Below are 54,892 nucleotides of genomic sequence, written 5' to 3'. Positions count from 1 at the left end.
AGGGTCTGGAGGATCGTCCGCTCCTCCACCGTGGCGCCGGGCTTGCGCACCACGACTGCCGTCACCCCCTCGCCGAAATCGGCATGCGGCACGCCGATGACGGCGCTTTCGAACACGCCGGGAATGCCGTCGATCTCCGTCTCCACTTCCTTGGGATAGACGTTGTAGCCACCTGTAATCACCAGGTCCTTGCCGCGCCCGACGATATGGACATAACCATCGGCGTCGATCTTGCCGAGATCGCCGGTGATGAAGAAACCATCCGGCCGAAACTCGGACCTGGTCTTTTCCGGCATGCGCCAATAGCCCTTGAACACGTTGGGGCCCTTCACCTCGATCATGCCGATCTCGCCCTGCGGCAGAGGCTCGCCCGTCTCGGGCTTCACGATGCGCAGGGAGATACCCGGCAGGGGCATGCCGACGGCGCCGGCCACGCGCGCGCCGTCATAGGGGTTGGAGGTGATCATATTGGTTTCGGTCATGCCGTAACGCTCGAGAATGGCATGGCCCGTACGCGCTCTCCATTGCTCATGAGTCTCCGACAGCAAGGGAGCCGATCCCGACACGAACAGCCGCATATGGGCGGTCGCCTCGGGCGTGAGGCCCTCCTGCTGCAGGAGGCGCACATAGAAGGTCGGCACGCCCATCATGGAGGTGGCCTTGGGCAGGTGGTGCAGCACTTCCGCCGCATCGAAGCGCGGCAGGAAGATCAGCGAGGAGCCCGCCATCAAGATGGTGTTGATGGCCACGAACAGGCCATGCGTATGAAAGATCGGCAAAGCGTGCAGCAGCACGTCGGCCTGGCTGAAACGCCAATAGTCGGCCAGGGTGACGGCGTTGGACGCCAAGTTTCCATGCGTCAACATCGCGCCCTTGGAGCGCCCCGTGGTGCCGGACGTGTAGAGCAGCGCCGCCAGGTCGTCCTCGCCGCGCGCGACGTCGTCGAAACTTTCCGGTGCGCCTTTCGCCGCCTCGGCGAGCGACCCGTCGTCATGGCTTCCCAACGTCGCGACGGCGGCACCGAGCCGGGTGCCGATCTCGCCGAGTTCGCCCGCCTTTTCCGGTGCGCAGACCAGCAGGCGCGGTTCGGCATCGCCGACGAAATAGTCGAGCTCGGCCTTGGTATAGGCGGTGTTGAGAGGCACGAACACCGCACCGGCCCGCACACAGGCAAGATAGAGAAACACCGCTTGCGGGCTCTTCTCGACCTGGACGACCACGCGATCGCCAGTCTCGACCCCGTAGCCGCGCAAGGCATTGGCATAGCGACCCGACCAGGCGAGCACGGCGCCATAGTCGAAGCCGCTGCCGTCGGCGAGGGTCAGGAAGGGTTTCCCCGGTTCCGGCATCCGGGAACGGATCAGGGTGAAGAGATGGTTCGACACGCAAATTTCCTCAGGGATTGGATGACGGCCGGCCGGCCGTTTTGGAGTTGGCAGCGGGCGGCGGCAAGGCCGGTACGGCCGGCTTGCGACGCGCGGGCTTCGCTTCCACGGTTTTCAGGAGCTTGCGCACGGCCGGGCTCGCGGCGATGACGCCCTGATTGGCGAAAGCCTCGTGATTGGCCTCGATGGCATCGAGATCGTAGAGGTAGTTGACCATGAGGCCGCCGGCCTGGCGCAGCCCGTTCGGCGAAACGTCGCCGCGCCAGTTGATGCGTTCGAGACGGGCGCCATTGCCGAGATGGAAGCGCGCCACCGGATCGACCGGCGCGCCCGACGATGTTCTTGCAGCGAGGAAATAATGGGCGGCAGCCGCGAGCTGCGCCTCGCGCATGGTCTCCGTCGGCCCGGTGCCACCCTGTTCGGCCGGCCTGAACAGCCCCTCCAGCACCGTCAGATCGGCCACGCCAGGAATATGCGGCTCCTCCTTGGCGAGTTCGCGCTTAAGCCAGCCCATGAAGCCGGGAACCGGCGACAGGGTGACGAAATTCTTCAGCTTCGGCAGGTCGCGCCTCAGTTCCTCGACCACCTGCTTGATCAGGAGATTGCCGAAGGACACGCGGCGCAGGCCGACCTGGCAGTTGGAGATCGAGTAGAACACCGCGGTAGTCGCATCCTCGGCCCGGATCGGCTTGCGTTCGAGATCGAGCAGAGGCGCGATCGTCCCCGGTATGTCCTGCGTCAGGGCGACCTCGACGAACACCAGCGGCTCATCCGCCATCTGCGGATGGAAAAAGGCGAAGCAACGCCGGTCCGAAGGCTCCAGCCGACTGCGCAGATCGTCCCAGCTATGGATGGTATGCACCGCCTCATACTGGATGATCTTGGCCAGGATGTTCGCCGGCGTCGTCCAGTCGATCCGCTTCAGCATCAGGAAGCCCCGGTTGAACCAGGACGAGAACAGATGGGCGAGATCCGCATCGAGGGCCTCCAGCTTCTCATTACCCGGCAGGCCGGCGAGTACGTCCTCGCGCAGCCGTACCAGGGCAGCCGTGCCCCCGGCGGGGCGGTTGAGCCGGCGGAAGAGCTCCTGGCGCCTCGGCTCGGCGGCAACGCTGAGCTCGGCCATGGCCCGGGGCGACTTGTCCTGCAGATAGGCCTCGATCGCCGCATCGAGGCGCGGCTGGTCGGGGCCGAAACCGTCGGCCAGCGCCGCCAGATGGTGCCGCCTTTGTTCCTCATCGGCCGCGGCATAGGCGTCGAGCCATTGCTGCGCCAGGGCAACACCGGAAACTTCGCCCCGGCCGGTCAGCAACGCATTGCTGAGGGCCAGCAGATCGGCCGATCGCACCGGGGATGCGGGGCGTTCGAGGCCGATGAGGCCCCTTCCCCGTTCGGCGACCGCTTCCAGGAATTCCTGCAGGAAGTTTCTGCTCATCGCTGTTCACCATGCCAATTCATTGGATTACCCCATGATCAGACCGGGCAGCCAAGTGGCGAGGCCGGGGATCAGGCAGGCCAGCACCACCGCCAACGCCATCAATCCGACGAAAGGCAGCGTCCCGCGCATGATATCCCCGAGCGGGATGTCCGGCGCGATATTCTTGATCACGAAGATGTTGAGCCCGACCGGCGGATGAATCAGGCCCATCTCCATGACGATGGTCATCACCACACCAAACCAGATCAGGTCGAAGCCGGCCGCTTTCAAGGGCGGCAGGATGATCGGCGCCGTCATCAGGATGATCGAGACCGGCGGCAGGAAGAAGCCGAGGACGACCACGAAGAGCAGGATGGCGGTGAGCAGCAGCCATTTCGACAGGTTCAGGCTGATGATCCAGGCGGCCGCCGACTGGCTGATCTGCAGATAGCTCATCACATAGGAATAGAGCAGCGACATGCCGATGATCATCAACAGCATGGTCGATTCCCTGAGCGTGCCGGAGAGGATCGGCATCACCTTGGAGGGCCGCCAGATGCCGTACATGGCCGAGATCACCACCAAGGCGAGCACGGCGCCGACGCCGGCCGTCTCCGAGGGCGTCGCCCAGCCGGCATAGAGCACCACCATCACGCCGGCGAGGATGGAGACGAAAGGCACCACCCAGCCGATCATGCGAAGCTTCTGGGCGAAGGTATAGCTCTCCTCGTGCAGGATGGCCGAACGCACGCCGGTGCGCTCGGCCTGGACCAGGGCCTGCCGCTTCTCCTTGCGGTAATGCAGCATGGCGTAGATGGCGAACATCGTCATCAGGAGCAGGCCGGGACCGATTCCGGCCAGGAACAGCTTGCCGAGCGATACCTCCGCCGCCACCGCATAGAGCAGCATGGTGACCGAGGGCGGCAGGAGGATGCCGAGCGTACCGCCGGCCGCGATGATCCCCGCGGCAAAGCCGCCCGAATAGCCGCGGGCCCGCATCTCGGGGATGCCGGCGGCGCCGATGGCCGAGCAGGTTGCGGGCGAGGAGCCCGCCATGGCCGCGAACAGGCCACAGGCCACCGTGTTGGCGACGCCCAGCCCGCCCGGAATGCGATAGAGCCAGGCATGCAAGGCCGAGTAGAGGTCCTTGCCGGCATTGGAACGGCCGATCGCCGCCCCCTTCAGGATAAAGAGCGGGATAGCAAGAATGATGACATTGGCCAGTTCCTCGTAGAAATTCTGTGCCAGCGTGTCGATCGAGGCCGCTGGCATGAACAGGATCATGAAGGTCAATGCCACCACGCCAAGCGCGAAGGCGATCGGCATGCCCGAGAACAGCACGATCAGTGTTGCCGCGCAGTAGGCGACGCCGATGCCCCATTGGGGCAGGCCGGTCAGCAGCGGCAGCGGCGGCCGAGACCATAGGCCGAAGGCAACCACCGCGAGCAGCACGATGATGCACACCGGAAGCGATCGTTCAGCCACCTGCAGGGCGACCTGCGCAGCCAGCAGCACCATGCCTGCCGTCAGCAGGGAATAGGGAATCCACAGAGGCGGGCCCCAGGCCGAATGCGAGGTCTGCTCGTCCACCCAGGCTTCGTGCAGCAGCGAGCCCGATTTCCAGGCGAACAGCACGCAGAAGAACAGCACCAGCGCATCGACAACCAGCCGCCTGGTGCCGGCGGCAGCCGGCAACCAATGGTCGAGGATGTCGATGCCGACATGGCCGCGCACCGCCTGCACCGAGGCCGCCGACAGGAAGATGGCGCCGGCGATCAGGTAGATGGTGACCTCATCCTGCCAGAGCACCGACTGGCGCGTCACATGCCCGGTGATGACACCGAAGGTGAGGACGATGGCCGCTGCCAGCAGAGCCACGGCCGACAGCCGGAAGGCGACGGCGTTGACCATCCCGAACACCCGCCGCGCCCCACCTGCCTGCTCCGCCGGGCCGGCTTCGTCGGCGGCAAGGATGGCGTCATGCTGGATCGAGCCGCCCATCTCACGCCACCTTCTGTGCGAGCTTCAGCAACTCCGCAGCTTCGCTCGAGCGCGCCGCATAATCCTTCCAGGAACTGGCTTCGGCGATCTTGCGCCACTCGGCGAGGTCGGCCGCACTGAAATCGGCTACTTCGACACCCTTGGCGGCATAGACCTTGGCGACCTCCTCGTCGTCATGCTGCGCCTGCTTGGTGGCCCAGCCTTCCATTTCGGCGCCGACGTCGAGCAGCACCTTCTGCTGATCGGCCGGCAGGGCGTCGAAGATGGTCTTCGACATCAGCAGCGGTTCGAGCATGAACCAGAAGGAGCCTTTTCGCGCCGAGGTCAGCGATTTGGCGAGTTCCTCCAGGCGGAACGAGATCAGGCTGGTCGACGAAGTCACGGCCGCGTCGAGCGCACTGGTCTGCATGCCGATATAGATTTCGTTCGAGGGCATGGTGGAGACCTGTGCCCCGGCAGCGGTGAACATCAGGTCCATTTCGCGGCTGCCGCCACGGATCTTCAACCCCTTGGAGCTGTCGGGCGTCAGCACCGGCTTGCCGCGGGAGGCGACGCCGCCGCCCTGCCAGACCCAGGCGATGATCTTGATGCCCTTGGCCTCCAGGATGCCGGAGAGCGCCTTGCCGATCTCGGCATTCTTCCAGGCGGCGCCCTGCTCATAGCTCGTCACCAGGCAGGGCATCAGGCCCAGATTGGTGGCGTGCAGTTCACCCCCTGCATAGGCGACCGGAAACAGCGACATGTCCAAGGCGCCGCGGCGCATGGCCGAGAACTGCGCATTGGTCTTCATCAGCGAGGCATTGGCGTAGACGTCGAATTTCAGGGCACCGCTGGTGCGCTTCTCCACCTCGGTGGCGAAGATGCGGCAGAGTCGGTCGCGAAAATCGCCCTGCTCGGCCGTGCCGCCGGGAAATTGATGCGACATCTTCAGCGTGGTGGCGGCGCGGGCAGCGCCGGCGGACCGGATGACCAATGGCGTTGCAAGTGCGGCAGTCAGGATCTGCCTCCGGGTAAGCGACATCTGCCTCAAGGCACGTGACATGGCGTTTTCCTCTTCAATCCATCCGAGGCTGGCTGGTTCCGCCTGCGGTTGCATTCATCATTATTGCAGTTTTGAAACAGTTACAATAAAATTGTATACAAGTTTTGCGTGATTGACTCCGTTGTCCCGGGAGTCGTACGAAATTGCGGAGGATATCGGCCATGAACGAAAAACCCGCGACGCGCCTGCGCAATCAGATCGAGGAAGAAATCGCCACCGGGGTATTCAAGCCCGGCGATCGGCTCGACGAGGTCTCGCTGGCAGCCCGGTTCGGGGTCTCGCGCACGCCGATCCGCGAGGCTCTCCAGCAATTGGCGGCTGCCGGCCTTGTCGAGATTCGCCCCCATCGTGGTGCCATCGTCAGTGCTCCCGATCCCAAGCGCCTGATCGACATGTTCAGCCTGATGGCCGAATTCGAGGCGATCTGCGGGCGCCTCGCAGCCCGCCGCCTGCTGCCGGGCGACGAGGCCGCGCTGAAAGAGACACTGGAAGCCTGCCGCAAGGCGGCCGACAGCGGCGACATGGATGTCTATTACTACGAGAACGAGCGCTTCCACCGCGCCATCTATGTCGCCAGTGGCAACGACTTCATCGCCGAACAAGCCACCGCCCTGCACAAGCGCCTCGCCCCGTTCCGCCGGCTGCAACTGCGCGTACGCAACCGCATGCGCACCTCACTGGCCGAGCATGAGGCCATCGTCGACGCTTTGCTCGCCGGTGACAGTACCCTCGCCTCCACGCGCCTCTACGACCATGTCGCGGTGCAGGGCGAGCGTTTCACCGACCTGATCGCCTCGCTCAATCGGGCGGCGGCCGAGTAAATCCGGCGTTTCAGCACCATCCCCGCCCCCCTTCAGCACCCGTCGCCCTCGGCAGACAGGGCGGGTATCCGCCCGTCCTCTCGATCCACAGGCGGGCCATCTCTATTCTTCATATTATTCATACTAATGTCACGAGCCGGCCCTATGAAGCCCACAACGCGCTCGCCGTCGAGACTCATGCCGAATTGATCGGGCAAAAGTGTCCAAGCGGCCAACCCGTGACCAGGCATAAGTTACAATTGACAGGATCCAAGGCTTAACGCGCTATTTCGTTGAGATCATAGTGTCCGCTCTGCGGATGACGGTACGAACCGGCAACCGAATGCTTTGTTTGTACCAGGCACACGTCGGCATGGAATTTTCCATACTGGCATGACTTCCATATCTGCTTCCCATTATCCAGGGCGAGGCCATTGTCCGGCGCCCATCGGGAGGCCATGGCCCGGCGGCAGCCGCCACCGGCCGAGCTAGCTCGTCACCCACCCAATCCGAACATCATCGCCGGCTTGCAGGCCGGCGAACGCTGCCGCGCAACCACAAGAACCTGCCCACGAGAGAACGAGACCATGTCCTCCATCGCCCTTGATAGGCCCAAGAAACAGCCTGATCTGTTCCGCAAGCTTGCATGGCCCTGCCTTGTCTGTGCTCCGCTTCTCGCCGCCGCCAGCCTGCCGGCCCTCGCGGTCGAGCCCTGGATCATGGTCGAGAAATCACTGTTCTCCGGCGTAGACGCCTCCCGCGGGCAAGGCGTCACCACCGATGGCACCAATTGGTATTTTTCCGGCACCAATGCCCTGGAAATGACCAACGGCGCCTTCGATCCAAAATTGCTGGTTACCCCCGCCATTCCGGATGCCCTGAAGAACCCTTCGCAATATTCCGATATCGGGCTCAACCATATCGGCGACATCGACTATGCTGATGGCAAGCTCTACATCTCGCTCGATACGAGCAACCGCTCGCCGACCACCAACGGGAAATATGAAAGGCCGGTCTTCGCGATCTACGACGCCAAGACACTGACCTATCTCGGCCAGGCCTTCGCCCTCAGTCCTCCCCATGGCACGCATGACGTCGCCAGCTGGGTGGCCGTCGACGCCAAGAACGGCGTCGGCTACGGCATGGCCTACGAGAACGCCACGGAACTCGCCGTCTACAACCTTTCGGACTGGTCGTTCCAGAAATACATTCCCTTGTCGCAGACCATCGATCAGGCACAGGGGGGTAAGATCTTCAATGGCTGGATGTATTTTTCGACCGATAACGACCAGAAGCTGATCTACCGCGCCAATCTGCTGACGGGCCAGGTTGAACTCATCGGCAATCTCAAGATCGATGGCGAGCAGGAGGTCGAGGGCCTGGTCTTCAAGAACACGCCCGACGGTTGGTCGATGCATATCCTGAACCGGGAGGAAGACCCGAACCATCCGGGCGAGACTGCGATCGGCTTCTACCGCTATGTACGTCCCTACGGGAATGCGCTTTCGGGCGAAATCCATGCCGATATCAAGGGCGCCTTCATCGAAGACAGCCGCTACCCGCGCGATGCCGCCAACCGGCGCCTGCGCTCGGCCTTCGGCGGTATCGCCGGAACGTCGGGCGGGGCCGCCACGGGCAGCACCGACGGTATCGTCGTCTGGGGCACGCCTTTCGCCGCCACCGGCAGAGCCAAGGGTTCGGGCGACGCGGCCTCCTTCGATCGCACCAGCGGCGGTTTCATCGGCGGTATCGACGCGCCGGTCGGGGACTGGCGCGTCGGCGTCCTCGCCGGCTACAGCCATACGAGTTTCGACGTCTCCGCCCGGACCTCCGACGGCTCCAGCAACAACTACCAGCTCGGCCTCTATGGCGGCACGCAATGGGGACAGCTCGGCTTTCGTACCGGCGCCATCTATGGCTGGCATAATGTCGATACCAAGCGCGATGTCGTATTCCCGGCCTTCCGCGAGAGGCTTTCAGGGCAGTACGATGCCGCGACGGCGCAGGCCTTCGGTGAACTCAGCTACCGCTTCGATCTGGGCCGGAGCGCCTTCGAGCCTTTCGCCAATCTCGCTTATGTCCATCTGGACACGAATGGTTTTGCCGAGAAGGGCGGCACCACGGCCGCGCTGACAGCCCAGAAGAGTTCAGCAGACACCGTCTACACCACATTGGGCCTCCATGCCTCGACCGGTTTCGACCTCGCCGGGACCACGCTGACCCTGCGCGGCACGCTCGGCTGGCAGCACGCCTTCGACGACGTCACCCAGAATGCAAAGCTCGCCTTCAACAACGGCTCGTCCTTCACGATAGCGGGCGCCCCGCTCGCCAAGGATGCGCTGGCGATCGAGGCCGGCGTCGACATCGCACTTGCCCCCAACACAACCTTGGGCGCCTCCTATTCGGGCCAGCTTGCCAGCCACACCCAAGGCCATGCCTTCAAGGTCAATCTCGACATGAGGCTGTGATCTTAAGGATCCCAGGGCGGTGGGGATTGGACGCAGCGGCTTTACCAAGGCAAGCTCGCCATGCCACCTCACCGCCATCGTCCCAAGGTGCTTATCCGCGGCGTGATACGCAGCTAACAGGAATAGAATGAAGAATGCAGCCTTTCCTTCCAAGGTTTCACCCATGAGCTCTCTGGGAGGGAACGCCACCGGCACCAGCCTCTATTCGCGCCTCCTCAACGACATCGGCCAGAGTATCGTACGGGGTGACCTCGCCCCGGGCGACCAGTTGCCCAATGCCGATGACTGGAGTGCCGCCCACAGCGTGAGCCGCACGGTGCTGCGGGAAGTCGTCAAGGTGCTCGCCAACAAGGGCATGGTGGAGATGCGCCCCAAGGTGGGCACGCGCGTGCGCGCCCGCGAAGACTGGAACTTCCTCGATCCCGACGTGCTGGTCTGGCGCTACGGACCAAGAACCACGGCCGAGGAGGCTCGCTCCCTGTTCGAGCTCCGGCGTGCCATCGAGCCGATGGCCGCCGCCCTGGCGGCCGAGCGGGCCAGCGAGGAGCAGATCGCGCAGTTGCGCCTCCTGCTCTCGCGCATGGAGCAGGCCGGTGACGACAGCGAACGCTTCGCCGTGCCGGATCTCGCCTTCCATCAGGCTATCCTGCGCATGTCCGGCAACGAATTGATCGGCTCGCTTGCAGCACTGATCGAGACAGCACTGATGATCAGCTTCCGCCTGACGGACGACAATCCCGGGGGCCAGAGCCACTCGCTTGCTTTGCACCAGGCCGTCGTCGACAACATTGCAAGACGAGATCCGATCGCCACCGCCAAGGCCATCACCTCCCTGCTCGACGAGGCGGAGGAGGACGTCAAGCGCTCCCTGGTGGCAAGGCGCGAACGGAAATCATGACCGGCAACGACATCGACCGGCGGCATCGCTTTGCCCAGGACTGCGCCCGGCAGGCCGGGGCGATCGCGCGTCACTACTTCCGCTCCGGCGAGGCCCTGTCCAGCGCCGAAAAAGGCCCGCACGATCCGGTGACCCAGGCCGATCTGGAAATCGATCGTTTCCTGATCGATCAACTTGCCGGAGCGTTTCCGGCCGACGGCATCCTGACCGAGGAAACCGGCGGCGCGCCCGCACGCCATCTGTGGGTGATCGACCCGATCGACGGTACCCTGAACTTTGCCCGCGGCGTCGCCCATTTCGCCATGTCGATCGCCTTTTGCGTCGACGGCCAGACGGAAAGCGGCGTCGTCTACGATCCCGTCAGCAACGAGATCTTCACCGCCCGGCGCGGCCAGGGTGCCTTCTGCAATGGCAGGCCCATCCGGGTTCGGGCGGCACGCGGCCCCTCTGATGCGATTGTCGATGCGGGATATTCGCTCCGACATCCTGCCGCCGACTATCTCGGGCTGATCGGCAACCTGCTTGGCCAGGGCTATGCCTTCGTCCAGAACGGCTCCGCGGCGATGGGACTGGCAGCGGTCGCCTGCGGGCGCATCGACGGCTTCTGTGAGCTTTCCCTCAAGAGCTGGGACGTTCTCGCCGGCCTGCTGCTGGTCGAGGAGGCCGGCGGCTGGACCAGCGATTTTCCGCACGGTCCCGGCCTGCTGGAGAACCACAAGGTCCTCGCCTGTACCCCTTCCATTCGCCAATCCCTGCAAGATCTCATGCTGGCGGCGACGACACCACGCGGAGAGACACTCCTTTCGTCCCGCTAGAACAGGCGCGGAACGGCCTCAGCGCGCCCATAGGCTTTTTAAAAAACTTTGCGGCGGGCGGGAATAATTCCGCACGCCGCCGGGTCTGGTCACTCAACGGAGGCACTGACAGCCCGTGCCGCCGTCCGGCATGAGCCGTTGAACAGGAGTGACCAGAATGCTGAAGATGACGCGCCGTACGGTGCTGGGTTCTGCGGCGGCAGCCGCAGCGTTCGGCCTGGCGGGAAGACTTGAATTCATAGCCCCTGCCCTCGCCCAGACTGCGGTCGAGCCCAGCGTGGGCTTCTACAAATACAAGGTCGGATCCATCGAGGTGACAGCCATCTATGATGGCATCTGGCGCAAGCCCCACGACCCGACCTTCATCAAGAACGCCTCGGTGGAAGATACCAAGGCGGCCCTGTCCAAGGCCGGCCTGACCACCGAATTCATGCCGATCCCCCTCACGGTTGTCGTGCTCAAGGTCAATGGCAAGTTGATCATGATGGATGCCGGCTCGGGCATCGGGCAATGGCAGGCCAATGCCACGCATCTGCCGGCCAACATGGCCGCAGCCGGCATCGACTACAAGGCGATCGACACCATCATGATCTCGCATTTCCATCCTGACCATGTGTGGGGCTTGATGGAAAAGGGCACCAATGCACCGGTCTTCCCCAATGCGGAACTGATCGTCAGCGCTGCGGAATATAATTGGTGGACCGATCCCTCGCGTGTCGAGAAGCTCGCCGAAGGGCGGCGGCCCGCCGGCAAGCGCATCGTCGAGAACTTTCCGAAATGGAAGAACTGGAAGCTGGTGCAGGACGGAGCGGAAGTCGCGCCCGGCATCCGGATCCTGTCGGCACCCGGCCACACGCCGGGGCATTCGGTCTATCTTGTCGGCTCGGGCAACGAGCAGTTCATGGTCTCGGCCGACATCATGTATGTGCCCGCTCTGCTCGCCCCCCATCCCGATTGGCAAGGCGCCTATGACCAGGATGGCCCGATGGCCATTGCCACCCGGCGCAAGCTCATCGACCGGGTGATCGCCGACAACATCCGGATCTGCGGCTCGCATTTCCCGTTCCCCGGCAGCGGAACCTTCGTGAAGGACGGCAACGCCTACGGCTTCACGCCGACCGTACAGCTCTGAAACCCGACATTCCCGCCCTCAGGAGAAAAATCATGCTGAAATACGCAGTCACGACTGCGGTGGCCACGCTGGCATTGGCCGCGGTCACCACCACGTTGCTCTCGATACCCGCCTACGCCGTCGACAACATCGAATCCACCGACGCGCCGGACCTGACCTCCGTCAAGGCCAAGATCGAGGCCAAGAACTACACCGGCGCCCTGGAGGAACTGCGGGGCCTGGCCGAAGACACCCAGCAGGCCGACGTCTACAATTTGCTCGGCTTCACGCTGCGCAAGACCGGTGATTACCAGACGGCGCTGACCTACTACACCAAGGCGCTGGAGTTGCAGCCCGGCCACAAGGCTGCCCGGGAATATCTCGGCGAGCTCTATGTCGAGACCGGCGACGTCGACAAGGCCAAGGTGCAATTGTCGGAACTCGGCAAGCTGTGCCCCCAGGGCTGCGAGGAACTCGAAGACCTGCAGAAGGCCATCGACACCAAGGTGACGAAATGACCTGGGTGACGAAATGACCTGGGTGACGAAATGACCTGCGAGCCGGCGGGCGCCAAGGCCCCTGCCGGCCTCCTTCCGTCGGAGGTGGCTGCAATGACCCCAATCAGCAAGATCAAGCCAGGGCTCACCGATGCCGTGCTGCTCGCCGGCCGGCTGCTGCTTGCCCTGATCTTCATTCACGAAGGCACGACCCTGGCGCTGCATTTCATGCGCACCGTTGAGGCCATGGCCGTGGTCGGCATCAGCGCCCCCCTGGTCGTGGGCGTCATCGCGCTGCAACTGGGTGCAGGCTTGGCCCTCACTTTGGGTGTGTTCGCCCGCATCGGTGCCATCATGCTCGGCCTGTTCTGCCTCGCCACGGCAACGCTCTTCCACATGGACTTCTCGAGCCAGAACGAATTGCTGCATTTCGAGAAGGACCTTGCCATCGCCGGCGGCATGTTCGTTCTATCGATTGCCGGATCCGGCGGATTCTCCCTGGATCGGCTGCTGCGGCAAATGCCCTCGGTGCCTGGTCCTTTGAGACGGATCCTGTTCTAGAGCGTGTCGTTTGATTGCCAACCCGGATTGTCGTCATTGCGAGCGTAGCGAAGCAATGACGGCTACTTCACCGCGTGAACATGGAATCGCAACTGAAATACCAGAACAAAAGACATTCCCAGCGGACCGCAACCAGCCGTTCTCGCAGCCAGCCTGTTCCCATGGGGCCGCAAGTGCCGTAAACCCCGGGCATCGGAATTGCGACTGGAACGAAATGATGGTGAGTGTGAAACGTGTCCAAGGCCCGGCAGCCTTGCGCGTCGTAGGGCGTACCTTCCTCATCCTGGGCTTCGTCGGACTGCTGGCTGCCCCGGTGCTCGGCATGAACGAATGGCGCAGCCCGCGCACGGCCTCCGCCGCGGGCACCATCGTCTCGGTCAATCCCTATCCGGTCGTCAGCTTCTCGACACCGCAGGGCAGTGTCATCCGCTTCACCAACCTCATGCGCAGTTCGCTCCTGCGCGAAGGCGACAGCGTGACCGTCGCCTATAATCCGGCCATTCCGACCGATGCCGCGCTCGAGGGTTTGCTCGGGCGCTGGTTCTTTGCAGGCCTTGCCGGCTTGCTCGGTGCGGCCTTCCTGCTGGTCGGCGGCCTCGTGACCATCATCGGCCGCAGGCGCACCGCCGGCAGGGTTTGACTCAATCGGGCTGCGGCAGGCGGAAGACCTGATCGTTGACCTTCACGCTATGCGTGACGATGTCGTAGGAGACGTTCCAGACCAGTTGCCCATTGCCTTCTTCCTTGGCGAGCCCCTTCACGAAGGAGAGGAAGAACACCGCCTTGCGCGCGTCCTCGGCATCGGCTTTGCTGAGACCTTCCACCACCGCATCGAAGCCGGTAGCAGCCACTGCAAGGCTGGCCGTCGGCTCCGGATTGACCCCCGCGCTGCCGTCGCCCTTCAGGGTATAGGCAGGCGCGGCGACGTTGAAATCAACCTTGTAGTTGAGATCGCCATCGAGCAGCCGGGTCATCAGCGCCACGGCCATCATCTTGCTGAAGGGCGGATCCTGCGTGGCATCGAGGCCGCGGATCAATACGTCCGCCATGCCGTCGAGGCCGTTCAAGGACAGCTTGGTGGAATAATTCGCCTGGGCCGGGATCAGCGAGCGGGCCCATTCGGGCACCACCACATCCGGAATCACGAGGCCGGAATAGTCGAGCGCATCGGAATAGTAGCCCTGCTTCACCAGGCCGGTGAGGCTGTAAGCCTGGGTCGCCTTGGCCAGCTTGACCTGGCCGAAAGGCAGGTTGACCCCGAGCCCTTCTATGCTCGAGGTGCTCGAAACCTCCCGCCAGAATGGCAATGCGGTCCGCAGCTTGGTCTTGAGCTCGTCCTGCGCCAGCACGATCTCCCCCTTGGAGGGGTGGTCGCGCAAGAAGGCGACAAGATCGTAGATCGCGGTAAAGCGCATGCCGGTCGCCGAAAGCGTTTGCTGGCCGCCGGTCAGTTCGAACGCAACCGGGAACTGCTGATCCTTCTTGTCCTGGACCTTGCCCTTCAGCCCTTCCAGCTTGCTGTCGAATTTGACGTCGACGCCATCGGCCTCATCAGCCTTGCTGGTAGTCTCGAAACCGAACTTGCCGGTCGAGAGGTCGACATCGGCATCATGGTTGCGCACGGTCGCGCTGCTGCCGTCGCAACCGGCGACCAAGGTCTCGAAGCTCATCAGCTTGGGAGCGAACACGCCCTGGCTGGCACAGGCAGCGAAATTCAGGCTGCCGGTCTCCGTGTTGCCCTCCCGCTCCCGGCTCCAGGCCGCGGCGATGGGCGCCGGGCCGCTCTTTACCGCCCATTTGCCGTCAGGCTGCGGTGTCAGGCGCACGACATAGGGATTGATGCGGGCCACTTCGCCGACGCCCCTGCTCTTGGCATTGTCGAGCTTGCTGCCATCGAAGGAGAGGGTCACGTCATAGCCATCGTCCTTAGGGGCGATGGTAATGAAGCCCTTCTCGAACGGCACCGAACCGATATAGGACTGGAATGTCTCGGTGAGCTTGCGCGCGCCTTCGACGGTGGCGGGTTCGGCCAACGCCGGCGCGGCGCCTGCAAGAGCCAGCAAGACGGCGCAGCACGCAGCGGCCGACGACAAAGCCGTGCCCTTCTTCATGCGAAACGCGACACCGTTGATGATCGACATTCTGGTTCCTCGAAAATTGCATATGAAAAGGCTGGGCCGGTAACGAGCTTTAATAGGGCGACAACGCAGCCGCAGATGTCACTCGCAGAACAGGAGATCGCCGGGTGCGATCTCGACGCGCTCGCCCATGACCGGCGCCTCGCCGCGCGCCACGCGCGCAAGGGCGGCCGGGTAGAGCTTGTGTTCGGCCTGCAGCACCCGCGCCGCAAGGTCCGAAGCGGTATCGCCGGGCAGCACGGGCACGGCCGCCTGGGCGATGATCGGCCCTTCGTCCATGCCGGGCGTGACATAATGGACGGTGCAGCCATGCAGGCGCACCCCGGCCTCGAGCGCGCGCTCATGGGTGGCGAGCCCGGGAAAAGCCGGCAGCAGGGCCGGATGGATGTTGATCATGCGCCCGGTCCAGCTCTGGACGAAAGGCGCCGTCATCAGCCGCATGAAGCCTGCCAGCACCACGAGATCGACGACATGGGCTTCCAGCCGAGCTTCCAGCGCCGCCTCGAAATCGGAGCGGCTGCCAAAAGCCTTGTGGTCGATCGCTTCGGCGACGATACCGGCCTCACGGGCCCGAGCCAGCCCGGGCGCTCCCGGGCGATTGGAGATAACTGCAACGATCTCAACTGGATAGGCGGGGTCCTTCGCAGCCTCGATGAGCGCAGCCATGTTGGAGCCGCGCCCCGAGATCAGGATAGCGGCACGCTTGCGTCCCTTCATAGCGTCAGCGTGCCGCGATAGACGACCCGTTCGGCACCTTCCTGCTTCACCACCGTGCCGAGGCGGGACGCCGGCAGGCCGGCTTCGCCGAGAGCCGCTTCCAAGGCTTGCGCATCGGCTGCGGCAGTAACGACGATCATGCCGATGCCGCAATTGAAGGTGCGCAGCATCTCATGGGCTTCGACGCCGCCCGTGCGCGACAGCCAGCCGAACACAGGCGGTGGCGTAAAGGAAGAGAGGTCGATGGAGGCGGCGATGCCATCCGGCAGCACGCGCGGAATATTGTCCGGGAAGCCGCCGCCGGTGATGTGGGCGAGTGCCTTGACGGCAGAGCCCGTCGCCTTCAACGCCGCCAGCAAAGGCCGCACATAGATGCGCGTCGGCGTCAGTAACGCTTCGCCGAGCGTCTTGCCCTCGGCGAAGGGCGCCGGCGCATCCCAGCCCAGGCCCGAAAGCTCGACGATCTTGCGGATGAGCGAATAGCCGTTGGAATGCGGCCCCGAGGAAGCCAGGCCGAGGATGACGTCGCCTTCGGCCACGCTGCCGCGCGGCAGGATGGCATCGCGTTCCACCGCGCCGACGGCAAAACCGGCGAGATCGTAGTCGCCGTCCGCATACATGCCCGGCATCTCGGCGGTCTCGCCGCCGATCAGGGCGCAACCGGCATCCTTGCAGCCTTCGGCGATGCCCTTGACGATGGCGACGCCCTGCCCCGGAGCCAGCTTGCCGGTGGCGAAATAGTCGAGGAAGAACAGCGGTTCGGCGCCCTGCACCACCAGGTCGTTGACCGACATCGCCACCAGGTCGATGCCGACAGTGTCGTGGATGCCGGTCTCGATCGCCACTTTCAGCTTGGTGCCGACACCGTCATTAGCCGCGACCAGGACAGGATCCTTGAAACCGCAGGCCTTGAGGTCGAATAGGCCGCCGAAACCGCCGATCTCGGCATCGGCGCCGACGCGACGGGTGGCCCGGACGAGGGGCTTGATGGCATCGACCATGGCATTGCCGGCATCGATATCGACACCGGCATCGGCGTAGGTCAGGGAATTCTTGCGTTCGTTGCTCATGTCCCGGCTTTGCCCTGCTTCCGCTCAGCAATCAAGCCCAGATAATGCTGAACCACCGTTGCGCCCGCAATCGAGGTGATATCGGCATGGTCATAGGCGGGCGCGACCTCCACCAGGTCGCAGCCGACGATGTCGAGGAAGCCGAGCCGGCGCAGGATCATCAGGGCCTGGCGCGACGAAGGACCGCCGGCGACCGGTGTACCCGTGCCGGGCGCATAGGCCGGATCCAGGCAGTCTATGTCGAAGGTGATATAGGTCTTGGCATCACCGACCCGCTGGCGGACGCGCTCGACCACCTGGGCGACGCTGAGCGTCTCCAGGTCTTCCCCGTAGAGTATCTCGATACCGCAATCGTCCGGCGCATGGGTGCGGATACCGATCTGGATGGAACGATCTGGCCGGATGATGCCCTCGCGCACCGCGCGTGCCACGAAGGAGCCGTGGTCGATACGGCCCTCGTCGTCATACCAGGTGTCCTGGTGGGCATCGAAATGCACCAGCGCCATCGGGCCGTGCTTGGCGGCATGGGCCTTGAGCAGCGGCCAGGTGACATAGTGATCCCCGCCGATCGAGCACAGCATGGTGCCGGTGTCGATGATGTCGCGCGCCTGCGCCTCGATACAGGCCGGGATCTCGCCGTGACGTGCATAGTCGAAGGAACAATCGCCATAATCGACCACGGCGAGCTGCTCGAACGGGTCGGCCTGGAAAGGATATTGCGGGTCGCCGTCGAAAATCGCCGAGGCGCGCCTGACACCTTGCGGCCCGAAGCGGGCGCCCGGCCGGTTGGAGACGGCCGCATCGAAGGGAATGCCCCAGACGGCGACATCGATACCGGCCAGGTCACGCTGATAACGCCGGCGCATGAAGGACAGGATGCCGCCATAGGTCGGCTCTGTGGCACCGCCAAGCACCTCCTTGCGGAAGACGGCATTGTCGGTCGGGCGCGGGCGAAGCGGATCGTCGGTTGGGCCAGCCATGGGATCTCCTCTGGCGCTGCTTTACTTAACGAATATCGCCCCTGGCTTTAAGGGCAATGCGTGACAAAGGGAATATGTCCGATGGCGGGACCCCGCCTCGCACCGCAACGGTTAGCCCTGCCGACGCGGAACATCGCATCGCCAGTGTGGTTTGGAGGGTGGAACGGCTCATCAAAGGAGGTTTCCATGATCCTGAGAAAAGCCACTTACACTATCGCCCTTGTCACCCTGCTGGGCTTGCCCGCCGCCGCTTTGGCACAACAGACAACTCCCGCGCCGACGGGCGCCGTTTCCTTCGTCACCAAGGCCGAGCCCGGCCAATACCGGGCCAGCCAGCTCGTCGGCGTGAAGATCTACAATGCCAAGGATGAGAATGTCGGCAACGTCAACGACGTGCTGGTCGACAAGAAAGGCACTGTGGTCGGTGTCGTCATCGGCGTCGGCGGCTTCCTGGGTATCGGGGAAAAGAATGTGGCCCTGCCCTACACCGCCATAACCTGGAGCGACACAACACCGGCACCCGCTCAACCCGCCGCCGGCGCGCCGGCTCCTGCGGGCACGCCATCGGCAGCACCTGGGACTCCCGAGACCCAGCCCGCCAACCAGGTACGGGACTATCCGGCTCGTGGCATGCTGGCGATGACCAAGGAGCAGCTGGAAGCAGCGCCGGCATTCAAATACGCGTCGGAAGCCGTCACCCAATAGGCGGGCCTTCGACGCCAGCAAGGTTCGGCATGATCGCGGGCTCCCTGGTTGATGCCCGCCGCTGTTCCCGGCTCGCGCCTCTTCCCGCCATCCCTGGTGGGAAGAGGGGCTGAACGGACTATGACGGTGCAGCCATTACCGCTAAGATCCGCCCCCCTCCCATCGCTCACGAGGATCATCATGGACATCAAGCGGAGCGGCTCGCAGCCTTCCGGGCGCGGACCTGCGGACTGGTTCACCGGCACCGTCCGCATCGATCCCCTGTTCAGCGCGCCTCAACCGGCACGCGCCGTCGGCGCCAGCGTCACCTTCGAACCTGGCGCACGCACCGCCTGGCATACCCATCCGCTCGGCCAGACCCTGATCGTAACATCAGGCTGCGGGCTGGTTCAGCGCGAGGGCGGGCCGATCGAGGAGATCAGGCCGGGCGACGTGGTCTGGTTCGCGCCCGGCGAGAAGCATTGGCACGGCGCCACTGCCACCACGGCAATGACGCATACCGCCATCCAGGAGCAGTTGGACGGCAAGGCCGTCGACTGGCTCGAACAGGTCAGCGACGAGCAATATGCTGCGCGCTGAGCACGCCATATCGAGCTCCAGGCGTCCTTAGTCGTCTTCGGCGAAATCCCCCGATAGCCGCAGGCCTTCGAGCCAGGTTTCGCCGCCGCGCTTGATCACGCGGTGCGCCGGCACGCCGGAGAGGGTTTCGATGGCATCCGCCAGAGCCTGTGAGTGGGTCACCAGCCAGATCTGGGTCCGGCGCGAGGCGCGCACGATCATGCCCGCCAGCGGAACCAGGAGATCGGGATGCAGGCTGGCTTCCGGCTCGTTCAAGGCGATGAAGGGCGGCAGGCGGGCCGACAACAGGGCCCCGGCCAGCGCGAGATAGCGCAAGGTGCCGTCGGAGAGTTCGCTCGCCTCGTAGACGCGCTTGGGATTGTCCGGGAAGGTCATGCCGAAGGAGGCCATGCGATCGGGCATCGGCACCACCAGGCGGGCACCGGGAAAGGCTTCATCCACGGTTTCGAATAAGGCATCGCTGTCGGCGCGAATATGGACGAGCGTTGCAAAGACAGCCGCCAGGTCGTGACCGTCCGAGGCCAGGGTCGGCGTGGCGACGGCATAGCAGGGCTGGCGCAGCGCGGAATCGCGGTCCGTGCGCAGCCCATGATAGAAACGCCATTCCAGCAAGGCGCGGCGTACAGCAGCGATGTCGACCAGGCGATCGGCATCGTGCAGTGTCGCCAAGGCCGTTTCCGAGGCCAGCAGCAGCACGCCGAACGGGCGCCGCTTGCCATCAGTGCCGGCAATGCTGACGGCCGGCCCCTTGCGCTCCAACAGCGTCTGCTCGCGGCCGCGATGGCCGAATTTGAGAGTCTCGACCTTGACCTGCGGCTCGCCGAGAAAGCCGGTGCCGAGAATGACGCCGCCGGCCTGCTGCACCAGCCCAGCCTCGATGCGGTAGCGATAACGGGCGGTATCGCTCGCCAGGCCGACATCGAGATGGATACGGGCGGGCTCGTTCCGCGGGCGCATTCCGGCCCACAGGGCCGCCGCCAAGCCACCCTCGCGTGCCAGCTCATGGGCGAAGCTGCCCTGAGCCGCTGCCTGGATCAACTGCAGGCCGCGATAGAGATTGGTCTTGCCGGTGCCATTGGCGCCGACGAACACGTTGAGCTCGCCGACCTCGAAATGGATGGAGCGCAGCGAACGATAGCCCTTGAACCAGATATCGCGGACGCTGAAGGACATGGCACGGTTCCGAATCGACAAGGGCCGAGCTTGCCATAGAAGCCGTTTCGGGCAGCGTCTTCCATCGTCACACATAGCGCAACATGCCTATCTACGCAGGCAATCCAAGTGGCGGTGCGGGCTCGGAGGCTTCCACGCATCGTCTCCCGCTCTCTCCGGATATCGCGACGTTCCGGTCCACCAATACCGGCCGCAGAGCCATGGCCCTGTCCAGCCTGAGCGAGATCCTCACATGGTGTCGAAGGAGCTCAGCGCCTGCACCGCCCCTTGCGTCCGCCACGGCCGGATGGCCTGGGCGCGCGCCACTGGCTGATCGCCGTTGCCAGGGTGCTGTACCAGGCTCGGTTCGGCTGGGCTGCCGGCGTGGCTTCCGGCGAGACCGGCTGTTCCCAGCGACGCCGATAGGCGGTCTTGAAGAAATAGCTCGAGGGAATCATCACGGGTGCTCCGCATTTGAATTTATTGAATCGATTCAATATTCTATGCAAAAATAGCCCGCAAGCCGCGGGCAGAGAACTCTTTTACAAGATATTGAATCGATTCAAACATTAACGGCGAATCCGCCATGGGTCAAGTAAAATTGAATCGATCCAACGACATGCTACAGTCGGACGCATTACTTCGCCGTCCCATCGAAGGGAGCGGTCGGACGGCGGGGCACCCGGTATCCCGATATCGGACGGTCCGGCAGCACGCCGGTTCGCCGAACATCGCGCAAACGCAATGGGAGAAGCCCTTGGACAAGGTCATACGGCTCGCGGATGTGGCCAAGGCGGCGGGCGTGTCGCAGGGCACCGCCTCCAACGTCTTCAATCGCCCGCGCCTGGTGCGACCGGAAGTCCGCGAGCGTGTGGAGGCGATCGCTGCTTCGCTCGGCTATCGCGGACCAGATCCGAAGGGGCGCCTGCTGCGCGCCGGCAAGGTCAACGCACTCGGCATCGTCACGGCCGAACCCCTGTCCTATTTCTTCGAGGATCCTTTCGCCCGCCTGATGATGGCGGCGATTTCCAAGGCCTGCGACGAGCGTGGGGCCGGCATCGCCCTGGTCTCGGCCATGAATGACCAGAAGCTCGCCTGGAATGTACAGAGTGCCCTGGTGGACGGCTTCATCCTGTTCTGCATCGACGAGGGCCCGCGGCTGGTCGAGCTGACGCGCGAGCGCCAGCTGCCTTTCGTCGCCTTGCATCTGGGTACGCGCGACGAAAGCATCGCCGCCATCGGCGTCGACAATTTTGCCGGTGCCAAGGCAGCAGCCAGCCACCTGGCGGGCCTCGGTCACCAGCGCTTCGCCATCCTGTCCATGCCTTTCGCCGACGACCGAACCGGCCCGGCGACCATGCGGGAGGTCGAGACCGCAGTCTATTCGAGTTCGCGCGACCGTGTGCTCGGTTATTTCGCCGCTCTTGCCGAGCAGGGCATCGATACCGCCGGCGTGCCGATCTTCGAAACGCAGAACGAGGAAGCCGATGTCGAAAAGGCGATGGCATGGCTGTTCGCGGCCCCTGCCCCGCCGACCGCGCTGCTGGCCATGTCGGACCGCATCGCCTTCGCCGCCCTTGAATGGCTGCAGCAAAGGGGCCTGTCGGTGCCGGCGGACGTTTCGGTCATCGGCTTTGACGGCGTGCCGGAAAGTGCCTTCTCCGAACCGCCGCTGACCACCATCGCCCAGCCGATCGCGGCCATGGGCCAGCTCGCCGTCGAGATGATCCTCGATACGCCCGACGAAACCGGCCGGCAGCAATTTTCGACGGAACTCGTGGTCCGAGGCTCGACGGCTCCGCCCAAGCCGTGAACGGGGCAATAAAAAACCCCGCCGAAGCGGGGTTTTTGTAAGTTGTTTCCAGAAGCTTAGCGCTTCGAGAACTGGAAGGAGCGGCGAGCCTTGGCGCGGCCGTACTTCTTGCGCTCGACCACGCGGCTGTCGCGGGTGAGGAAGCCTTCCTTCTTCAGAGCCGAACGCAGTTCGGGCTCATAATAGGTCAGGGCCTTGGAGACGCCGTGGCGCACGGCACCGGCCTGGCCCGACAGACCACCACCGGCAACGGTGATGTTGATGTCGTACTGGTCGGTGCGGTTGGCGACGGTCAGCGGCTGCTGGATCAGCAGGCGCAGCACCGGGCGGGCGAAGTAGACGGCCAGTTCACGGCCGTTGACCGTGACCTTGCCGGCGCCGGGCTTGATCCAGACGCGGGCAATGGCGTTCTTGCGCTTGCCGGTGGCATAGGCGCGGCCATGGGCGTCGAGCTTCTGGACATGCTTGGGCGCTTCGGCGGCGGCAGCAGCCTCGCCGAGAGCCTGCAGCGAATTGAGCGTATCGGCCATCGGATCAGCCCTTCACATTCTTGGCGTTCATGGCGCCGACATCGAGCACCTGGGGCTGCTGAGCCTCGTGCGGATGCTCGGTACCCTTGTAGACGCGCAGGTTGAGCATCTGCTTGCGGCCGAGCGGGCCGCGCGGGATCATGCGTTCCACGGCCTTTTCGACGATGCGCTCGGGGAACTTGCCTTCCAGGATGAACCTGGCGCTGCGCTCCTTGATGCCGCCCGGATGGCCGGTGTGATGATAATAGACCTTCTGATTGTACTTGCGGCCGGTGAACACCACCTGGTCCGCATTGATGACAATCACGTTGTCGCCGCAATCGAGATGGGGCGTGTAGGTCGGCTTGTGCTTGCCACGCAGGCGCATGGCAATCACGGAAGCCAGACGACCGACGACCAGACCCTTGGCGTCGATGATGACCCACTTCTTCTCGATATCGGCGGTCTTGAGCGTAAAGGTGGACATGGTGTCGCCTATGGTTGCGCTGTCGATCCGACGGTTGAAAACGACAAGGCGGCATAGTGGCTTGCAAATGCAAACCACGTCTCCAAAACGGAAACTGGGGCCGCCGAGTTGGGGAGCTTCTACACGAGAGCCGGATGGACGTCAACGCGATATTTCAAGCAAGCTTCTGAATTTTCCCTTCAAAAACAGATACTTACTTATGCGGTAATTAATTACCTGCATTTTGACCATAGTAAGTGACGAGATCTTCGAGCTTGGGACGCGGCCGGTCGGGCACGGCTTCCCTGGGCGTGCCGATATGCACGAAGCCGGCGAGCTTTTCATGCGAGCCGATGCCGAGCTTGGCGAGCACCCTTTCGTCATAGGCCATCCAGCCCGTGAGCCAGCTCGCACCAAAGCCCAGCGCATGGGCGGCGATCACCAGATTCTCGCAGACCGCGCCCGCCGACAGCTCCTGCTCCCAGAGCGGGATCTTCACATGGTTGGCGGCGGTGGAGACCACGCCGATCACCAGCGGCGCCAGGGTAAAACGCGTCGATTCCTTCTTGCGGACCGCTTCGTCCGCATCGGGACAAGCCGCCATGAAGGCGTCATAGACGACCTGCCCTGCCTTCTCGCGTGCAGCGCCCTGATAGATCACGAAACGCCAGGGATGAAGCTTGCCATGGTCCGGCACGCGCGTCGCGATGGCCAGCAGCGTTTCGAGCTGGGCGGCGTCCGGTCCCGGCGCCGACAACATGGCAGGGGGCACAGACCGGCGGGTCTTCAGAAGCTCGATGGCATCCATGGCGTACATTCCCAATGCATTGCGATCCAGCGCCTGCGCCGAAAATCGCAAAGCCGCGTCCAGGCGCGGCGTTGGAGCGAGGCGGCGTTTTGATCGAACGCGCCTTGCCCGAGGAGACGAACGCTCACATAAGCCCTGCGACAGGCCTTGGGTAGGACTTCCGGCGCGATCGGCCCGAGTCCTCCCCATCTTTACGACCGGGCGATCGCGGGATGCCGTCACGCAATCGCGCCTATCTCTCTGATAAGAAGGAGATTGTCGTCCACTCCCGTTCATCGGGATGCGGCCGGGTCATTCCGCCGCATCCTGGCGGGCGATGGCACCGACCTCCGCTCCCGCCGGCGTCTCCCGGGCCGGGCGGTAGGGTGTCGCCAGCAGGAAAGCGAGTGCCAGCACCTCGGTGCCCGCTCCCACCCAGCCGATGGCCTGAACCGAATAGCGTTCGACCACCACGGCCCCGACAGCCGCCCCGGCCGCGGTGCCGAGATAGATCGCCGAGGCGTTCAGGGCGAGCACGACCGAGGCCAGGCGCTGGTCGATGGCGAGCAGGCGCACCTGCTGCACCGCCGGAAAAGCCCAGCCGAAAAGCCCCCATAGGACCAGCACCAGGCCTGCGCCGATCCAGCCGGCCAGCCCCGGCAAGAAGGCCGGGATCAGTGGCAGGATGCCGAAACTCACGACCAGCACCGTGAGGACGAGGGTGAGGAAGCGCCGGTGGTTCCAGCGGTCGGCCGCATGGCCGCCCAGCGTGTTGCCGGCGGCCCCCGCCAGGCCTGCCAGGATCAGGAAGCCGGCAACCGCCTCAGGAGAAGCGCCCAGCACGGTCTCGAGATAGGCCCCGATGAAGGTGTAGACGCCGAAAGCACCGGCCAGGACCACGACCGTCAGTCCGATGACTTCGAGCACGTCGGAACGGCGCGCCACGGCCAGGCGATCGGCGAGGCTCGGCGCCGGCGGCCCCGAAACGGCCGGCAGCTTCAGGACGATGCCGGCCAGTACCAGCAGGCTCATGGCGGCGACCATGCCGAACGTCGCCCGCCAGCCCAGATGTGCGGCGATGGCGGTCCCCAAGGGCACGCCGATCACCAGCGCCACGGTCATGCCGGTATAGATGAAGGACAGGGCCCGCCCGCGCTTGGCGGGCTCGACCGACATCGCCCCATAGGCAAAGGCAGCCGGCATGAAGGTCCCGGCCGACAGTGCCAGGACGATACGGCTTGCCGCCAAGGTGAGAAAGCCGGTGGCGAAGGCTGCCGCCAGATTGGCGAGACTGAACACCACCATGGCCGTGATCAGCAGGGTGCGGCGTTCCCAACGCGCCGTCACCACCGCGATGAGGGGCGAGCCGACCGCGTAGGCGAGCGCAAAAATGGTGACGAGGTGACCGGCATGGCCGACCGGAATGCCGAGATCCTCGGCGATGCGCGGCAGGATGCCGGCAATCATCAAGCCTTCACTGCCGATGGCAAAGGCACCCAGTGCGAGCCAGGTCAGGGTCCGATACATGGTGAGTCCATAAGTTCAATAATTATTGAACTTATGGACTCAGCCCCCGCTCCTGTCAACGAGTTCAATGACTCTTGAACAAATGAGCTTCAGTCGATATCTCACTGTCATGGCCAAGACGATCTTTCATCCGGAGACCGACCAGATCGAACTGACGACGGTCCTCGAAGCGCTCAGCGACCCCATTCGCCGTGACATCATCCTCGGCCTCTTCGAGGATGGTGAGCAGAATTGCTCCGCCTTCAACGGCCTGAGTTCCAAGACCAATTTGACCTATCACTATGTTCGCCTGCGCGAGGCCGGCCTGACGCGTACGCGTCAAATGGGCACGCATCGCCTGATCACGCTACGCGCCGACGAGATCGAATCACGCTTCCCCGGCCTGCTCGCCGCAATCCTGGCGGCCGCCCGGACGGAGCGCCTCCAGCGCCAGTCCCAGGGCTTGCCCGATGCCCTATCCTCGCCCAAGGTAGCCGGCGGCGAACACCATGGTGAAGATGGGGCTTGAAATCGCCGCCTTTCCGTGAATCGTGGCGGCCATGATTGCCAAGACTTCGATCTTCAAGATTCCGGTCCTCCTGCTGGCGGGCACCCTGATGGCCGTGCCCGCGGCCGCGCAGACGCCGCCGAGTCCTGCCGCCGTCCCCGCGGCAGCGCCGCAGGCACCTGCCCAGGCAGCGCCCCCGGCTGCGGTCGAGGAACCGGCCGTCACACGCAAGGTCGAACTCTCCGCCAGTTTTGCCGAAAAAGGCGCGCCGATCACATCAGGTCTGAAATGGCGGGTATTCCGCCTCGGAAAGGGCGAGGCCGATGCGGTGAAGATGGCCGAATCCGACGAACCAGCCCCCGAATTCTCACTGGCACCCGGGCGCTACGTCGTGCATGCCGCCTATGGACTCGCCGCTGCAACCAAGGAATTCGAGGTCGACAAGGCAGCCGTGCGGCAGGGCCTGGTGATCAAGGCCGGTGGCCTGCAGGTCGAAGCCTCGGTGCTCGACAAGCCGATCCCGCCCGAGCAATTGACCGCACGCGTCATGGTGATCCAGTCCACCGGCGAGCGCCGCCTCATCGCCGAGGGCGTTCCGGCCACCAGTATCCTGCGCCTGCCCGAGGGCCGCTATTTCGTCGAATGCACCTACGGCGATTCCAACGCCACCGTCTCCGCCGAAATCTCGATCGGCGCCGGCAAACTGACGGAAGCCACCTTCCACCAGATGGCGGCGACGCTGACGCTGAAGCTGGTGAGCCAGGCCGGGGGCGAGGCGATCGCCAACACGGCCTGGTCGGTCCTGACGCCGGGCGGCGACGTCATCCGCGAATCCATCGGCGCCTTTCCCTCCCTGATCCTGGCCGAGGGCAACTATACCGTGGTGGCCCGCCACGAAGGCCGGGTCTATACGCGCGAGTTCGATGTCAAGGCCGGCCATGACGGCGATGTCGAGGTAATCGCCCGCTGAGGGTGCGGCGCGAAATAATCGCATCGAATGGCTCGACCTTTGTCGTTGCCGGGCTTGTCCCGGCAATCCAACCCCTTCCGGATGAGGAAGAGAGCGGGGCCACTGGATGCTCGGGTCAAGCCCCCTGGGCCTGACAAGGGTCGCGTCTTCGGTTGTTTCACGCCGCCCCCAAGCACGGGCAGTGGCCGAAGAGGCGAAATACCAGCTGCCAGGCGCAATTCTGTTGCCATTCGATCACAGTTGCGTGCGCTTTTGCCGATCACGTCCTTGTGTCTCGCTTCAATGCGCAATCCTGCCGCAATGCGCCTCTATCGCCCAATTCATTGGAGCAATCGCTCCTCAGATTTGCTGGCTGATAGCCGCCATTGGAACACGGTACTGGATATTCGGGGTTGAGATGATACTGACGCGACGCATACTTCTTCTGGGCGCACCGCTTTTTCTTGCCAGTTGCGCAACGAGGGGCGGCCAGAGAAATGCCAATTTGCAGCAAGCGGCCTTTACACCTGATCCCTACTATGTCTCCCTCTACGGAGGCATCGAGGATGATCGCTTTCCCGTTCAGGCCGTGAACCTTGCCAAGGTGCCGCCGAAATATTGGCGCCGCGAAGTTCCCTACGAGACCGCGGAGCAGCCCGGCACCATTGTCGTCGATCCCAATCAGCGCTTCCTCTATCTCGTCCAGGAGAACGGGAGGGCGATCCGCTACGGCGTCGGCGTCGGCAAGACCGAGGCGTTCAATTTCCAGGGCGAAGCCACCATCTCCCGCAAGGCCGAATGGCCGCGCTGGACCCCCACGCCCGACATGATCCGGCGCGATCCGGAACTGAACGAACCCTATCGCAACGGCATGCCCGGCGGTGTCGACAACCCGCTCGGCGCCCGCGCGCTCTATCTCTACCGCGACGGCCGCGACACGCTCTATCGCCTGCATGGCACCACCAATCCGGCCACCATCGGCACCAAGGTGTCGTCGGGCTGCGTCCGCCTGATGAACCAGGACATCATCGATCTCTATAACCGCGTGCCGACGGGCACCAAGGTCATCGTGCTGCCTTCGGCACCGGCGCCGGAAGAAGCTCCCCTGCCTGACATGGTTTGAGCATTGCGGGCGCGTGCGACATCGCAGCACGCGCCCCTCGTCCTCGGCGGCTCTATACTCCGCGTCATCGCTCCGTTCTGCCGAGATCCTGGAGCGCGTGGAGCATCGTTTCCATGAACACCATCGCCGTCACGCCCGACAAGGGTCTCACCAGCCTTCTTCCCGGCGCACAGTTCGCCGACGCCTATGCGCTGGACATGGCTCCGCCAAAACTCGACGCAAGACGGGCCGCCGAGCGCATCATGGCCCGCTCACCGCGCTGGATCGCTGCGCTTCTGGCTCTCAGGAACCTCGTCGTCGCTCCCCTTGGCCTGCATACCCGCCCGCCATCCCCAGCGGCCGGCCTGGGCGTCCTCGGCATCTTTCCCGTCCTCAGCCAGACACCGGACCGGCTGGTCGCCGGCTTCGACGACAGGCATCTCGACTTTCGGGTGATCGTCGACGTATCGCCACGCCTCGAGCGCCAGCGCGTCACGCTCACGACGCTCGTCCTGACCCACAACCGCCTCGGGCGCGCCTATCTCGCCGCCGTGCTGCCTTTCCACCGGGTGATCGTGCGCGCCATGCTGCGGCAGGCGCGCAAGGCCTGATCGCGGAGCGCTTGTCTCAGGAGGCCAGCAGGACGGGCACGCCCTTGTGCTTGGCCTTCTCCTCCGGCTCGACATGAATGGTCACCCGCGCACCCTCGATCGCCTGGCGGAGCGCCAGTTCGATGCGGTCGCAGATGGCATGCGATTCGGTCACCGACATCGTGCCCTGCACCACCAGATGGAAATCGATGAAGATGATGCTGCCGACCTGGCGGGTCCTGACATCGTGGGCCTCCTGGGCACCCTCGCTGTGGGTAGCGATGATCTTGGCGATCTGGTCGAGGATTTCCGGCGGCGCGGAGGCATCCATCAGGCTGGAGACGGAATCGCGGATCATCACCCAGCCCGACCACAGAATGTTGACGGCGACGATCGCCGCCAGAATCGGGTCGAGGATCAGCCAGCCCGTCACGGCCACGAGGGCGACGCCGATCAGGACACCGCCGGACGACCAGACGTCGGTCATCACGTGCCGGCCATCGGCGACCAGGGCCGGCGAGCGCCAGGTCCGGCCCCAGCGCAGCAGAGTCACCGCCCAACCGAGATTGATCGCAGTCGCCACGGCATTCACTGCCAGGCCCAATGCAGGAGCATCCAGTGGCCTGGGTGCGAGAATGCCGTCATAGGCCTTGATCAGGATGAGGATCGCCGCCAGCACGATCATCACGCCCTCGATCACGGCGGAAAAATATTCGGCCTTGTGATGCCCATAGGGATGGCCGCCATCGGCAGGCTTGGAGGCCACCCGCAGGGCGATGAAGGCAGCGCCCGCCGCGACCACGTTGATGATGCTCTCCAGCGCATCCGAATAGAGCGCGAGCGAGCCCGTCAGCCAATAGGCGCCGAACTTCAGCGCAAGGACGACGAGGCCGACGCCGGCACTGGCGAGGGCGGCTTTCTGGGCGCGATTCATGGTGGTTCCTGGTTCATGCCCAGCCCCCTCAGCGAAGGTCTGTGCCGATGCGAGGTCCCTACTCCCGGAAACTGCCGTAAGGCCAGAGCAAATAGTATAGCCTCGGCTATCGGCCCCTCATGCCCGGCGTGCCAACTGCCTCAGCACCGGGCTTTGCGGGCCAGGACAAAGAGCCAGTCCGTCGGCTTGTTGTCATAACCACCACCCTTGGCCGCCTCGATCCCGACGCTCTCCCAGGGGCCGGGCCGATAGGCCTGTTCAAGCCAGTCGGCCGAAGGATAATTGTAATAGCGGCCGAACTGGTCCCGGCCCTCCGCTTCGCCAGCCTTGAAGCTGGCGTGGAAAACGCCGCCGGGCTTCAGCGCCCGATGGATCCTGCCGATGACCGCGGGCAGATCGGTGCGCGGCACGTGGAGCAGGCAGGCATTGGCCCAGACACCGTCATAGATCCCGACGGCGTCGATCGCCTCGAACAGCAGGACATCGACCGGCCGGCCGAGCCGCCGGGCGGCGGCATGCGCAATTTCCGGCGTACCATCAGTCGGCGTGACGTCGAAGCCACCGGACAGCATGTATTCGCTATCCTGTCCTGCACCACAGCCAAGTTCCAGGATGGCTCCGCCCGGAGCGATATGAGACAGAAACTGATCGAGGCGCCGTTTCTGTGCCACTTGTCCCCGCGTGGTGTAGGCAGTCGCCTGTTCAGCATAGAAAGCGATCGTCACATCATCTTTGGCAGACATTTGCGTTTCCTGTTTCACTTCCGGGCGCCCGGCGCGATAACGCGAATGCTTCGGCCCTTCTGCCGAATCAGGTCTCTCGCGATATTTCACAATTAATAGACGGAAAATAACATGGCAGGAAACGCTGAAGCCAACTCGGCTGCAGGCTCCGGTGGTGCCCAGACAGTGCCGGGCGGAATAGGTCGCATCGTTCTGGCGAGCCTGGTCGGCACCACGATCGAGTTCTACGATTTCTACATCTATGGAACGGCCGCTGCCCTGGTGATCGGGCAGACCTTCTTCCCGTCGACCGCGCCCGGTTCGCAGGCCCTCAACGCCTTCCTCACCTTCGGCATCGCCTTTCTTGCCCGGCCGATCGGCTCGATCCTGTTCGGCCATTTCGGTGACCGCATCGGGCGCAAATCGACGCTCGTGGCCTCCATGCTGGTGATGGGCCTGTCGACCACGCTGATCGGCGCACTGCCGACCTATGAACAGGCCGGCTTCCTGGCACCCCTGCTGCTGTGCATCCTGCGTTTCGGCCAAGGCATCGGCCTTGGCGGCGAATGGGGCGGTGCCGCCCTGCTCGCAACCGAGAATGCCCCGCAGGGACGGCGTTCCTGGTTCGGCATGTTCCCCCAGCTCGGACCGCCGATCGGCTTCTTCATGGCCAATGGCCTGTTCCTGGTCCTCCTGATGTTCCTCAACGAGGCAAGCTTCCTCTCCTGGGGCTGGCGCATCCCCTTCCTGATCAGCGCCGCTTTGGTGGCGATCGGCCTCTATCTGCGCGTCTCCATCAGCGAAACGCCGGAATTTCGCGAGGCCATGGCCCGCAACGAGCGCGTCGAGGTGCCCTTGCTCGAGGTGCTCCGGGACCATTGGGTACCCCTGATCCAGGGCTCCCTCGCCATCGTGGTGTGCTACGCTCTGTTCTACATCTCCACCGTCTTTGCCCTGGGCTATGGCGTCAATGCGCTGCATATTTCGCGCAGCGATTTCCTTGGCCTGCTCTGCATTGCCGTCATCTTCATGGCGATCGCCACCCCGATCTCCGCCGCCTTGTCCGATCGTTTCGGGGCTCGCCCCGTCTTGCTGATCTCCAGCGCGCTGGCGGCGGCCTCGGGCTTCTGCCTGCCCATCCTGCTTGGCAGCGGCAACAGCTTCGAGGTCCTCGTCTTCCTGTCGCTGTCGCTCGCGCTGATGGGACTGACCTTCGCGCCGCTCGGAGCCTTACTGCCAGACCTGTTCCCCACCAAGGTGCGCTACACCGGCGCCTCCAGCGCCTATAATCTCGGCGGCATCCTGGGCGCCTCGCTCGCGCCCTATCTGGCCCAGATCCTGCTGCAGCAGGGCGGCCTGCCCTGGGTGGGCTATTATGTCAGCGCAGCGGCGATCATCAGCTTTTTCGCCGTGCTGAGCATGAAACGGACCGGTTGACATATTAAGCAACCAAAAGGTTGCATAAATCATTACGATCTGACATAGATGCGCAACCAGGAGGTTGCAATTATGTCAGATCGTATCGAAAAGACCATCGAGCTGAACGCGCCCATCGAGCGGGTGTGGCGTGCCCTCACCGATCACGAGGAATTCGGCACCTGGTTCCGGGTCAAGCTGGACGGGCCTTTCGTGCCCGGCCAGATCTCGCGCGGCCGCATCACCTATCCCGGCTATGAGCATGTCATGTGGGAAGCCAAGGTCGTCAGCATGGACAAGCCTCGCCTGTTCTCCTTCACCTGGCATCCCTACGCCGTCGATCCGGACGTCGACTATTCCAAGGAAACCCCAACCCTGGTGGAATTCCATTTGCGCCCGACGGCGACGGGAACTCAATTGATCGGTATCGAGTCGGGCTTCGGTGCCATTCCCGCCCACCGCCGGGCCGAAGCGTTCCGGATGAATGATGGCGGCTGGGAAGAGCAGATGAAGAACATCAAAGCCTATGTCGAGACTTGATATCGCTCCACCGACCCAGGATCACGCGGCGACTTTCGCGGCATTGGGAGATCCGACCCGGCTCTCCTTGCTCGGCCGGCTCAGCAGCGGACAGGCGCAATCGATCGCCAAACTGTCGACCGATACGCGCCTGACGCGCCAGGCCATCACCAAGCATCTCCACGTCCTGGAAGAAGCGGGTCTGGTCTCGAGCCTTCGTGTCGGGCGCGAGACGCAGTTTGCCTACCGCCCCGAGCCGATCGAGGCCGCGCGCTCCTACCTCGACGAGGTATCCGCACAATGGGATGCCGCCTTCGCCCGGCTCAAGGCCTTCGTGGAGAAATGAGGGCGGTCACTCCGCCATCACCAGCCGTGCCGGCCCGCCATCCTCGCCCTTGACCACACGGTAGAAGCAGGAATGGCGGCCGGTGTGGCAACAGCCGCCATCGCCGCCGACCTCGACGCGCATGATCAGGGCATCCTGGTCGCAATCGGTGCGCAATTCCACCACGCGCTGCAATTGGCCTGACGTTTCGCCTTTACGCCAGAGCGCCTGGCGCGATCGCGACCAGTACCAGGCCTCGCCGGTCTCCAGCGTGCGGGCCAGGGATTCGGCATTCATATGCGCGACCATCAGCACCTCTCCATGCTCGGCACCGAGCGTCACCACCGTGATCAGGCCATCGCGGTCGAATTTCGGCGTGAAGACAAGGCTTTCTTCCAGGGAGGCCTTGTCGCCGGGCGCAGGGAACGAGGTCGTCATGCTGATACTCATGGGACGGGTGGCGGGAAACGCGTAGGGCTCAGAAGATGAAGTCCGTATGGATGAACTTCGACTTGTGGCTGCGCGTGATTTCGTCGAGCAGTTTCTTGCTGGGCTCGGTCTGCTTGGCGGCGATCATCGAACGGATCGAGAAGGACCGCAGCGCATCGGTGACAGAGAGCGTACCCTCCGCCGAATCCTTGCGGCCGGTGAAGGGGAAGATGTCCGGCCCGCGCTGGCACTGGCAGTTGATGTTGACCCGGCAGACCTGGTTCACCAGCGGATCCACCAGCGTGCCGATGTCATCCGCGCTGGTCGAAAAGATGCTGACCTGCTGGCCGTGCTCGGAAGTGATGACGTAATCCAGCGCCGTCTCGATGTCGTCGAAGGGCATCACCGGCACGATCGGCCCGAACTGCTCCTCGCGATAGAGCTTCATGCCCTCCGCCACCGGATAAACCACGGCCGGCCGGAACAATGTCTCGACCTCGTCCCCGCCGCCTTCGTTGACCACCCTGGCCCCCTTGGCCACGGCATCCTCGACGCAGGCCATCATGTATTCGGCCTTGGCCCTGTCGGGCAGTGGCGTGATGCTGACGCCCTTGTCCCAGGGCATGCCGATCCTGAGCTTGGCAAGCTCCTCGGTGAAGCGCTGCAGGAAACGATCGACGATGGAGCGGTGCACGATCAGCATCTTCAGCGCGGTGCAGCGCTGGCCGTTGAAGGACAGCGCCCCGGCAAGGCATTCCTTCACCGCCAGTTCCAGATCGGCATCGGCGAGCACGATGGCGGCATTCTTGGCATCGAGGCCGAGAATGGCGCGCAGGCGGTTGGTCTTGGGATGCAACTTCTTGAGATGGTCGGCGACCTTGCTGGAACCGATCAGGGTGAGTGCATTCACCTTGCCGGATTCCAGCAGATGCGGCACGATTTCCGCGCCCTTGCCATAGACGAAATTGACCACACCCGCCGGGAAGGCACTGCGGAATGCTTCCAGAAGGGGCTCGAACAGCAGGACACCGAAGCGCGGCGGCTTGAATACCAGGGTGTTGCCCATGATCAGGGCCGGGATCAGCGTGGCGAAGGTCTCATTCAGGGGATAGTTGTAGGGGCCCATACACAGCACGACGCCGAGGGGCGTGCGGCGGATCTGCCCGATGGTGCCCTCGACGATCTGGAAGCGTGAATTCTCATTGTCGAGATTGCGCACGGCATCGACGGTGGCGCGCATATAGTCGACGGTGCGATCGAACTCCTTCTCGGCATCCGGCAATGACTTGGCGATCTCCCACATGATCAGCCGCACGATCTCGCTGCGACGCGCCACCATCTGGCGGATGAAATCGAGCATGCAGGTGATGCGATCGGCGACTCGCATCGTCGGCCAGGCGCCGCGGCCATTGTCATAGGCGCCGACCGCCGCCGCGAGCGCGGCATCGGCTTCCGGGACGCCGCCGACGGGCACCGAGCCGAGGGTGACCGGCAGTAAGCGCCCTTCCCCATCGCGCAGGTGAATGGGTGAGATCACGCTCTGCTTCTCGCCGGTCCATGCTAGCAACTCGCCGTTCACCAGAACGCGATCCTGATGGATCTCGCCCGGAAGGCGAAACTCGGCAGGAATGTCCTCGGCCTTCGGGAACAGCGTTTTGAGCTCAGTCGATTGCAGCATCATCGGTACTCCTTCGAGACATGGCTGCCCCAACCCGTGCACGATCCATGCCACACGCGCGCCAGCGTGCAGCACGACTCATAAAGGGAATAAGACGCTCGAACGCCGAACGACAGCGCTCGTGACGAGCAGTGCCGCCGTCGGGTGTCGCTCAGCGTGCTTTGTAGGCGCGCTGTACCAGGGACAGGAAGTGCATCTGCTGCTGCGGCTCCGACTTGAAGATGCCGGTAAAGCCGGTCGTCACCGTGGAAACGCCCTGTTTCTGGATGCCGCGCATGGCCATGCACATATGCTCGGCCTCCAGCATCACGGCCAGTCCCCGAGGCTTGAGGCGCTCCTCGATGGCCTGGGTGACGTTGGCGGTGAGATGCTCCTGCGTCTGCAGGCGCCGGGCATAAATCTCCACCACGCGTGCCAGCTTGGAGAGGCCGACCACGCCGCCGCTCGGATAATAGGCAATATGGGCATGGCCCAGGATCGGCACGATGTGGTGTTCGCAATGCGAGTAGAAGGGGATGTCGCGCACCAGCACCATGTCGTCATAGCCGCCGACTTCCTCGAAGATGGTGTCGAGTTCTTCGCCGGCATCGTGCTCATAGCCCTTGAACATCTCGCGCCAGGCCTTGACCACCCGTTTGGGCGTGTCGATCAGGCCTTCGCGATCGGGATCGTCGCCGGCCCATTGGATCAGCGTCCGCACGGCGGCTTCGGCCTCCTTGCGTGTCGGGCGAGGCATAGGGGTGCGGGCGACGTCGTCGCGTTCCAACTTGGCCGCAGGCTTATCCACCAGTGCATCCATCAAAAGCTACTCCCACCGCCAAGGCAGATCGTCAAAAATCAGCCTTGCGGGTTTAGATCATACCGGCCTGGAGAACACCCCTCCCCAACCGACCCATTCATGCCTATATAGTTGAGAGCGAAGCGCATTCAATCAAGCGTCCACCCATGCTCGACGACGTCTATAATAAACGTATCCTCGAATTGGCAGCCAATATTCCGCGTATCGGCCATCTGCCGCGCGCAGATGCCGCAGCCACGGCCCATTCCAAACTGTGCGGCTCCACCGTTTCGGTCGAGCTGGCGGTTGAAGACGGCAAGGTCTCCGATTTCGCCCATATCGTGAAGGCCTGTGCTCTCGGACAGGCCTCCTCCTCCATCATGGCCCGCAATATCATCGGCGCGAGCGCCGACGAATTGCGGCAGGCGCGCGAGGCGATGCGCCGCATGCTCAAGGAGAACGGCCCGCCCCCCCAAGGCCGTTTTGCCGAAGCTGCTGTGCTGGAACCGGTGCGCGACTTCAAGGCCCGTCACGCCTCCACGCTGCTCACTTTCGATGCGGTGGTCTCCGCTTTCGACAGCATCGAAGCGAAGGCGGCGGAGTAAGGCTCGAAAAGGAGTGTCGATCTCCAGATCGACATTCTCGGAAACGGAGCCGTTGGATGATGTCGACCTGAAGGTCGACACTCCGGTTTGGGCATTTTCCGGAGCAGCCAGGAAGCCCACGACCTCAAGATTCGCCCTGCCCCTTGCGAATTATGACGGAAAAGCCCCATTCTGCTCTTGAACTTGCCGGTTTTTCCGGAAATGAGCATCGCGTTCGGAACGTTTTACGACTTGGTGGAATCACCAAGAATCGCAAAGACGCCTTAGCCAATCCTTTGGATTGGCTTGAGAACAAGGAGTTAGAGTAAATAGTCGTTCACGCTTGAACGCGCTTTGCTCTAGGTAAAGACGGGGGCGCCCATGTTGAAACTGATCCTGCGGCGAAACGTCAAGTCGGGGTTGATCGGCGGCAAGAAGTTCGAGGTTCATAGTCGCATAGAGACGGACAAGGATCTCGTCGCCTTGTTCAAGGGCTATCCCGACGAACTGGTGCTCGCCTATAAATCCATCTGGGCGGACCGCAGTCTTTCCCTCAAGCGCAGCGAATTCCTGCGCGGAACCAAGTTTACCGTCACTTCCCTCAACGAACTCATCGAGCTGGAGGAAAGGCTGCAATCGGCCTTCGACCAGGTCCGGCGCATGATCGAGATCGTCGAGACCTTCCAGACCGACATCGCCCTCGAGCTTTGATTTCGATTCCGGCCGGAGGCTCTCACCCCTGTCGCATCTCGTCATGACCTGGCCCCGCACTGCCGCACATCTCGTCATCCGTACCTACCAGGTCACGTTGTCGGCCCTGATCGGGCGACAATGCCGCTATTTTCCGAGCTGCTCGGAATTTGCCGACGAGGCGATCGAGCGCCATGGCGTGTGGGCGGGCGGATGGATGGGCTTGTTTCGGATCTGCCGCTGCCATCCTTGGGGCGGATCGGGCCTCGATCCCGTGCCGGAACGATTGCCCGCCGACACGAGCTGGTATAGACCGTGGCGCTATGGCCGCCGACGGCCTTTTACCTGCGATGAGGGGCAGTAGCCTCTCCTATATCACCTGAAATCGCTTACCTGCTTGGTTGGCAGGAGTGAGCCTGGAGAAAACTATGCCTGTTTTGACTTTTCCCGATGGCAATCAGCGTTCCTACGATGCCGGCGTGACCGGCAAGGCCGTTGCCGAGGGCATCTCCAAATCCCTCGCCAAGAAATCCATCGCCATGAAGCTCGACGGGGTGCTGACCGACCTCGCGGAGGAGATCGGTCGCGATGCCCGCATTGAGATCGTCACCCGCGAGAGCCCGGAAGCCCTGGAGCTGATCCGGCACGATGCAGCCCATGTCATGGCCGAGGCCGTGCAGTCGCTCTGGCCCGATACCCAGGTCACCATCGGCCCGGTGATCGAGAACGGCTTCTATTACGACTTCTATCGCGCCGAACCTTTCTCTTCGGAAGACTTTCCGAAGATCGAAGCGAAGATGCGCGAGATCATCGCCCGCAACGCGCCCTTCACCCGCGAGATATGGAGCCGCGACAAGGCCAAGCAGGTCTTCGCCGACAAGGGCGAGAAGTTCAAGGTCGAGCTGGTCGAGGCGATCCCCGCCGACCAGGATTTGAAAATCTACTACCAGGACAACTGGTTCGATCTCTGCCGCGGCCCGCATATGGTCTCGACCGGCCAGATCGGCACCGCTTTCAAGCTGATGAAGGTGGCCGGCGCCTATTGGCGCGGCGACAGCAACAATCCGATGCTGACCCGCATCTATGCCACCGCCTGGCGCAACCAGGAGGAGCTCGACCTCTATCTCAAGCAGATCGAGGAAGCCGAGAAGCGCGACCATCGCCGCCTCGGACGCGAGATGGACCTGTTCCATTTCCAGGAGGAAGGCCCGGGCGTAGTGTTCTGGCACGGCAAGGGCTGGACGATATTTCAGGAGCTGATCGCCTATATGCGCCGGCGCCTGAAGGCCGACTACAAGGAGGTCAACGCACCTCAGCTGCTCGACAAGCATCTGTGGGAGATCTCCGGCCATTGGGGCTGGTATCGCGAGAACATGTTCATGGCCAAGTCCGCCGGCGACGAGACCGAGGACGAACGCGTCTTCGCCATCAAGCCGATGAACTGCCCGGGCCATCTGCTGATCTTCAAGCACGGCCTGAAGTCCTATCGCGACTTGCCGATGCGCCTGGCCGAGTTCGGCGCCGTGCATCGCTATGAGCCCTCGGGCGCCCTGCACGGCCTGATGCGCGTGCGCGGCTTTACCCAGGACGATGCCCATATCTTCTGCACCGACGAGCAGATGGCGGCCGAGTGCCTGAAGATCAACGATCTCATCCTGTCGACCTATGCCGATTTCGGCTTCGACGAGATCGTGGTCAAGCTCTCCACCCGGCCGGAGAAGCGCGTCGGATCCGACGAGCTCTGGGATCGCGCCGAAGAGGTGATGATGCGGGTGCTCGAGCAGATCGAGGAACAGTCGGGCGGCCGCATCAAGACCGGCATCAACCCTGGCGAAGGCGCCTTTTACGGCCCGAAGTTCGAATACACCCTGAAGGACGCCATCGGCCGTGACTGGCAGTGCGGCACCACCCAGGTCGACTTCAATCTGCCGGAGCGCTTCGGCGCCTTCTTCGTGGATTCGGACGGCGAGAAGAAGACACCGGTGATGATCCACCGCGCCATCTGCGGCTCGATGGAACGCTTCCTCGGTATCCTGATCGAGAACCATGCCGGGCATTTCCCGCTCTGGCTGGCGCCCGAGCAGGTGATGGTGTGTACGATCACTTCGGACGCCGACGACTATGCTCAGGAGGTCGTCGCGGCTCTCAGGGCGGCGGGGCTGCGCGCGGAGATCGATCTGCGCAACGAGAAGATCAACTACAAGGTGCGCGAGCATTCCCTCGCCAAGACGCCGGTGATCTTCGCCCTCGGCAAGAAGGAAGGTGCGGAACGCACCGTCTCGATCCGCCGCCTTGGCTCGCAGGCCCAGTCGGTGCTGCCGCTCGACGAAGCGATCGCCGAACTGGTCAAGGAAGCGACCCCGCCGGATCTGCGGCGCTAGACCGGAGGGAGACCTCCTCCCCCATGCAATGGGCGTCGGCCTGCCGGCCGACGCCTCGGAACAGGCCATGCCGTGAGCAAGCTCTTCTTCACCGCCGACACCCATTTCGGCCATGAATCGATCATCCGCCTGTGCAAGCGCCCCTTCGACAGCGTCGAGGCGATGGATGAGGCCTTGATCGCGCGCTGGAACGGCAAGGTTGCCCCGAACGACGTGGTCTATCACATCGGCGATTTCAGCTTTCGCGCGGGCAAGCCGGCCGAGACCTATCTGGAACGCCTCAACGGCCAGATCCATCTCGTCCTCGGCAATCATGACGACCAGGCCAAGCTCGAGTCGACCGGGCGCCTGCGTTCGATCACCGAGATCAAGGAATTGCGCTGGAAAGGCCAGACGATCGTGATGTGCCATTACCCGATGCGCGAATGGCCGGGGGCCTGGCGTGGCGCCTGGCATCTGTTCGGGCATGTGCATGGCCGCCTCGACGGCGAGCCCTTCGGCTACAGCCTCGATGTCGGCGTGGACAGCCACAGCTACGCCCCTCTCGCGGCAGAGGAAGTCGCCACGCTGATGGACGGGCGTCAGCAGATTTTCGCGACCTGACGTCTATAGGACGGCGGCGGAAGGGCTGCGCTGTCGATCCGGATTATTCGGCGGCAACCTTGGCCGCAGGCTCGTTTCGCACGGTCAGCCCCGCCAGCACCATGTCGAAGATCTTGTCGACATAGGCCGCATCGGGCGGCGTCACGGTGGTATGAAAACGCTGGAAGATCGGCGACATGATCAGATCGAGCACGGTATCCGGATCGACATCGTCGCGGATCTGCTTCTTGTGCATGGCCGAGATCACGAAGGCCCGAGCGATTTCCTGGCGGCGCTTCATGACGATCTCGCTGAAGCGTTCCCGGAACGGACGCTCGAACTGCGCTTCCGCCAGCAGGGCCCTGGAGGCGCCTTCCATCATCGGATCGTTGAGATATTCAGCCAGGCGGCGCACATAGTTGCGGAAATTCACCATGGGCTCGCCGCCGGCGACCATGGGCGGCAGCACCTCGGTGCAACGGGCAAGATAGGCGTCGAGCAGGAGATCGGCCTTGCTGTCATACCAGCGATAGATGGTCTGCTTGCCCACCCCGGCGAGAGCCGCGATGCGTTCGACCGAGATATCGCGATAGGGAGCGCGTTCGAGCAATTCGGCCGCTGCATGCAAAATCGCCTTATGCGTTTCCATGCAGCGCGGTCTTCCGACGGGTCGTGCCGCCTGCTGCGCAATGGCCACCGACAACTCCTATAAATGTCAAGAATATAATCTAGACGTAATGTCTCATATATAAACGCATTTCTGCTTGTTTTCAATCAACCTGACCTTGCATGGCTGCTTCGCCTCCCGTGTCGACGGCTGGAAATTAGCAAAACGGCGGCCTGGAACGGCCAAGGCCCGGGACTGTCCATTCGTGATCGGCTCGGAAGGCACAGTCCCCCACCTCACGAAAATTTCAAGACGCCCCGTTTCATATCTCTTGCATTTAGAGACGAAGCGTCTTATAAACACGGACATGGATGGCACGGCAATCGTTTCATTGGATTGCGGCCTCTCGACGGTAAGTGTTCAAGCGTATCGTCAGTTTGGTAACGATTGTTAGCACGTAAGAGTAGATGAAGGCGCGTTTGCGCCGTTCGATATTGCATAGTTTGATTTCTATTCGGGCGCCGCACCTCCCCAACAGGTGCGGCGCTTTGTTTTTGTAATCCCTTCCTCTCGACAACCACACAGGACGATACTTATCGCTTGCCGGGCGGTAACAATGTACTCGTGCTTTCCCAACCGAAATCCGGCGGGGTCTGCGGATTCGATCCGATCCGTTTTCCCGGATGGAAATCTGTCGGCGCCTGTCTCGATTGAAAACGGGCCGGGCTATATTTAGCCATCTAAGGCTCCCGCCGCGAATGAGGCTGCTCGCTGGCGGCGCAGTGACGGGCACGTCATCGCCCCCCCGGGGGCGCCCGATGCGATCGGTCGCGACTGAAATGCTTCATCAGGTTCGAGATACCAGGCTGCGCCGAGCACCGCCCCCTCGCCCACGCAGTTTTAAGCGTTTACGGCCTGGACGACCCCTTGTAGATTGGACGCATGGCACTCAAGCGCATGGACAATGTCGGGATCGTCGTTGATGACCTCGCAGGGGCGATCGATTTCTTTCGCGAGCTCGGCCTCGAGTTCGAAGGGCAGGCCACGATCGAAGGCGAATGGGCCGGACGGGTCACCGGGCTCGGCGATCAGCGCGTCGAGATTGCCATGATGCGCACGCCGGACGGCCACAGCCGGCTCGAACTATCCCGCTTCCTCACGCCGCCTGTCGTCGCCGATCACCGCAACGCCCCGGTGAACGCTCTAGGTTATCTGCGCGCCATGTTCACCGTTGATGACATCGACGACACGCTTGAAAGGCTCCGTCGACGCGGCGCGCAACTCGTAGGCGACGTCGTCCGATATAAGGACGTGTATCGACTCTGCTACATCCGCGGGCCTGGCGGGCTGCTCATCGGCCTTGCCCAGGAACTCGGCTGACGACACCGACAAGAGTGCCCTTCGCCCTGTCCGCCTTTGAGCCTTGCCACGACTTGCCGGGCGACGGATCGCAAGTCACCGCCACCGGAGAGCTCATTCCGAATGTGGCGTCGGACCACCCAGCGCCAGAACGAAATTCCTTCGCCAGCCGCACAACGGCAGAGTCCGAACAATTGAAACTGAGGGGGAGGATGGTGCCGGTTGCGGGACTTGAACTCGCGACCTACCGCTTACAAGGCGGTTGCTCTACCAGCTGAGCTAAACCGGCGTCGGTTTTGGGGTAGCAATTCGGGCCTCTTCGCGCAAGTTTCCTGTGCAACGAAAGTTGGTGTAACATTTGTTACGCTCCACTCGATGGTGGTGCGTTTCGATTGTGAGGGTCCAGCTGCAACAGTTTGGTGGGAACTCAACGCCGATGATCAGTGTCTTCGACATCTTCAAGATCGGCATCGGCCCCTCGTCTTCGCACACTGTCGGCCCCATGCGTGCCGCCAATCGCTTCGTGCAGTCGCTCCGCAAGCAGGGCCATTTCATCCACACCCACCGGATTGAAACCGTGCTTTACGGCTCGCTGGCCTGGACCGGTCACGGGCATGCCAGCGATATCGCCGTGATCCTGGGCCTCGCCGGCGAGGAACCGGAAACCGTCGATCCCGAGACCGTCGCCGCGATCGTCGAAGACGCCACCAGCAAGGGCATGCTCGCCCTCGGCGGCCGCCGGGCCATGAGCTTCGAGCGCAACCGCGACATCGTCTTCGATCGCAAGACGCAACCCAAGGGCCATCCCAACACCCTGTCCTTCACGGCCTGGAACGAGGGCGGCACTGCCCTCCCCACGGAATTCTACTATTCCATCGGCGGCGGCTTCGTGCTGGCCGAGGGGGAAAGCGCAGCGACGCTGGCGACGGTGGACGTTCCCTACCCTTTCGGCAGCAGCGCCGACCTGCTGCGCCATGGTGTCGAGCACAATCTGAGCATCGGCGGCATCGTGCTCGCCAACGAAATGGCGAGCCAGCCCGAAGCCACCATCCGCGAGCGGCTCGCCGGCATCCGGTCCGTGATGAATGCCGCCATCGACCGCGGCATGAGCCAGGAGGGCGAATTGCCGGGTGGACTGCGGGTAAAGCGCCGCGCCAAGGCCTTGCACGATCGCCTGCTCACCGATATCGGCCGCAATGTCCGCGCGCCGCACGAGGTGATGGACTGGGTTTCCCTCTTCGCGATCGCCGTGAACGAAGAAAATGCTGCCGGCGGGCGGGTGGTGACGGCGCCCACCAACGGCGCTGCCGGCATCGTACCGGCGGTACTGCGCTACTATCGGGATTTCTGCGACTATTCGGAGGCCGGCGCCGACGAGTTCCTGCTCACGGCCGCCGCAATCGGCATGCTGTTCAAGATGAACGCCTCGATCTCGGGCGCCGAGGTCGGCTGCCAGGGCGAGGTCGGGGTCGCGGCCTCGATGGCGGCGGGCGGGCTTGCCGCCGCGCTCGGCGGCAATATCGCCCAGGTCGAGAACGCGGCCGAGATCGGCATGGAGCATCATCTCGGCATGACCTGCGATCCGATTGGCGGCCTGGTGCAGATTCCCTGCATCGAACGCAATGCCTTCGGGGCCAACAAGGCGATCGCCGCCGCCTCCCTCGCCTTGCGCGGCGACGGCACCCACAAGGTCAGCCTCGATCAGGTGATCACCACCATGCGCGTCACCGGCGCGGACATGCAGTCCAAATACAAGGAAACCTCGCAGGGGGGCCTCGCCGTCAATGCGGTGGAGTGCTGACGCCTATCGACTCGCTTCCTGGGGTCGGCTCCGAACCAGGCGCAATCGATGCCTCGTGACGGCGATGACAAAGACTTGCGCCGCTTCGATGCAAGCTCAATAAGGCTGCGACCTTCCTTGTCCGCCGATTATGTTAGAGCCAATGACCGACCTTGCAGGCCAGATCCTCATTCTCACCGGCCCTCCGGGTTCGGGAAAGACCACGACGGCACAAGCCCTTGCGTCCGAACCAGGCGCGCCGGCCGTGCATCTGCACGCCGACGATTTCTGGCATTTCATCAAGAATGGCGCGATCGCGCCCTATCTGGCTGAAGCCCATCATCAGAATATGGTGGTGATCGACGTTCTGGTCAGCGCAGTGCAAGCCTATGCTCGTGGTGGCTATTTCGTGATCCTGGACGGCATTGTCGGTCCCTGGTTCCTGGGGCCGTTCAGGGCGCTCGCCTTGCCGGTCCACTATGTGGTGCTGCGCCCGCTCCTGGCAGCTGCGATCGAGCGCTGCCGCCTGCGCGGCGGCGACACCCTGAGCGATCCCGAACCGATCACCGCGCTGCACCGGCAATTCTCCGATCTGGGCGCGCTCGAACGCCATGTCATCGCGACGGAAGGGCAGGATCGTGCCGCCACGCTGGCGGCCGTCCGCGAGGCCGTTGCCGGCGGGAGGTTCCGGCTGGCATCCTGAAGCGCCGGAGAAAGTGTCCTGCGGGGCGAAGTGAGGCAAGCATGCATTTTCTTGCAATCGCGCCCTTCCTCACCATGATTTTGACGTGAGAATCGGTCAATCGACGGCTTCTACATCCTGGCCGTGCCTAAATTCCGGCCGTCAACCTTCGCTACACTCTTGTGGTGCATGGTCTTTTGCTGCAAAACGCAGCGCCTCCCCCGCCGTGCACAGCGGCCAGACGCAACAGGGCAACCGAACACTTCATGGCTTCCGACAATCGGGCTTCGAAAATTCGTATCGCTCTCGACGCGATGGGGGGCGACCACGGCCCCACGGTCGTGATTCCGGCCGCCGAGCTGGCGCTGACCCGCCATCCCGACCTGAGCTTCTCCTTCTATGGCGATGAAGCCGCCATCGCCCCGCTGCTGGCCGCCCGCCCGCGCCTTCAGGCCGTTTCCAGCGTCCATCACACCGATGTCGCCATCCGCATGGACGACAAGCCGAGCCACGCCCTGCGCTATGGCCGCAAGAAATCCTCGATGTGGCTGGCGATCGATGCCATCAACAAGGATGAAGCCGATGCGACCGTCTCGGCCGGCAACACCGGCGCGCTGATGGCGATGGCACGCTTCTGCCTGCGCACGCTCGCCGAGATCGACCGTCCCGCCATCGCCGCGCTGTGGCCGACCCTGCGGGGCGAATCGATCGTGCTCGACGTCGGGGCCTCCATCGGCGCCGATTCCAACGCCCTGATCGACATGGCGGTGATGGGCGCGGCCATGGCCCGTATCGTGCTGGGCGTGGAACGCCCCACCGTCGGCCTGCTCAATGTCGGTGTCGAGGAGGTCAAGGGTCTCGAAATGGTGCGCGAGGCCGGCCGCATCCTGCGTGAGACCAGCCTGCCCGATTTGACCTATCATGGTTTCGTCGAGGGCGACGACCTCGGCAAGGGCACCGTCGACGTGGTGGTGACCGAAGGTTTTGCCGGCAATATTGCGCTCAAGACCGCCGAAGGCACGGCCAAGCAGATCGCCTCCTATCTGCGTTCGGCGATGTCGCGTACCCTGATGGCGCGCATCGGCTATCTCTTCGCCCGCGGTGCCTTCCAGGCCCTGCGCGAAAAGCTCGATCCCAACCGTGTCAATGGCGGCGTCTTCCTCGGCCTCAACGGCATCGTGATCAAGAGCCATGGCGGCGCCAATGCCGAAGGCTACGCTGCCGCCATCGATCTGGCCTATGATATGGTGAAACAAGAACTCATGACGAAAATCACCGAAAGCCTGAGCTTCGACCACCGCGCCGTGATGGCCGCCGCCAGCAATCCGGACGCTGCATAATGGCGACAATCCGTTCTGTTATCCGGGGCATCGGCTCCTATCTGCCCGAGAAACGCGTCACCAATGACGAGTTGTCCAAGCTCGTCGACACCTCCGACGAGTGGATCGTGCAGCGCACCGGCATCCGCGCCCGCCACCAGGCCGCAGAGGGTGAATTCACCTCGCATCTCGCCACCAAGGCGGCCGAGCACGCTTTGGCCGATGCCGGCCTGAAGGGCTCCGATATCGACCTGATCGTGCTGGCGACCTCGACGCCCGACAACACCTTCCCAGCTACGGCCACCACCGTGCAGGCCAATATCGGCATGACAGGCGGCGCTGCCTTCGACGTGCAGGCCGTGTGCACCGGCTTCGTCTACGGGCTTTCCATCGCCGACAATTTCCTGCGCTCGGGCTCGGCCAAGCATGCGCTCGTCATCGGCGCCGAGACCTATTCGCGTATTCTGGACTGGTCGGATCGTACCACCTGCGTGCTGTTCGGTGACGGTGCCGGCGCCGTGGTGGTGGAAGCCACCATGAATGACGGTTCGATCCACGATCAGGGCGTGCTGGCCACCAAGCTGCGCTCGGACGGGCGGCACAAATCGAAGCTCTTCGTCGATGGCGGCGCCTCCACCACGGGCACGGTCGGCAAACTGCGCATGGACGGCAAGGAAGTCTTCAAGCTTGCCGTCGGCATGGTGCCGCAGATCATTATCGACACCATGGACGATCTCGGCCTGGCCTATGACGCGGTGGATTGGTTCGTGCCGCACCAGGCCAATGCCCGCATCATCCACGCCACGGCCGAAAAGCTCGGCCTGCCGCCGGAGAAGGTGGTGCTCACCGTTGCCGAGCACGCCAACACCTCCTCGGCCTCGATTCCCCTGGCGCTCGATACGGCCGTCAAGGACGGGCGCATCAAGCGAGGGGACCTCGTCCTGCTGGAGGCCATGGGCGGCGGCTTCACCTGGGGCGCGGCCCTGATCCGCTGGTAGTCTGACGAATTTGACGGTTGCCGAACCGAGGTCGAAGCGAACACCGGTTTCGATTGGTGGTTGACCTTGACCGATTTCGTCAATAGCTTCGCGTTTTCAGTGACATAGAGTCGGGACTTCAGTGCCGGCCCTGCTGGGATGATTTGCGGGGCGGATTCGTGGCGGGACAGGCTTCCCGCCGTTCCGGGCTGCATCGAACGGATAACAGACAGGTGGCCTCTTCACGGAGCCTGTCCAACGTGGGGCATGAAAGCGATGGCGGGAAATACCGTCACAAGAGCAGATCTTTGCGAAGCGGTTTACCAGAAAGTAGGCCTGTCGCGGACCGAGTCGTCGGAACTGGTCGAGATGGTCCTGCATGAAATCTCGAGCTGCCTCGAACGGGGCGAGACGGTGAAGCTGTCGTCCTTCGGCTCCTTCGTCGTGCGCTCCAAGGGCGAGCGTATCGGCCGCAACCCCAAGACCGGCAAGGAAGTGCCGATCTCCCCGCGCCGTGTCATGGTCTTCAAGCCTTCCAACATCCTCAAGGCCCAGATCAATGGCGAGAATGTCGATGGCGTCACCGACGACTAATCGGGCATTGGCCTCGGTCAGCCAAATCAATAATGGACTGATCAGTCCTTTTTTCTGCGAGATGGGAAATTCCGGTCTGCTGGCGCTGGCCGCCCGCATGGCGAGGCATCCCTGAAGCGGCCCGCAGCGACAGCCGTCATCACCTGTCGGCAATGGGCATTTCTTTCCTCCTCAAACGGTTTCAAACTACCATCCGATGAAGTTTTGGGTTGGAAACAAGTGATAAACGCTTGTCTTTCATCACAGAATCGGACGAGTGATAGGGGAAAGGCACGATTCGCCGCTTTCCGCTCGGGAGTCCGGCAGCATGGAAAAAGCACCTGACGCGTTCCGCACCATCAGCGAGGTCGCCGAGGATCTCGACCTGCCCCAGCACGTCCTGCGCTTCTGGGAAACCCGCTTCAGCCAGATCAAGCCGCTGAAGCGCGGTGGTGGGCGTCGCTATTATCGCCCTGACGACATCGATCTGCTCAAGGGCATTCGCTACTACCTCTATGGCGAAGGCTACACCATCAAGGGCGTGCAGCGCATCCTCAAGGAGCGTGGCAACCGGCATGTGATCGAGATCGGCCGCGCGCAGAATGAGGATTATGTACCACCCGTCGCGGTGATCCCGCGGGCGGACGAGGAAGAGCGCCGCCGTGAGCGGGCCGAATGGCCGGAGGCGGAGGCTCCTGCATTGGGTGATCCGGCCGGGGACTATGACGAGGGCGATGATCGGATCGAGCCGGTCTTCGACGAAGAGTCCGAAGCTTACGAGCCGCCGCCAGCCCAAGCCTCGCTGCCGCTGTCATCCCTCGCGGGACCGCCCATGCGCAGCGAGCCGCGCCCCGCACCGCCTCCGCTCGCGCAGGCTGAAAGCGGCAGTGGATTGTCGCTGGGCGACGAGCGTCGCAGACGGCTGCAGACGGTGCTGCTGGAACTCGGCGAGTGCAAGCATATCCTGGAAGCCGCCCGCGGCTGAGAAGCCGAAGCGGCACAGCAGGTGCCACATCCGCCTCTTGGAGGCGCGGCATAGGCGGCATAAGAAGGAGCCGACGGGACGTCCGCGGCGCCAGCCGCTGCGTCATAACAAGAAGGCTTCGAGGAATTGGCTGACGCAACTTCGCCCTCGGTCCACAGCGCGAACACTCCCTATGACGCGGTCATCATCGGCGGTGGCCATAACGGCCTGACCTGCGCCTATTACCTCGCGCGAGCTGGCCGGCGGGTCAAGGTGCTGGAGCGCCGTTCCGTCGTCGGCGGCGCCGCAGTGACGGAGGAGTTCCATCCGGGTTTCCGCAATTCCGTGGCCTCCTACACGGTGAGCCTGCTCAATCCCAAGGTCATCCGGGACATGGAGCTGGAGCGTCACGGTCTCAAGGTGGTCGAGCGCCAGGCCTCCAATTTCTTTCCCTTCCCCGACGGACGCTACATCCTCTCCGGCGAAGGCCGCACCCAGAGCGAGATCGCCAAGTTCAGCCAGAAGGATGCCGCCCGCTTCCCGGCCTATTGCGACGAAATCGACACCATTGCCGACGTGCTGCGCGACCTCATTTTGGAGACGCCGCCCAACATCTCCGACGACGGCTGGTTAGGCTCGCTGCCGGAATTGCTGCGCGCCGGAAAACTCGGGCGTCGGCTATCCAAGCTCGACATGCATCATCGCCGCGTGCTGCTCGACCTCTTCACCAAATCGGCGAGCGACTATCTCGACGGCTGGTTCGAAAGCCCGGAAGCCAAGGTCTTGTTCGGCTTCGATTCCATCGTCGGCTCCTATGCCGCCCCCTCGACACCGGGCTCGGCCTATGTGCTGCTGCACCACGTCTTCGGTGAGGTGAACGGCAAGAAGGGCGCCTGGGGCCATGCCATCGGCGGCATGGGCGCGATCACGCAGGCCATGGCCAAGGCCGCCCGCGAGGCCGGTGCGGAAATCGAGACGGAGGCCCCGGTCCGCCGGCTCATCGTAGAGAAAGGCGTCACAGCCGGCGTCGAACTGGAGGATGGCCGGGTCATTCGTGCCAAGGCCGTCGCGGCCAATATCGGCCCGCGCCTGCTCTTCGACAAGATCGTGCCCGAGGAAGCCGTGCCGGCCGATTTCCTGCAGCGCATCCGCCGCTTCAAATGCGACTCGGGCGTGCTGCGCATGAATGTCGCGCTCTCCGAATTACCCAGCTTTACTGCCCTACCCGGCAAGGAACAGGGCGTCCACCACACCGCCGGCATCATCATCGGGCCTAGCCTCGATTATATGGAAGATGCCTTCCTGGAGGCCCGCCGCCTCGGCTGGAGCCGGCAGCCCATCGTCGAGATGCTGATCCCCTCAACGCTCGACGACACGCTCGCGCCCAAAGGCCAGCACGTCGCCAGCCTGTTCTGCCAATATGTGGCGCCGTACCTGCCGAACGGCGAGAGCTGGGATGCCCATCGCGAGGAAGTCGCCGACCTGATGATCGACACGGTGGAGCGCTATGCCCCGGGCTTCAAGCAGAGCGTGCTCGGGCGCCAGGTGCTGACGCCCCTCGACCTCGAACGCGTATTCGGGCTTGTCGGCGGCGACATCTTCCACGGCACTCTGTCGCTCGACCAGCTCTTCTCGGCCCGGCCGATGCTCGGCTACGGCGATTACCGCACGCCCGTGAAGGGGCTTTATATCTGCGGCTCGGGCACCCATCCCGGCGGCGGCGTCACCGGCGCCCCCGGCCACAACGCCGCCCGCGAAATGCTCTGCGACCGGGTGTAGTCCACCGTCATCCCGCGCGCGGTGCAGCACGAAGTGGTGCACCGCAGACGCGGGACCGCAATGAGAACGAGATCCATTCCTTGGGCGATCCCGGATCTACGCTGCACCACTTCGTGCTGCTGCGCGTCCGGGATGACCGCTACCTCACAGCAACTCCTCGATGGCGATCGGGAATTTCCTCACACGCTTGCCGGTCGCATGCCAGACGGCATTGGCCACTGCGCCCGCCGTCCCGGTGATGCCGATTTCGCCGACGCCCTTGATGCCGAGCGCGTTCACATGGGGATCGTGCTCCTCGACCAGGATGGCCTCCAGCGAGGGGACGTCGGCATTGACGGGCACGTGATATTCGGCGAGATCCGCATTCATGATCCGGCCCGAGCGATGATCGACAACCGCATGCTCGTGCAGGGCGAAGGACACGCCCCAGATCATGCCGCCCAGATACTGGCTGCGCACCAGATGCGGGTTGACGATCCGCCCTGCCGCAAAGGCGCCGACGAGCCGGCTGACACGCACCTGCCCGAGATCGGGATCGACCTTGACCTCGGCAAAGACGGCACCATGGGCATGCATGGCATAGCTTGCCTGCGATGCCGGATCGGCGCTGGCGCGTCCCCTGGCCTCGATCTCCGCCAGGCCGGCCCGGCCGAGAATATCGGCATAGCTCTCGCTGCGGCTTTCGTCGTCCCGGCGGGCGAGCCGCCCGTCTCGGGCGATCACGCCGGCATTGCCCGCACCGAACAGCGGCGAACGCTCGTCGCCTACGGCCAGTTCCGCCAGCTTGGCGATCGCCGCCGCGCCGGCTTCGTGGATGGCCGCGCCAGCCGTGGCCGTATGCGCCGAGCCGCCGGCGATGCCGGCATCCGGCAGATCGGAGGTGCCCGCCCGGAATTCCACCTGGTCGATATCGAGGCCCAGGCCGTCGGCAGCGATCTGGGCGAGAGCCGTCCAGGCCCCCTGCCCCATGTCATGCGCACCGGTTTCCATCAGACCGGAACCGTCTCGCCGAATCACGGCCCGCGCCTCGGCCTGGAACATCAGGGCCGGAAAGATGGCGGTACCCATGCCCCAGCCGACGAGAAAGCCTGCCTCGTCGCGCATCTGGCGGGGAGCAAGCGGCCGGCCGGCCCAGCCGAAACGCTTGGCGCCTTCGGCATAGCATTCACGCAGGGCCTTGGAGGAAAAGGGCTTGCCGGTGGTCGGCTCGATTTCGGCATAGTTCCTGAGCCGGAACTCGAGCGGATCGATGCCGCTTGCCCAGGCTGCTTCGTCCATTGCGCTTTCCAGGGCAATGGAACCAGTGGCCTCACCGGGCGCGCGCATGAACAGCGGGGTTCCGGTGTCCGTCCGCACCGCGTCATAGCTAGTGACGATGGCAGGGCTCGCATAGAGCGCGTGCGAGGCGCTGGCGGCAGGCTCGAAGAAGTCGTCGAAGGTGGACGAAGCCGTCCTGGCGTGATGGACGAGCGCCGTCAGCGCACCGTCTCCGGCAATCCCGAGCTGCAAGGTCTGGCGGGTCGGGGCGCGATGGCCCACGGGCCCATACATCTGGTCGCGCCTGACCACGAGCTTCACTGGCCGTCCGACGAGGCGGGCCGCCATGATGCCCAGGATCTGCGGCCCGGCAACGAGACCCTTGCAGCCGAAGCCGCCGCCGAGAAACGGGCTGCGGATATGAATCTTGTCGGGCGCGATGCCGAAAAGACCGGCGATACGGCCCTGTGCCATCGCCATGCCCTGGCTGGGCGTATCGATCGACAGGGTATCCCCCTGCCAGCTCGCGACGATGGCGTGCGGCTCGATCGGGTTGTGATACTGGGCGGGCGTCTCATACACGGCCTCGATCTTCCTGTCCGCCCCGGCGAAGCCGGCCTCGATGTCGCCATGCACGGCTTGCGATGGATTGCCGACACCAACGGCCGGCGGCACGAAGCCGTCCCCATCGAGGCCGATCCGCGCTGTCTCGGCCTCGTAGCGCGGCGCCAGCAGCGCGGCCCCTTCCGTCGCAGCCTCCAGCGACTGCGCGATCACCACGGCGATCGGCTGGCCGGCATAGCGCACGCGATCGTTCTGCAGCACGTCGAGCCGGAACATGAAGGGATGATCCTTGGCATCCGGATCCTGCGCCAAGGCCGGCTTGTGGTCCGGCGTCATCACCTCCACCACGCCCGGATGGCCCTTGGCCGCTTGGACATCGAGAGAAGAAACCCGGCCGCGAGCAATCTGCGCAACCGCCATCACGGCATAGAGCATGCCGGCGGGATGGTTGTCGGCCGCATAGCGCGCAGCTCCGGTGACCTTGAGGACGCCGTCCCGGCGCGTCAGGGGCTGGCCGATATTGGAACCGTGCCGGACATGCGCCGGAGCCTGGTTCGGCTTGAGGTCGGGCGTAACGAGTTCAGGCATCTCGACGGGCTCCGGGGAGGGTTGAGAAAGGGGAACCTGGCAGAGCGGGGATACGATCCGGCGTGCCGGCGGCCGCTTCGGCCAGGGCGCGCACCAGCGTGCGGCGCGCCAGTTCGATCTTGAATTCATTGTCGCCCGAGGGCTTCGCCTCGGCGAGAGCCACCTGCGCGGCGCGCTGGAAGACGGCTTCGTCCGGGGTGGCGCCGGCCAGAACCGCCTCCGCTTCGAGCGGCCGCCAAGGCTTGGCCGCGACGCCGCCCAGCGCCAACCGTGCCTCATCGATCACCCCATCCCTGAGACGCAGGGCAGCGGCCACCGATACTACGGCAAAGGCATAGGATGTCCGCTCGCGAACCTTGAGATAGCGGGTATGAGCGGCAAAACCGGCGGCGTCGGCAGGCAATCGCACCGCCACGATCAGGTCGCCCGGCTCAAGGGCCGTATCCTGCTCCGGCGTATCTCCCGGCAGGCGATGCAGCTCGCCCAGCGGGATCTCGCGCCGCCCTGCCCTGCCCTCGATTTCCACCGTGGCGCCGAAAGCAGCCAGCGGCACGCAGAAATCCGAAGGGTGGGTGGCGATGCAGGCTTCGCTCCAGCCCAATATCGCATGCAGGCGGTTCTCGCCGCCGCGGGCATCGCAGCCCGAGCCTGGTGCACGCTTGTTGCAGGCGCCGGCAACGTCGAAGAAATAGGCGCAGCGCGTACGCTGCATCAGATTGCCGCCGACAGTCGCCGCGTTGCGCAACTGGCCCGATGCCCCGGACAACAGCGCCTCCGCGACAGCGGGATAGGTTCTTGCGAAAGCCGGGTCATGGGCAAGGTCGGCATTGCGCACGAGTGCACCGATCCTGATGCCCCCATCGGGCAGCCAGTCGATCGCGCCGAGATCCGGCAGTCGGGTGACGTCAACGAGCCGGTCGGGGCTGACAACGTTTGTCTTCATCAGGTCGAGGAGATTGGTGCCGGCGGCCAGAAACGCAGAACCAGGCCGGGAGGCCGCCGCGACCGCCTCCGCAATCGTCGCCGGTCTCACATAATCGAAGCTCTTCATGCTGATTTCCTCCGTCCGCCCTCGGCCAGGACATGGTGGGCCTCCAGCACGGCCTCGGTGATGCCGGCATAGGCGGAGCAGCGGCACAAATTGCCGCTCATGCCCTCGCGGATTCTCTCGGGATCGTCCCCGGCCTGGCCTTCGCGGATCAGGCCAATGGCACTCATGATCTGGCCGGGTGTGCAGAAGCCGCATTGGAACCCATCATGGGCGATGAAGGCCGCCTGCATGGGGTGAAGATGCTCGCCCTGGGCGACCCCCTCGATGGTTTCGATCTCCGCGCCATCATGGCTGACGGCAAGCGCCAGGCAGGAATTGATGCGGCGGCCATCCACCAGGACGGTGCAGGCGCCGCATTGACCGCGATCGCAACCCTTCTTGGTACCGGTGAGATCGAGGCGTTCCCGCAGGAGGTCGAGAAGCGTCACCCTCGGATCGTCGAGTTCGACGTGACGTTGCTCACCATTGACGGTGAGGCTGATGGAGAAAGTCATGCACTGCTCCAATCGACTGATTTTTGGACGATCCAGGCTGCCGAGGCCAAAGCGCCTTAGAGGGAGGCCGATTCTCTCGGATCGGAGGCGCTTGTCTCTTCAGAGTCTCTGGAGGAGCACGATCCAGGCGGATCGAACTCCAGGCTTCAGGCCGCGAGACGCAATCTGGGCGGCCGGATGCAAACGGGCTGCCCAAGGGAATCGGGCATCGATTTGATTGGAGAGCATCTGTCTGATTTGATGCTCATGCAGTATTTATACGGAGGGTCCCTCCGTTTTGCAAGGGGCAGGCTGGCTGAATTCAGATGGTGGAGCAAACCGAGAAAACAAGACGCAAGCCGCGCGCCGATGCGATCCGCAATCGGGAACGGCTGCTGGCGGCTGCCAAGACCGTTTTCAGCAGGGGCGGCTCCGAAGCGAGCCTGGAGGCGGTCGCAAGGCAGGCGGAAGTCGGCATCGGCACGCTCTACCGCCACTTCCCCACCCGCGAATCACTATTCGAGGCGGTCTATCGGCAGGAAGTGGATCATCTCAGCGAATTGGCGGAGCAGCTGAAGGACGATGCGGAGCCGGTCGATGCGGTCCGCCGCTGGTTGCATGCCAATGTCCAGCTGGTCGCGACCAAGAAAGGCATGCTGACGGCATTGGCACTCGCTGCCTATGCCCCGTCCGAACTCTATGCCTATTCCTTCGATCGCCTGACCACGGCGCTTGGCATCCTGCTGAACCGGGCCGTCGCCGCCGGACAGATCCGGGCGGACGTGACGCCGGAAGATCTGCTGCGGGCCCTGGTGGGCATGTGCTACATGCGCGACCATCCCGGCTGGCTGGAAGCCGTGCAGCGGCTCGTCGACGTTTTCGTCGACGGCCTGTGTGTCGGGGCCGCCAACGCAGGTTGAGTGGCCAGCCGGCTGGCTTTCTTGTGCGTCAGCCTGTTTTTCGGATTCGCACCGGCACGGATTTGTAGGAAGGCGTCCCGCTTTCCTCATCCTTGTAGTCGAGGGGCACCAGCCCATTGGCTTCGGGATAATAGGCCGCGACCGAGCCACGAGCGATATCGTAGGCAATGGCGGTAAGCTTGAGTCGCCGCGGCTCGCCCGATGGCAGCGCCGTCTCGATCTCGACGAGATCGCCATGCTCCAGTCCCAGCCGGGACAGATCCGCCGCATTCACGAACAGCACGTCACGACGGCCGAACACGCCACGATAGCGATCATTCAAGCCGTAGATCGTGGTGTTGTACTGATCATGGCTGCGGATGGTCGCCAGCTTGAGCACGTCGGCGTCGGCGCTG

General features: G+C 63.7%; 56 protein-coding genes, 1 tRNA gene and 1 pseudogene (2 of these 58 running past the window's edge). 32 read left to right on the top strand and 26 right to left on the bottom strand.

Annotated elements, in window-relative coordinates:
- From ACTJKX_RS13405 to dctP, 5 genes and pseudogenes are all read right to left on the bottom strand, one after another.
- On the bottom strand, nucleotides 1-1,385 hold the 5' portion of the coding sequence (locus ACTJKX_RS13405; protein WP_440725543.1) for a malonate--CoA ligase. The gene continues 133 nt to the left of window position 1, outside the view; only the first 1,385 of its 1,518 coding nucleotides appear in the window; the start codon lies at nucleotides 1,383-1,385; its stop codon lies beyond the left edge, outside the window.
- Between the two features lie 10 nt (nucleotides 1,386-1,395).
- Entirely contained in the window at nucleotides 1,396-2,820 is a 1,425-nt protein-coding gene (locus ACTJKX_RS13400) for a malonyl-CoA decarboxylase (RefSeq protein ID WP_311935356.1), read from the bottom strand.
- 27 nt (nucleotides 2,821-2,847) lie between these two features.
- On the bottom strand, nucleotides 2,848-4,191 hold the full coding sequence (locus ACTJKX_RS13395) for a TRAP transporter large permease (RefSeq protein ID WP_440725580.1): 1,344 nt from the start codon (nucleotides 4,189-4,191) through the stop codon (nucleotides 2,848-2,850).
- Between the two features lie 96 nt (nucleotides 4,192-4,287).
- Nucleotides 4,288-4,713, bottom strand: a pseudogene (locus ACTJKX_RS13390) (TRAP transporter small permease); the annotation flags it as partial.
- A 91-nt stretch (nucleotides 4,714-4,804) separates the two neighbouring features.
- Nucleotides 4,805-5,845 (bottom strand): TRAP transporter substrate-binding protein DctP, encoded by a 1,041-nt coding sequence (gene dctP, locus ACTJKX_RS13385; RefSeq protein WP_440725542.1) that lies wholly within the window; start codon nucleotides 5,843-5,845, stop codon nucleotides 4,805-4,807.
- Nucleotides 5,846-6,006: 161 nt separating this feature from the next.
- Between dctP and ACTJKX_RS13380 the strand changes: the two genes are divergently transcribed.
- From ACTJKX_RS13380 to ACTJKX_RS13345, 8 genes are all read left to right on the top strand, one after another.
- A complete protein-coding gene (locus ACTJKX_RS13380; RefSeq protein ID WP_311935360.1) occupies nucleotides 6,007-6,666 on the top strand; it encodes a GntR family transcriptional regulator in 660 nt (219 codons plus the stop codon).
- A 566-nt stretch (nucleotides 6,667-7,232) separates the two neighbouring features.
- Entirely contained in the window at nucleotides 7,233-9,113 is a 1,881-nt protein-coding gene (locus tag ACTJKX_RS13375; protein ID WP_440725541.1) for an autotransporter outer membrane beta-barrel domain-containing protein, read from the top strand.
- 163 nt (nucleotides 9,114-9,276) lie between these two features.
- Nucleotides 9,277-10,011 (top strand): FadR/GntR family transcriptional regulator, encoded by a 735-nt coding sequence (locus ACTJKX_RS13370; protein WP_440725540.1) that lies wholly within the window; start codon nucleotides 9,277-9,279, stop codon nucleotides 10,009-10,011.
- On the top strand, nucleotides 10,008-10,826 hold the full coding sequence (locus tag ACTJKX_RS13365; protein WP_440725539.1) for an inositol monophosphatase family protein: 819 nt from the start codon (nucleotides 10,008-10,010) through the stop codon (nucleotides 10,824-10,826). Before ACTJKX_RS13370 ends, ACTJKX_RS13365 begins: the two co-directional genes overlap by 4 nt.
- A gap of 157 nt (nucleotides 10,827-10,983) precedes the next feature.
- Nucleotides 10,984-11,958, top strand: a complete 975-nt coding sequence (locus ACTJKX_RS13360; RefSeq protein WP_440725538.1) for an MBL fold metallo-hydrolase — start codon at nucleotides 10,984-10,986, stop codon at nucleotides 11,956-11,958.
- Between the two features lie 32 nt (nucleotides 11,959-11,990).
- The gene (locus ACTJKX_RS13355; protein ID WP_367623154.1) at nucleotides 11,991-12,455 is read left to right on the top strand and encodes a tetratricopeptide repeat protein; all 465 of its coding nucleotides are present in this window, start codon (nucleotides 11,991-11,993) and stop codon (nucleotides 12,453-12,455) included.
- Nucleotides 12,456-12,548: 93 nt separating this feature from the next.
- Nucleotides 12,549-12,995 (top strand): DoxX family protein, encoded by a 447-nt coding sequence (locus tag ACTJKX_RS13350; protein ID WP_440725537.1) that lies wholly within the window; start codon nucleotides 12,549-12,551, stop codon nucleotides 12,993-12,995.
- 226 nt (nucleotides 12,996-13,221) lie between these two features.
- Entirely contained in the window at nucleotides 13,222-13,635 is a 414-nt protein-coding gene (locus tag ACTJKX_RS13345) for a DUF3592 domain-containing protein (protein WP_440725536.1), read from the top strand.
- Nucleotide 13,636: 1 nt separating this feature from the next.
- Here the strand turns inward: ACTJKX_RS13345 and ACTJKX_RS13340 are convergent, their stop codons facing one another.
- The 4 genes from ACTJKX_RS13340 to speB form a co-directional block, all read right to left on the bottom strand.
- Nucleotides 13,637-15,136: a hypothetical protein gene (locus ACTJKX_RS13340; RefSeq protein WP_440725535.1), complete on the bottom strand. Its 1,500-nt coding sequence runs from the start codon at nucleotides 15,134-15,136 to the stop codon at nucleotides 13,637-13,639.
- 78 nt (nucleotides 15,137-15,214) lie between these two features.
- The gene (purN, locus tag ACTJKX_RS13335; protein ID WP_394308180.1) at nucleotides 15,215-15,850 is read right to left on the bottom strand and encodes a phosphoribosylglycinamide formyltransferase; all 636 of its coding nucleotides are present in this window, start codon (nucleotides 15,848-15,850) and stop codon (nucleotides 15,215-15,217) included.
- Nucleotides 15,847-16,920 carry a phosphoribosylformylglycinamidine cyclo-ligase gene (gene purM, locus ACTJKX_RS13330; RefSeq protein ID WP_394308178.1) on the bottom strand — a complete coding sequence of 358 codons (1,074 nt, stop codon included), beginning with the start codon at nucleotides 16,918-16,920 and terminating at the stop codon, nucleotides 15,847-15,849. The genes purN and purM overlap by 4 nt, the downstream gene beginning before the upstream one ends.
- Complete coding sequence (gene speB / locus ACTJKX_RS13325) at nucleotides 16,917-17,900, bottom strand: agmatinase (RefSeq protein WP_415081770.1); 984 nt, start codon at nucleotides 17,898-17,900, stop codon at nucleotides 16,917-16,919. Before speB ends, purM begins: the two co-directional genes overlap by 4 nt.
- Before the next feature lie 186 nt (nucleotides 17,901-18,086).
- Here speB and ACTJKX_RS13320 point away from each other — a divergent pair, with 186 nt between their 5' ends.
- Together ACTJKX_RS13320 and ACTJKX_RS13315 are read left to right on the top strand one after the other, a co-directional pair.
- A complete protein-coding gene (locus ACTJKX_RS13320; protein WP_440725534.1) occupies nucleotides 18,087-18,605 on the top strand; it encodes a PRC-barrel domain-containing protein in 519 nt (172 codons plus the stop codon).
- Between the two features lie 180 nt (nucleotides 18,606-18,785).
- The gene (locus tag ACTJKX_RS13315; RefSeq protein ID WP_440725533.1) at nucleotides 18,786-19,184 is read left to right on the top strand and encodes a (R)-mandelonitrile lyase; all 399 of its coding nucleotides are present in this window, start codon (nucleotides 18,786-18,788) and stop codon (nucleotides 19,182-19,184) included.
- A 27-nt stretch (nucleotides 19,185-19,211) separates the two neighbouring features.
- Here the strand turns inward: ACTJKX_RS13315 and ACTJKX_RS13310 are convergent, their stop codons facing one another.
- Both ACTJKX_RS13310 and ACTJKX_RS13305 read right to left on the bottom strand, forming a co-directional pair.
- Nucleotides 19,212-20,357, bottom strand: coding sequence for an AAA family ATPase (locus tag ACTJKX_RS13310; RefSeq protein WP_440725532.1), 1,146 nt, complete (start codon nucleotides 20,355-20,357; stop codon nucleotides 19,212-19,214).
- A gap of 248 nt (nucleotides 20,358-20,605) precedes the next feature.
- Complete coding sequence (locus ACTJKX_RS13305) at nucleotides 20,606-20,797, bottom strand: hypothetical protein (protein ID WP_440725531.1); 192 nt, start codon at nucleotides 20,795-20,797, stop codon at nucleotides 20,606-20,608.
- A gap of 296 nt (nucleotides 20,798-21,093) precedes the next feature.
- Between ACTJKX_RS13305 and ACTJKX_RS13300 the strand changes: the two genes are divergently transcribed.
- Nucleotides 21,094-22,149: a LacI family DNA-binding transcriptional regulator gene (locus ACTJKX_RS13300; RefSeq protein ID WP_394308168.1), complete on the top strand. Its 1,056-nt coding sequence runs from the start codon at nucleotides 21,094-21,096 to the stop codon at nucleotides 22,147-22,149.
- Between the two features lie 56 nt (nucleotides 22,150-22,205).
- Here ACTJKX_RS13300 and rpsI read toward each other — a convergent pair whose 3' ends face one another.
- The 4 genes from rpsI to ACTJKX_RS13280 all read right to left on the bottom strand — a co-directional run bounded on the left by rpsI (nucleotide 22,206) and on the right by ACTJKX_RS13280 (nucleotide 25,438).
- Nucleotides 22,206-22,679 carry a 30S ribosomal protein S9 gene (gene rpsI / locus ACTJKX_RS13295; protein WP_068289830.1) on the bottom strand — a complete coding sequence of 158 codons (474 nt, stop codon included), beginning with the start codon at nucleotides 22,677-22,679 and terminating at the stop codon, nucleotides 22,206-22,208.
- Nucleotides 22,680-22,683: 4 nt separating this feature from the next.
- A complete protein-coding gene (rplM, locus tag ACTJKX_RS13290; protein ID WP_311935397.1) occupies nucleotides 22,684-23,145 on the bottom strand; it encodes a 50S ribosomal protein L13 in 462 nt (153 codons plus the stop codon).
- A 208-nt stretch (nucleotides 23,146-23,353) separates the two neighbouring features.
- Nucleotides 23,354-23,932 carry a nitroreductase family protein gene (locus ACTJKX_RS13285; protein ID WP_311935399.1) on the bottom strand — a complete coding sequence of 193 codons (579 nt, stop codon included), beginning with the start codon at nucleotides 23,930-23,932 and terminating at the stop codon, nucleotides 23,354-23,356.
- 291 nt (nucleotides 23,933-24,223) lie between these two features.
- The gene (locus tag ACTJKX_RS13280; RefSeq protein ID WP_440725530.1) at nucleotides 24,224-25,438 is read right to left on the bottom strand and encodes an MFS transporter; all 1,215 of its coding nucleotides are present in this window, start codon (nucleotides 25,436-25,438) and stop codon (nucleotides 24,224-24,226) included.
- 109 nt (nucleotides 25,439-25,547) lie between these two features.
- Here ACTJKX_RS13280 and ACTJKX_RS13275 point away from each other — a divergent pair, with 109 nt between their 5' ends.
- The 4 genes from ACTJKX_RS13275 to ACTJKX_RS13260 all read left to right on the top strand — a co-directional run bounded on the left by ACTJKX_RS13275 (nucleotide 25,548) and on the right by ACTJKX_RS13260 (nucleotide 28,587).
- On the top strand, nucleotides 25,548-25,946 hold the full coding sequence (locus tag ACTJKX_RS13275) for a hypothetical protein (RefSeq protein ID WP_440725529.1): 399 nt from the start codon (nucleotides 25,548-25,550) through the stop codon (nucleotides 25,944-25,946).
- Nucleotides 25,947-25,977: 31 nt separating this feature from the next.
- Nucleotides 25,978-26,895 carry a hypothetical protein gene (locus tag ACTJKX_RS13270; protein ID WP_311935405.1) on the top strand — a complete coding sequence of 306 codons (918 nt, stop codon included), beginning with the start codon at nucleotides 25,978-25,980 and terminating at the stop codon, nucleotides 26,893-26,895.
- 397 nt (nucleotides 26,896-27,292) lie between these two features.
- Entirely contained in the window at nucleotides 27,293-27,997 is a 705-nt protein-coding gene (locus ACTJKX_RS13265; protein WP_311935407.1) for a L,D-transpeptidase, read from the top strand.
- Nucleotides 27,998-28,110: 113 nt separating this feature from the next.
- Nucleotides 28,111-28,587 (top strand): DUF2867 domain-containing protein, encoded by a 477-nt coding sequence (locus ACTJKX_RS13260; RefSeq protein WP_394308161.1) that lies wholly within the window; start codon nucleotides 28,111-28,113, stop codon nucleotides 28,585-28,587.
- A 16-nt stretch (nucleotides 28,588-28,603) separates the two neighbouring features.
- Here ACTJKX_RS13260 and ACTJKX_RS13255 read toward each other — a convergent pair whose 3' ends face one another.
- Both ACTJKX_RS13255 and ACTJKX_RS13250 read right to left on the bottom strand, forming a co-directional pair.
- Nucleotides 28,604-29,500, bottom strand: a complete 897-nt coding sequence (locus tag ACTJKX_RS13255; protein ID WP_311935411.1) for a cation diffusion facilitator family transporter — start codon at nucleotides 29,498-29,500, stop codon at nucleotides 28,604-28,606.
- Between the two features lie 140 nt (nucleotides 29,501-29,640).
- Nucleotides 29,641-30,243, bottom strand: coding sequence for a class I SAM-dependent methyltransferase (locus tag ACTJKX_RS13250; RefSeq protein WP_440725528.1), 603 nt, complete (start codon nucleotides 30,241-30,243; stop codon nucleotides 29,641-29,643).
- Nucleotides 30,244-30,354: 111 nt separating this feature from the next.
- Here ACTJKX_RS13250 and ACTJKX_RS13245 point away from each other — a divergent pair, with 111 nt between their 5' ends.
- From ACTJKX_RS13245 to ACTJKX_RS13235, 3 genes are all read left to right on the top strand, one after another.
- On the top strand, nucleotides 30,355-31,659 hold the full coding sequence (locus tag ACTJKX_RS13245; protein WP_394308156.1) for an MFS transporter: 1,305 nt from the start codon (nucleotides 30,355-30,357) through the stop codon (nucleotides 31,657-31,659).
- 72 nt (nucleotides 31,660-31,731) lie between these two features.
- Entirely contained in the window at nucleotides 31,732-32,178 is a 447-nt protein-coding gene (locus ACTJKX_RS13240; protein WP_394308154.1) for an SRPBCC family protein, read from the top strand.
- On the top strand, nucleotides 32,165-32,503 hold the full coding sequence (locus ACTJKX_RS13235) for an ArsR/SmtB family transcription factor (protein ID WP_394308152.1): 339 nt from the start codon (nucleotides 32,165-32,167) through the stop codon (nucleotides 32,501-32,503). Before ACTJKX_RS13240 ends, ACTJKX_RS13235 begins: the two co-directional genes overlap by 14 nt.
- Before the next feature lie 6 nt (nucleotides 32,504-32,509).
- Here the strand turns inward: ACTJKX_RS13235 and hisI are convergent, their stop codons facing one another.
- The 3 genes from hisI to folE all read right to left on the bottom strand — a co-directional run bounded on the left by hisI (nucleotide 32,510) and on the right by folE (nucleotide 35,388).
- A complete protein-coding gene (hisI, locus tag ACTJKX_RS13230) occupies nucleotides 32,510-32,920 on the bottom strand; it encodes a phosphoribosyl-AMP cyclohydrolase (protein ID WP_440725527.1) in 411 nt (136 codons plus the stop codon).
- A gap of 40 nt (nucleotides 32,921-32,960) precedes the next feature.
- Nucleotides 32,961-34,592: an NADP-dependent glyceraldehyde-3-phosphate dehydrogenase gene (locus ACTJKX_RS13225; protein WP_440725526.1), complete on the bottom strand. Its 1,632-nt coding sequence runs from the start codon at nucleotides 34,590-34,592 to the stop codon at nucleotides 32,961-32,963.
- 148 nt (nucleotides 34,593-34,740) lie between these two features.
- Nucleotides 34,741-35,388 carry a GTP cyclohydrolase I FolE gene (gene folE / locus ACTJKX_RS13220; protein WP_311935424.1) on the bottom strand — a complete coding sequence of 216 codons (648 nt, stop codon included), beginning with the start codon at nucleotides 35,386-35,388 and terminating at the stop codon, nucleotides 34,741-34,743.
- A 146-nt stretch (nucleotides 35,389-35,534) separates the two neighbouring features.
- Here folE and ACTJKX_RS13215 point away from each other — a divergent pair, with 146 nt between their 5' ends.
- The 5 genes from ACTJKX_RS13215 to ACTJKX_RS13195 all read left to right on the top strand — a co-directional run bounded on the left by ACTJKX_RS13215 (nucleotide 35,535) and on the right by ACTJKX_RS13195 (nucleotide 39,625).
- The gene (locus tag ACTJKX_RS13215; protein ID WP_440725525.1) at nucleotides 35,535-35,972 is read left to right on the top strand and encodes an iron-sulfur cluster assembly scaffold protein; all 438 of its coding nucleotides are present in this window, start codon (nucleotides 35,535-35,537) and stop codon (nucleotides 35,970-35,972) included.
- Nucleotides 35,973-36,332: 360 nt separating this feature from the next.
- On the top strand, nucleotides 36,333-36,662 hold the full coding sequence (locus ACTJKX_RS13210) for a hypothetical protein (protein ID WP_311935428.1): 330 nt from the start codon (nucleotides 36,333-36,335) through the stop codon (nucleotides 36,660-36,662).
- Nucleotides 36,663-36,705: 43 nt separating this feature from the next.
- Nucleotides 36,706-37,005, top strand: coding sequence for a membrane protein insertion efficiency factor YidD (gene yidD / locus ACTJKX_RS13205; RefSeq protein ID WP_311935431.1), 300 nt, complete (start codon nucleotides 36,706-36,708; stop codon nucleotides 37,003-37,005).
- 64 nt (nucleotides 37,006-37,069) lie between these two features.
- On the top strand, nucleotides 37,070-39,022 hold the full coding sequence (thrS, locus tag ACTJKX_RS13200) for a threonine--tRNA ligase (protein WP_440725524.1): 1,953 nt from the start codon (nucleotides 37,070-37,072) through the stop codon (nucleotides 39,020-39,022).
- Between the two features lie 72 nt (nucleotides 39,023-39,094).
- Complete coding sequence (locus ACTJKX_RS13195; protein WP_440725523.1) at nucleotides 39,095-39,625, top strand: metallophosphoesterase family protein; 531 nt, start codon at nucleotides 39,095-39,097, stop codon at nucleotides 39,623-39,625.
- Between the two features lie 43 nt (nucleotides 39,626-39,668).
- Here ACTJKX_RS13195 and ACTJKX_RS13190 read toward each other — a convergent pair whose 3' ends face one another.
- On the bottom strand, nucleotides 39,669-40,253 hold the full coding sequence (locus ACTJKX_RS13190; protein WP_440725522.1) for a TetR/AcrR family transcriptional regulator: 585 nt from the start codon (nucleotides 40,251-40,253) through the stop codon (nucleotides 39,669-39,671).
- 900 nt (nucleotides 40,254-41,153) lie between these two features.
- On the opposite strand from ACTJKX_RS13190, the gene ACTJKX_RS13185 reads away from it, so the two are divergent.
- Nucleotides 41,154-41,591: a VOC family protein gene (locus ACTJKX_RS13185; protein WP_311935441.1), complete on the top strand. Its 438-nt coding sequence runs from the start codon at nucleotides 41,154-41,156 to the stop codon at nucleotides 41,589-41,591.
- A gap of 192 nt (nucleotides 41,592-41,783) precedes the next feature.
- Here ACTJKX_RS13185 and ACTJKX_RS13180 read toward each other — a convergent pair.
- A tRNA-Thr gene (locus ACTJKX_RS13180) sits at nucleotides 41,784-41,859 on the bottom strand.
- 147 nt (nucleotides 41,860-42,006) lie between these two features.
- Here ACTJKX_RS13180 and ACTJKX_RS13175 point away from each other — a divergent pair.
- From ACTJKX_RS13175 to ACTJKX_RS13145, 7 genes are all read left to right on the top strand, one after another.
- Nucleotides 42,007-43,371, top strand: a complete 1,365-nt coding sequence (locus ACTJKX_RS13175) for an L-serine ammonia-lyase (RefSeq protein ID WP_440725521.1) — start codon at nucleotides 42,007-42,009, stop codon at nucleotides 43,369-43,371.
- Nucleotides 43,372-43,513: 142 nt separating this feature from the next.
- The gene (locus ACTJKX_RS13170; protein ID WP_440725520.1) at nucleotides 43,514-44,053 is read left to right on the top strand and encodes an AAA family ATPase; all 540 of its coding nucleotides are present in this window, start codon (nucleotides 43,514-43,516) and stop codon (nucleotides 44,051-44,053) included.
- Nucleotides 44,054-44,298: 245 nt separating this feature from the next.
- Nucleotides 44,299-45,372 (top strand): phosphate acyltransferase PlsX, encoded by a 1,074-nt coding sequence (plsX, locus tag ACTJKX_RS13165; protein ID WP_311935449.1) that lies wholly within the window; start codon nucleotides 44,299-44,301, stop codon nucleotides 45,370-45,372.
- A complete protein-coding gene (locus ACTJKX_RS13160) occupies nucleotides 45,372-46,349 on the top strand; it encodes a beta-ketoacyl-ACP synthase III (protein WP_440725519.1) in 978 nt (325 codons plus the stop codon). Before plsX ends, ACTJKX_RS13160 begins: the two co-directional genes overlap by 1 nt.
- A 255-nt stretch (nucleotides 46,350-46,604) precedes the next feature.
- Complete coding sequence (locus ACTJKX_RS13155) at nucleotides 46,605-46,922, top strand: integration host factor subunit alpha (protein WP_105862006.1); 318 nt, start codon at nucleotides 46,605-46,607, stop codon at nucleotides 46,920-46,922.
- A gap of 307 nt (nucleotides 46,923-47,229) precedes the next feature.
- The gene (locus tag ACTJKX_RS13150; protein ID WP_440725518.1) at nucleotides 47,230-47,886 is read left to right on the top strand and encodes a MerR family transcriptional regulator; all 657 of its coding nucleotides are present in this window, start codon (nucleotides 47,230-47,232) and stop codon (nucleotides 47,884-47,886) included.
- Nucleotides 47,887-48,012: 126 nt separating this feature from the next.
- A complete protein-coding gene (locus tag ACTJKX_RS13145) occupies nucleotides 48,013-49,644 on the top strand; it encodes a phytoene desaturase family protein (protein ID WP_440725517.1) in 1,632 nt (543 codons plus the stop codon).
- Between the two features lie 144 nt (nucleotides 49,645-49,788).
- Here the strand turns inward: ACTJKX_RS13145 and ACTJKX_RS13140 are convergent, their stop codons facing one another.
- Genes ACTJKX_RS13140 through ACTJKX_RS13130 form a run of 3 tightly spaced genes read right to left on the bottom strand, consistent with a single transcriptional unit; the run spans nucleotide 49,789 to nucleotide 53,598 of the window.
- Entirely contained in the window at nucleotides 49,789-52,053 is a 2,265-nt protein-coding gene (locus ACTJKX_RS13140) for a xanthine dehydrogenase family protein molybdopterin-binding subunit (protein ID WP_440725516.1), read from the bottom strand.
- Nucleotides 52,046-53,104, bottom strand: coding sequence for an FAD binding domain-containing protein (locus tag ACTJKX_RS13135; RefSeq protein WP_440725515.1), 1,059 nt, complete (start codon nucleotides 53,102-53,104; stop codon nucleotides 52,046-52,048). Before ACTJKX_RS13135 ends, ACTJKX_RS13140 begins: the two co-directional genes overlap by 8 nt.
- Nucleotides 53,101-53,598: a (2Fe-2S)-binding protein gene (locus tag ACTJKX_RS13130; protein WP_311935463.1), complete on the bottom strand. Its 498-nt coding sequence runs from the start codon at nucleotides 53,596-53,598 to the stop codon at nucleotides 53,101-53,103. The genes ACTJKX_RS13135 and ACTJKX_RS13130 overlap by 4 nt, the downstream gene beginning before the upstream one ends.
- A 305-nt stretch (nucleotides 53,599-53,903) precedes the next feature.
- On the opposite strand from ACTJKX_RS13130, the gene ACTJKX_RS13125 reads away from it, so the two are divergent.
- Nucleotides 53,904-54,497, top strand: a complete 594-nt coding sequence (locus ACTJKX_RS13125; RefSeq protein ID WP_440725514.1) for a TetR/AcrR family transcriptional regulator — start codon at nucleotides 53,904-53,906, stop codon at nucleotides 54,495-54,497.
- Nucleotides 54,498-54,525: 28 nt separating this feature from the next.
- Here the strand turns inward: ACTJKX_RS13125 and ACTJKX_RS13120 are convergent, their stop codons facing one another.
- Nucleotides 54,526-54,892, bottom strand: partial view of an FdhF/YdeP family oxidoreductase gene (locus ACTJKX_RS13120; RefSeq protein ID WP_394308132.1) — the final stretch only. It continues 1,907 nt past the right edge of the window; only the last 367 of its 2,274 coding nucleotides appear in the window; its start codon lies off the right edge, out of view; it ends in the stop codon at nucleotides 54,526-54,528.

It is taken from the genome of Labrys sp. 22185, assembly GCF_052045555.1.
Lineage (GTDB): Bacteria > Pseudomonadota > Alphaproteobacteria > Rhizobiales > Labraceae > Labrys > Labrys neptuniae.
Note: the sequence above shows the minus strand (reverse complement) of the source record. Positions and strands in the feature narration are given on the sequence as shown.

Excerpts from the sequence above, each read along its gene's own strand:
- ACTJKX_RS13400 (WP_311935356.1), bottom strand. The coding sequence starts at position 2,820 with ATGAGCAGAAACTTCCTGCAGGAATTCCTGGAAGCGGTCGCCGAACGG.
- dctP (WP_440725542.1), bottom strand. The coding sequence starts at position 5,845 with ATGTCACGTGCCTTGAGGCAGATGTCGCTTACCCGGAGGCAGATCCTG.
- ACTJKX_RS13380 (WP_311935360.1), top strand. The coding sequence starts at position 6,007 with ATGAACGAAAAACCCGCGACGCGCCTGCGCAATCAGATCGAGGAAGAA.
- ACTJKX_RS13375 (WP_440725541.1), top strand. The coding sequence starts at position 7,233 with ATGTCCTCCATCGCCCTTGATAGGCCCAAGAAACAGCCTGATCTGTTC.
- ACTJKX_RS13370 (WP_440725540.1), top strand. The coding sequence starts at position 9,277 with ATGAGCTCTCTGGGAGGGAACGCCACCGGCACCAGCCTCTATTCGCGC.
- ACTJKX_RS13365 (WP_440725539.1), top strand. The coding sequence starts at position 10,008 with ATGACCGGCAACGACATCGACCGGCGGCATCGCTTTGCCCAGGACTGC.
- ACTJKX_RS13360 (WP_440725538.1), top strand. The coding sequence starts at position 10,984 with ATGCTGAAGATGACGCGCCGTACGGTGCTGGGTTCTGCGGCGGCAGCC.
- ACTJKX_RS13355 (WP_367623154.1), top strand. The coding sequence starts at position 11,991 with ATGCTGAAATACGCAGTCACGACTGCGGTGGCCACGCTGGCATTGGCC.
- ACTJKX_RS13350 (WP_440725537.1), top strand. The coding sequence starts at position 12,549 with ATGACCCCAATCAGCAAGATCAAGCCAGGGCTCACCGATGCCGTGCTG.
- ACTJKX_RS13340 (WP_440725535.1), bottom strand. The coding sequence starts at position 15,136 with ATGTCGATCATCAACGGTGTCGCGTTTCGCATGAAGAAGGGCACGGCT.
- purN (WP_394308180.1), bottom strand. The coding sequence starts at position 15,850 with ATGAAGGGACGCAAGCGTGCCGCTATCCTGATCTCGGGGCGCGGCTCC.
- purM (WP_394308178.1), bottom strand. The coding sequence starts at position 16,920 with ATGAGCAACGAACGCAAGAATTCCCTGACCTACGCCGATGCCGGTGTC.
- speB (WP_415081770.1), bottom strand. The coding sequence starts at position 17,900 with ATGGCTGGCCCAACCGACGATCCGCTTCGCCCGCGCCCGACCGACAAT.
- ACTJKX_RS13320 (WP_440725534.1), top strand. The coding sequence starts at position 18,087 with ATGATCCTGAGAAAAGCCACTTACACTATCGCCCTTGTCACCCTGCTG.
- ACTJKX_RS13315 (WP_440725533.1), top strand. The coding sequence starts at position 18,786 with ATGGACATCAAGCGGAGCGGCTCGCAGCCTTCCGGGCGCGGACCTGCG.
- ACTJKX_RS13310 (WP_440725532.1), bottom strand. The coding sequence starts at position 20,357 with ATGTCCTTCAGCGTCCGCGATATCTGGTTCAAGGGCTATCGTTCGCTG.
- rpsI (WP_068289830.1), bottom strand. The coding sequence starts at position 22,679 with ATGGCCGATACGCTCAATTCGCTGCAGGCTCTCGGCGAGGCTGCTGCC.
- rplM (WP_311935397.1), bottom strand. The coding sequence starts at position 23,145 with ATGTCCACCTTTACGCTCAAGACCGCCGATATCGAGAAGAAGTGGGTC.
- ACTJKX_RS13285 (WP_311935399.1), bottom strand. The coding sequence starts at position 23,932 with ATGGATGCCATCGAGCTTCTGAAGACCCGCCGGTCTGTGCCCCCTGCC.
- ACTJKX_RS13280 (WP_440725530.1), bottom strand. The coding sequence starts at position 25,438 with ATGTATCGGACCCTGACCTGGCTCGCACTGGGTGCCTTTGCCATCGGC.
- ACTJKX_RS13275 (WP_440725529.1), top strand. The coding sequence starts at position 25,548 with ATGGCCAAGACGATCTTTCATCCGGAGACCGACCAGATCGAACTGACG.
- ACTJKX_RS13270 (WP_311935405.1), top strand. The coding sequence starts at position 25,978 with ATGATTGCCAAGACTTCGATCTTCAAGATTCCGGTCCTCCTGCTGGCG.
- ACTJKX_RS13265 (WP_311935407.1), top strand. The coding sequence starts at position 27,293 with ATGATACTGACGCGACGCATACTTCTTCTGGGCGCACCGCTTTTTCTT.
- ACTJKX_RS13260 (WP_394308161.1), top strand. The coding sequence starts at position 28,111 with ATGAACACCATCGCCGTCACGCCCGACAAGGGTCTCACCAGCCTTCTT.
- ACTJKX_RS13255 (WP_311935411.1), bottom strand. The coding sequence starts at position 29,500 with ATGAATCGCGCCCAGAAAGCCGCCCTCGCCAGTGCCGGCGTCGGCCTC.
- ACTJKX_RS13250 (WP_440725528.1), bottom strand. The coding sequence starts at position 30,243 with ATGTCTGCCAAAGATGATGTGACGATCGCTTTCTATGCTGAACAGGCG.
- ACTJKX_RS13245 (WP_394308156.1), top strand. The coding sequence starts at position 30,355 with ATGGCAGGAAACGCTGAAGCCAACTCGGCTGCAGGCTCCGGTGGTGCC.
- ACTJKX_RS13240 (WP_394308154.1), top strand. The coding sequence starts at position 31,732 with ATGTCAGATCGTATCGAAAAGACCATCGAGCTGAACGCGCCCATCGAG.
- ACTJKX_RS13235 (WP_394308152.1), top strand. The coding sequence starts at position 32,165 with ATGTCGAGACTTGATATCGCTCCACCGACCCAGGATCACGCGGCGACT.
- hisI (WP_440725527.1), bottom strand. The coding sequence starts at position 32,920 with ATGACGACCTCGTTCCCTGCGCCCGGCGACAAGGCCTCCCTGGAAGAA.
- ACTJKX_RS13225 (WP_440725526.1), bottom strand. The coding sequence starts at position 34,592 with ATGATGCTGCAATCGACTGAGCTCAAAACGCTGTTCCCGAAGGCCGAG.
- folE (WP_311935424.1), bottom strand. The coding sequence starts at position 35,388 with ATGGATGCACTGGTGGATAAGCCTGCGGCCAAGTTGGAACGCGACGAC.
- ACTJKX_RS13215 (WP_440725525.1), top strand. The coding sequence starts at position 35,535 with ATGCTCGACGACGTCTATAATAAACGTATCCTCGAATTGGCAGCCAAT.
- ACTJKX_RS13210 (WP_311935428.1), top strand. The coding sequence starts at position 36,333 with ATGTTGAAACTGATCCTGCGGCGAAACGTCAAGTCGGGGTTGATCGGC.
- yidD (WP_311935431.1), top strand. The coding sequence starts at position 36,706 with ATGACCTGGCCCCGCACTGCCGCACATCTCGTCATCCGTACCTACCAG.
- thrS (WP_440725524.1), top strand. The coding sequence starts at position 37,070 with ATGCCTGTTTTGACTTTTCCCGATGGCAATCAGCGTTCCTACGATGCC.
- ACTJKX_RS13190 (WP_440725522.1), bottom strand. The coding sequence starts at position 40,253 with ATGGAAACGCATAAGGCGATTTTGCATGCAGCGGCCGAATTGCTCGAA.
- ACTJKX_RS13185 (WP_311935441.1), top strand. The coding sequence starts at position 41,154 with ATGGCACTCAAGCGCATGGACAATGTCGGGATCGTCGTTGATGACCTC.
- ACTJKX_RS13175 (WP_440725521.1), top strand. The coding sequence starts at position 42,007 with ATGATCAGTGTCTTCGACATCTTCAAGATCGGCATCGGCCCCTCGTCT.
- ACTJKX_RS13170 (WP_440725520.1), top strand. The coding sequence starts at position 43,514 with ATGACCGACCTTGCAGGCCAGATCCTCATTCTCACCGGCCCTCCGGGT.
- plsX (WP_311935449.1), top strand. The coding sequence starts at position 44,299 with ATGGCTTCCGACAATCGGGCTTCGAAAATTCGTATCGCTCTCGACGCG.
- ACTJKX_RS13160 (WP_440725519.1), top strand. The coding sequence starts at position 45,372 with ATGGCGACAATCCGTTCTGTTATCCGGGGCATCGGCTCCTATCTGCCC.
- ACTJKX_RS13155 (WP_105862006.1), top strand. The coding sequence starts at position 46,605 with ATGGCGGGAAATACCGTCACAAGAGCAGATCTTTGCGAAGCGGTTTAC.
- ACTJKX_RS13150 (WP_440725518.1), top strand. The coding sequence starts at position 47,230 with ATGGAAAAAGCACCTGACGCGTTCCGCACCATCAGCGAGGTCGCCGAG.
- ACTJKX_RS13140 (WP_440725516.1), bottom strand. The coding sequence starts at position 52,053 with ATGCCTGAACTCGTTACGCCCGACCTCAAGCCGAACCAGGCTCCGGCG.
- ACTJKX_RS13135 (WP_440725515.1), bottom strand. The coding sequence starts at position 53,104 with ATGAAGAGCTTCGATTATGTGAGACCGGCGACGATTGCGGAGGCGGTC.
- ACTJKX_RS13130 (WP_311935463.1), bottom strand. The coding sequence starts at position 53,598 with ATGACTTTCTCCATCAGCCTCACCGTCAATGGTGAGCAACGTCACGTC.
- ACTJKX_RS13125 (WP_440725514.1), top strand. The coding sequence starts at position 53,904 with ATGGTGGAGCAAACCGAGAAAACAAGACGCAAGCCGCGCGCCGATGCG.